The sequence below is a fragment of the Anabaena cylindrica UHCC 0172 genome, assembly GCF_034931625.1.
GTDB lineage: Bacteria > Cyanobacteriota > Cyanobacteriia > Cyanobacteriales > Nostocaceae > Anabaena > Anabaena cylindrica_A.
Genome location: NZ_JAYGGY010000003.1, coordinates 1 through 44,033, shown reverse-complemented (window position 1 = coordinate 44,033; position 44,033 = coordinate 1). Strand labels below are relative to the sequence as shown.

The window sequence follows — 44,033 nt, the reverse complement described above, 5'->3', positions numbered from 1 at the left end:
TAAAGATGAGTTTTTTTCTTCATCCTGAAAATCTTTAATTGTCTGAATCAGGATGCTCAGGATTAGAGGATTTACAGGATTTTTTATGAATATTTATCTGGGAATATTTCAGGTTTTAAAGATGAGTTTTTTTCTTCATCCTGAAAATCTTTAATTGTCTGAATCAGGATGCTCAGGATTAGAGGATTTACAGGATTTTTTATGAATATTTATCTGGGAATATTTCAGGTTTTAAAGATGAGTTTTTTTCTTCATCCTGAAAATCTTTAATTGTCTGAATCAGGATGTCCAGGATTAGAGGATTTACAGGATTTTTTATGAATATTTATCTGGGAGTATTTCAGGTTTTAAAGATGAGTTTTTTTCTTCATCCTGAAAATCTTTAAATCCTGGAAATCCTGATTCAGACAGTAGGGTGTATTAGCGAAGCGTAACGCACCAAATTTGATTAAATTTAATCTCATGAATTAACGTGCGTTACGTCGCACTCATAATTTAATGTATGTTTTATGATATTTTCTCGCTCCTAACGCACCCTACAAACTACAAAGACTTGTAGAAGTAAGAAATTATGATATTTTGTAACAACTTTTGTTATTTCAAAATAAAGTAGTAGAATGTTGTCCTACTCTATTTTTATCTTAACTAAAACTATGGATTATACTTTATCAGAAGCGCCTGAATACGTTATCAAAAATATTGAAATTTTAAAACAAATATGGGAAGAAAGATGTGATGCAATTGAAAAAAATGTGAAGGGAGATTATAGTCGTCATTTATTATTGATTTTAAACGATTTACGTGAAGAGATAGACAATAATAAAGACCGTTTTTCTAAAAATGCTTATGCTAAAAAATTTTTTAAAATTCAAATTGCTACTTATTGTACTTTTAAAACAGAGCAGATTGAAGAATTAGACAAAATCAAAAGAGAATGGACAAAAGAAGTCAATCAAGAATTATTTTTTATTGTTGAATCTTTATCTGATGAACACAAGAAATTTGAGTTAGATGATATCCCAATACTAATTCAACGTATAGAAAGCAAATTAATATCAGAAGATAGCTTTGGGCAAGGTATTGAAATTTTATATGATAGGTTGACTAAAGAAAAAATCAATCTCAATCATATAGAATTTCTTGTAGATACAATAATTTTATTGTTTTATAATAGGGGAATACTGGAATTAAAGTCAATATTAAATGATCAATTACAACAATTTAATAATACATCAATATTTCCTGATAAAGATAATTTATATCCAACTGTATTTGGTTCTCCATCCAGAGAAACAAAATCTCTTGATGAGCATAAGGAAGAAATTAGAGAATATTATGAATCTTTAACTATTAAAAAGAGGCTGAGTTTATTAAAAAAAATTTATGGCTTAGAACCTAAAATTTATAAAGTTATTTTCAGAATCACAGGTGTGTATTTAGAAAACAAAGTCAAAATAGAAAATATTGAATTATATTCTCCTAAAAAACATGGTAAATATATTGAAGAAGATGATAGTTTAAGTCAATATATCGAAAATACAGAAGCTAATTGTGTAGCAGTTGACATTCAAGGTGTAGATAGTAAATACATGGCCATTAAAGCCAAACAAATGGCAGAAAGAAGCATCGCAGTTATTTTTGGAAGATATATAAATATAAAAGAGACAAAAGTTATATTGTCAAATTCTTGGGCTATTTGTGATTTACAGGGTAAGATCCAAGCTTTTCACCATCGAACAAATGATAATGATATTAGGATAAATACTCCCATTAATGCTCCCATTACACAAAATGACGAGCGTATTTGTAAATGGATAACATCTGAGAATGAATGTCATCCAACTGTAGAAAAATGGTTATCTTCTGTTGATTGGTATAGACAGTCAGTCGAAGCTTCACAAAGCTCACAAGAAATATTAAATTCATGGTTTGCTGTAGAAAAATTTTCTGAAGATTCTAGAATACTGTCTAAGAGACTTCCTAAACTTTCTGATAAATTGTCAAAAAATAAGACTTTTAACGAAACTATAGATTTATGGTTGGAGGGAGATGGTATTAGAACAGTACAATTACTTCTAGTTTTGAGTGAACTAAAATATCATTTATTTAATAAAATAATAAAAACTGCACATATTTTTGTTTCACCTTTACATTTTTTCTTTGATGAATTAGAGGAAATAAGAAAGTCTATAGATAATGAATTACGCGAATATCTATCTGCTCATAAAAATACAATGGATTTTTTAGATAAATTTATAGAAAAAATTCCCGAAATCAAGAGGCAATTAGATACTCAAAACCAAGAATTAAATGAATTAAATGAATTAAATGAGATTTTGTATAACAAAGATTATGGAGAAAAATACTTAATTAAAAAAATTATTGAACTCAAAGATGATGTTTATAACATTTATCGTATTCGTAATATGCTTGTTCATTCCAGTAGTACCAAAAGTAAACTTTTAGATTACTATGCAAAACGTAGCCGAGAATATTGTTACTCTTTATTAGATGCTATTGCATATAAAATTTATCAGACTGCTAACGATGATGAAATTATGCCTTTAGAATTTTATTTTAGAGAAATAGTAATTAATGCCAATATCGTTTTAGAAGCAGTAAAAGAGAATCAAATGGAAAAATTTAGAAATTGGATTTTATCGTAAATTTAATACCCTCTTTTCAACCCTAAACCTCAGTTTCTCTTACCTTCTTTATTCCTCTTCCTTTCTTCCTTCGTGTTCTTCGCTTCTTCGTGGTTCAATAACTTTGCTCCTTAGCGCCTTTGCGCGAAACCAAATCCCTCTCTGCGACTCTGCGCCTCTGCGTGCAAAAAAAACAATCTAGGGGCGGACAAACGCCCACCCCTATAAAAATCAGGTAACACCAAAAACGATTACCAAGCCCAAAACAGCCCCAAATACAATCAAGGCATAGAATTGAACCCGACCATTTTCTAGGTATTTCAACCCTTCTCCACTGACAAGAGTAAAGATACCTGTAAGATTAACCGCACCGTCAACAACGCGGAAGTCAACTTCCATCACTTGTCTAGCAATACGACGTAAACCAAGGACAAAGACACGATGATAAATGTCGTCAAAGTACCATTTGTTCAAGGATAGTTCGTAAAGAGGCTTAATTTTAGATGCGATCGCAGCAGGGTCAATTTTCCGGGCTAAATACATCAGCACCGCCAAAGTAATCCCCACCACAGAAATAGCAATTGAACTACCCGCCATGATGTAAAACTCATGGGGGTCAAATTCAGCCGCTTTTTCCATCACTTCAGCCAAACTTTCGTTAGGAGAATAGATGAACTGCTCAAAATAATTGGCGTAGGGAGTACCCACCAAACCAATCAACATCGAAGGAATTGCCAACACCAACAACGGTAAAGTCATTGTCCAAGGGGACTCATGGGGAGAGGTGCTGTGGTGTCCGTGGGAGTCATGTGCAGCCAGTTCTCCTTTTTTCATCGCCCCAGGTCCGAAATTAGGCTTTAATGCTGCTACACCTAATTTTTCAGCAGCAGCTGCCGCCGCATTTTTGAGTTGGGTTTTGATTTTTTCGTCATTACCCCGGAATTGCCCTTCAAATGTCGAGAAATACATTCTGAACATATAGAAAGCGGTAATTCCGGCAGTTAGCCAACCAATCAACCACAAGAAGGGGTTAGCAGCAAAAGCCGCACCTAGAATTTCATCTTTTGACCAAAAACCAGCAAAAGGAGGAATCCCAGAAATTGCTACGCAACCAATAAAGAAGGTGATACTAGTTGCGGGCATATACTTCCGCAGTCCGCCCATTAAGCGCATATCCTGCGCCAAAACAGCATCATGGCCAACAACGCCTTCCATGCCGTGAATTACCGAACCTGAACCCAGGAATAGCATCGCCTTGAAATAGGCGTGGGTCATTAGGTGAAATAATCCGGCACTGTAAGCGCCTACTCCCATCGCCATCACCATGTAGCCGAGTTGGGAAATGGTGGAATAAGCCAGTCCTTTTTTGATGTCGTTTTGGGTAATAGCGATAGTCGCACCTAAAAACGCCGTAAATGCCCCAGTGAAGGCAATCACGTTCATAGCTGCGGGAACGTTTTCAAATACTGGGTACATCCGGGCAATCAGGAACACACCTGCTGCCACCATTGTTGCCGCGTGGATGAGGGCAGAAATGGGAGTGGGGCCTTCCATCGCATCTGGTAACCAGACGTGGAGGGGAAATTGAGCAGATTTAGCAACTGGGCCGAGGAAGACGAGAATTGCTAACACGATGGCGAGGAAATTGCTCACAGAACCGGTTTCTACTAGTTCAGATAAGCGATCGCCCATAATCATGAAATCAAAGCTTCCTGTCGCCCAGAACAGCCCCAAAATGCCAAGTAATAGACCGAAGTCACCTACCCGGTTAGTGACAAATGCCTTTTGACAGGCATCTGCTGCTGCCTTGCGATCGTACCAAAAGCCGACTAGGAGGTAGGAACACATCCCTACCAATTCCCAGAAAATGTAAACCTGTACCAAATTGGGGCTGACCACCAGACCCAACATTGAAGAACCAAACAAACTGAGATAGGCGTAAAACCGCACGTAACCTGGGTCATGCGCCATGTAGCCATCAGTGTAAATCATGACTAAGAAGGCTACTGTCGTCACAATCACCAGCATTAAGGCTGTTAGGTGGTCAATAGTGTAGCCCATTGTCAGGTGAAAATTACCTGCTGCTGCCCACTCAAAGGTACGGAGATAAGGCTCATGTCCTTGAAATTGACTCCACAGCAAGGCCAGCGACAGACCCATAGCTGCTCCCATCAGGGAGATGATTACCACAGCGTTAAGCTGACGCAGGCGATTTGTCACCTGATTTAACGAGATTAACCCTAGACCGACCAGCATTGCTCCTAAAAGAGGTAATACTGGAATCAGCCAGGCATACTGATAGATTACTTCCATCACTGACGCCTACTTTTTATAATTCTTGACTAAGTTAGGATAGTGCTGCGGAAGCTTCCTTTGCAGCCAACTTTCCAGGTTGGAACTGTTAATAATTGTGACACACACCCTAGAGGATAAAATACCCCACCTATGAAGCTCTTGGTGGGGTGTTAAGCATGGTTTTAGATTTGGGGACTTTTTACTGAGGATTGGGTATCGGAATATCGGTGAAGATCAAGAATTATATATTTTCTGCCCCTGTTCCCTGGCCCCTGTCCCTAATCAAACTGTGCGGCACTCCAGTTCTGCTGTTTTGGGGATATTGTAGGTTTTATGGTTAGTGATGTAATTGAGTTTTATTTCTTCTAAGGCCAGACGTAAATCGTCTCTACTGCGAAAACCTTCTAAGCGCTGTCGGACTATACCTTTTTCAATCAACAGTAAAGTTGGTAGTGACTTAAGTCTATAAGTGGTAGATAGCTTAAAATTTTGGTCGGCGTTAACCCCCACAAGTTTAATTTCGTCAACACATTGAGCTTGAAATTGTAGCAACAAAGGGTGGATGATGCGACACAAGCCACACCAAGGAGCCTCGAAATTAACTAACACAGGAATGGGAGATTCTAAAACTTCTTGAGTAAATGTCCGCTCACTGACCGACAACACCATGACGCCTCTTGATTTATAGGGTTTTTATATCAAAGTAACTAGCATTAGCAGGGATTGGCAAGTCAGTCTTTAGGAATATTAGCGCTTATAGTTACAGTATAGATATGTAATAATTCAGCGCTTTTATGGTTGTGCTGACAAAAAAGCCACCGTGAATGTCGCGCTGGCTTTTGTTGATGTTTAACTCCTGATTGCCGTTTCCTCCCCAGGAAAGTAACTTGACCAGCAACTACCAAATATAAAATCTCAAACTAACGGAGGAAAACCCCACTGAAAGCTATTTGAATTTATCCTACATTGATTTGGTGGTAATTGATAACCGGGAATTTTTATTAGATTAGTATTTATTGTGATCTTGGGGATCACTAAAAACTACCATGCTATCCTACTAGTTGCTACGACTAACAAGGGGTGTGACCACCAAAGCACAGCGACAAAAATGGCAACTCCCAAGTAAGCAGGACGCAGAAATTCTTCCCATTTGAGAGATTGACGACCATCAAAAATTGCTTGAAAGGGAATAATTGAAGTCCGCTGTTTCATAACTTCAAAAGCTTCTCCATAGCGATCGCGCAAACGACGATCGCCATGCCAAACCCCAAAGAGGTGATGTAGCACTAAACCCAGTGATGTAACCAGGGTAAAAGTAGTCCCTAACCAGAGGGTATGGGCAACGCACCAAATCACTTGTCCTACCATTTGCGGATGGCGAGTAATCCGCATAATTCCTGTTTCATAGAGATGGACTTCTGGCTTTTGAATAGCCGCAATTTCTAGTAAATTGAAGGTAGCAGGGTATAAAAACAAAAACGAAATCGCTGATAGCACCCAAACTACTGCTTTTACTCCCGGTACACCTTGTACTTGCCAAAGTTGCAAGCCATCATAACGGTGGTTAAAAAAGTAAACAATTAATACTCCTGCTAAGGGTAGGCTAACTAATGCAAATAAAATGCGATAAAGCCTTGGTCCGATGTATTTTTCTGCCCAAGGACGAAGGGCTGCGCCTCCGCTGTGAGCGATCGCAAAAGCGAATAGTAGCCCCAGCATGACAAAATAACTGGAGGTAAACCAAGGATTCGGCATCATAGACACAAGTGAAGTAATCTTAAAGAAAACTAAATTCAGTACCACCAATACCACAAAGTATGCACAAGGGGACTTTAGTCAAGATGTTGTGGTAACGTCTTCTTGGTGTCAAGCCTCGAAGTTGAAAATGCAATACAACTAATACCACCTAGTGTTTAAAAGAGAACTTTATTCAAGATGTTGTGGTAATGTCTTGTTCAAGTAAAGCTTCTACCTCGAAGATGCAATAAATTATACTCAGCTTATAGCTGTAAAATTTGATTTATTGCCAAATCCGCTCCTGTCAAAGTTTGTGGGTTGAGCCTTATGTCTGACCTTCCTTTCACTTTAGATCAGTTACGCATTCTCAAAGCGATCGCCGCAGAAGGGAGCTTCAAACGCGCCGCTGATAGTCTTTACGTCTCCCAACCAGCAGTCAGTTTGCAAGTCCAAAACCTGGAACGCCAACTGGATGTCCCCTTATTTGATCGGGGAGGAAGACGCGCCCAATTAACCGAAGCAGGGCATCTACTCCTGAGCTACGGTGAAAAAATCCTCAGTCTGTGTCAAGAAACTTGTCGCGCTATTGAGGATTTACAAAATCTTCAAGGTGGTACTTTAATTGTCGGAGCTTCTCAAACTACCGGCACTTATCTTTTGCCGCGCATGATTGGAATGTTTCGACAAAAATATCCAGATGTGGCTGTGCAATTACACGTCCACTCTACCCGTCGCACAGCTTGGAGTGTGGCTAATGGACAAGTTGATTTAGCGATCATCGGTGGCGAGATTCCCGGTGAACTGGCAGAATCTTTAGAAATCGTTCCTTACGCTGAAGATGAACTGGCGCTGATTTTACCCACATCCCATCCCTTTGCCAAACTCGAAACCATTCAAAAAGAAGACCTATATAAACTACAATTCATCGCTCTAGACTCCCAATCCACTATCCGCAAAGTCATTGATCAGGTATTAGCACGCTGTGAAATTGATACCAGACGTTTTAAATTTGAAATGGAACTAAATTCCATTGAAGCTATTAAAAACGCTGTGCAATCTGGATTGGGGGCAGCTTTTGTCTCTACTGCTGCGATCGCTAAAGAATTACAAATGGGTGTGCTACATCGTGTTCCTATTGAAGGAGTTATCGTCAAACGCACTTTGTGGTTGATTGTTAATCCCAATCGCTATCGTTCTAAAGCCGCAGAAGCCTTTAGTCAGGAAATCTTACCTCAATTTGCCACTCCTGGATGGGATGGAGATATGTTAAAATTATCACACAAGGATTTAGTGGTAGCTACATTAGATACACTAACACCCAACTTATCTGACGCAGAATAAACATTTTGTCAAAAGTCAATAGTCAGTAGTCAAAAGTAAATATAGCAGGAGTCAGAATTTAGGGATAAAACCCTTTTTTAGTACGAGTTTCATCATTACATTGATATCCTAATCACGCTGTCCATTGCTGTAGCTAATGACTAATGACTAATGACTAGTGACCAATGACTAAAAACTAACATGGAAGTTTACTGCACTCGTCCACGCTGCCCGCGCCCAAAAAACTATTTTGCGGATTTAGATAATCTTACAAACCTAAAAACAACACAGCAAAAATATTGTACTAGCTGCGGTATGCCACTGTTGTTAGATGGTCGCTATGTTCCAACTAGTCTACTAGGCAGAGGAGGCTTTGGAGCCGCCTTTTTAGCAAGTGATCGCCGGATTCCAGGAATGCGTTTATGTGTAGTTAAACAATTCCAACCAGCAGGTAATTTAACATCAGATCAACTACAATTAGCACAAAATTTATTTGAAAGAGAAGCAGAAGTTTTAGCTCAGATAGGTAACGAACATAAACAAATTCCTGACTTATTTGCTTTCTTTCCCGTCGTAGTTCAGAGTTTACAACCAGGATATGAAGACCAGTTTTTCTATTTAGTCCAGGAATATATTGATGGACAAAACTTAGAAGAAGAATTAGCTCAAAATGGCAATTTTTCTGAAGCCAAAGCACTAAAAATACTCAGAGAAATTCTCCCAGTACTGACATTTATCCACGATAGAGGCATTATCCACAGAGACATTAAACCCTCTAATATCATGCATCGTCGAGATGGCACTCTATTCTTACTAGATTTTGGTGCAGTTAAGCTAGTCGCTAATGCTCCTTCTGGTGCTGCTAGTTCCACAGGAATTTATTCTATGGGGTTTGCACCACCAGAACAAATGTCAGGAAGTCAAGTATTTCCCTCTACGGATTTATATGCTTTAGCTGTCACTCTCATCACTTTAATGACAGGACAAGAAGCAAGTAAACTTTTTGATGCCTACAGCAACGAATGGAAGTGGCGTTCTCAAATCAAAGTCAGCCCCAGACTGGCTGATATTTTAGAAAAAATGCTGTTACCTGCTGCTAGTCAACGCTTTCAGTCAGCCCAGGAAGTGTTAGAAGCCCTTTCTCCTCGCCCGATTCCCCCAACAGCACCACCACAAATCCAACCACAAATCCAACCACAAATCCAACCACCCCCATTAATATCACAGCCACCACAACCACCAGTACCAATACCAATTCGACCAGCCTTTGCTACTTGGGAATTACTAGCTGGAGCGGCTTTTAGCGGTTTTGAAGGGGCATTAATAGCGATCGCACTTTTGAGTTTAGTCAAAAACCCAATCATTACTTTGGCTGTTTCCTTTGTGATTTTGGGGATTCTCATTTTTAGTCAAACTAAGCGCTGGTTAGAAAAATTTGATTTGTTAATTATTGCGGGCATAAGTTTTGCAATTATTCTTTTTCTCCCTTACTTACAGGGAGGTATTGGTATTCAACAAGTAATTATTTTAGCGATTGCTGCTGCCTTAGTAAGCATTGCTATGACAGCAATATTTCGACTAATGTATAAATTATTATCTTCAATACTTTAAACACAATTAGCCTTGAGAAAGCGAATTATGTCTCAAAAAAATGAAACGCTTCCACTGCTTTTATCTCTTATTATTACTATTGGGTTAATTTTTGGAGGCCTATGGCTTCTCATGGGGCGTTGGGAGAAAATTCTTAACAATCAAAATAGTTCTAATTCTATTGCTACCAAAAAAGAAAATCAATCTCAAACAGTTATTAAAGCTAATACAGCTAATGCACCAAGCAATTGTGATGTAACCAACATCCCACAGGGAATATTTAGTTATGGTGGCAGTACAACCTGGGCAACCATACGTAGAGACGTAGATTCCGTACTGCAAGGAATTTGCCCTCAGTTTGTTTTACGTTACATCCAACCCATTAACGAAAAACCAGGCTCTGGAACTGGGATTAAAATGTTGATAGCAAATCAACTAGATTTTTCTCAATCGTCTCGCTCTATCAAAGAAGAAGAAAACGCAAAAGCTCAACAAAAAGGATTTAGTCTCAAAGAAATTCCTGTAGCAATTGATGGTATTGCCATCGCTGTTAACCATAGCTTAAATATTCCTGGATTAACAGTTGCCCAACTTAAAGGTATTTACACAGGCAAAATTACTAACTGGAAAGATTTAAATGGTGACAATTTGCCTATTGTCCCTTTATCTCGCAATAAAGAAGCTGGTGGAACAGTAGATTTTTTTGTCGAAAATGTTCTTAATAAAGATGAATTTGGTAAAAACGTTAATTATCCTAGTACAACCACAGAAGCTCTCAGAAAATTAGCCATTACTCCTGGAGGAATTTACTACGGTTCTGCACCAGAAATAGTCCCTCAATGTACAATTAAGCTTCTCTCTTTGGGAAATAAAAGTGACCAATTAATAGCTCCCTATCAACAACCATATATACCACAAACTGAATGTCCTGCCAAACGTAACCAGATAAATACTCAAGACTTTCGCAGTGGAAATTACCCAATCACCCGCAAGTTATTTGTAATTGTCAAACAGAATGGTCAATCAGACCAACAAGCTGGGGAAGCCTATGCAAACTGGCTCTTAACACCTCAAGGTCAAGAACTGATTGAAAAGGCTGGATTTGTCAGAATTAAATGATCCTAATTAAGCCAGCAGAATTTTGTCAAAATAATTAAATACCAAATTTGACTTGATTAAAAATCACTTATGACACAAAAAAATGAAATTAAAATTTTAGTTTTATCTCTACTTTTGACAACAGGTTTAGCTGGTGGAGGTATTTGGTGGTTTATTCATCATTCCGGGGTTAATTTTGGTAATAATACCGCTGCCAATCAAACAAATAACAGCAACAAATCAATTAGCGAACGAATTAGTTTTGGAGATAAATCCTTAACTACTGGAGAAATATCTTCAGCGAAAAAAGATGGGATACAAGCAATAGCTAATAAAAACTATGAAAAAGCAATTGCAGATTTAACAGCCTCGCTAAAAAACAATCGTAACGACCCAGAATCACTGATATATCTGAATAATGCCCGCATTGGCTTGGCAAAAAGCTATACCATAGTTGCATCTTTACCTATTACCACTGACCCTAATGCAGCATTAGAGATTTTACGGGGTATTGCTCAAGCTCAGAGTGAAATCAATACTGCTGGGGGAATTAAAGGAGTACCTTTAAAGATAGGAATCGCCAACGATGAAGATAATCCAGAAATATCTAAACAAATTGCAGCCACTTTAGTCAAAAATTCTGAAGTATTAGGTGTAGTGGGTCCTAATACAAGTGATGTAACTTTAGCCGCAGGTACTGTTTATAATTCTGGAGAACTTGTCGCTATTTCTCCTACCAGCACTTCGGTAAAAATATCTAACTTTAGTCGCTATGTTTTTCGCACAGTTCCTAGTGATTTTATGGCCGCTAGAACTTTAGCTAACTACATGGTAAAAACATTACAGAAAAAGAAAGCTGTAGTTTTTTTCAATTCTCAAAGTAACTATAGCCAATCTTTAAAATCTGAATTTGTTTCTTCCTTAGCATTGGAGGGTGGACAAGTATCAAGCGAGGTAGATTTATCTCAGGGGAATTTTAGTGCTGCTAAAAGTGTCGAACGCGCAATTCAGGACGGAGTAGAAGTGTTGATGTTTGCCGCTAATACTGAAACTTTGGACAAAGCACTGCAAGTAGTTCAAGCGAATCAGAAACGCTTAACTTTACTGGCAGGTGATGATGTTTATAGCCTAAAAACTTTAGAAGTTGGTAGAGAACAAGCGACGGGAATGGTAGTAGCAGTTCCTTGGCATATTGATGGTGACACAAAGTCAGATTTTCCCCAAAAGTCTCGCAAGTTATGGAGTGGTGATGTGAGTTGGCGTACTGCCCTTGCCTATGATGCCACAAAAGCCTTCATTAAAGCCCTAGAAATCAATCCTAATCGGTCTGGAATTCAACAAGCTTTACTTTCGTCAGATTTTTCCACTACGGGTGCTTCTGGCGCAATTCGCTTTTTGCAATCAGGCGATCGCAATGCCCCAGTCCAACTTGTGCAAATTGTTCCCGGTAAGCGTTCCCACACTGGGTATGATTTTGAGCCGATACGAGACAATTTAAAATAATTCGTAATTTGTAATTCATAATTTGTAATTAAGTTATGTGTTGGGGCTTGATACTTTGACATATAAGTTAGTGGGAATTAAATCACCAAACTGTTGTTCAAGAGAAAAATCATGGAAAAACTAGCTAATCCCCAATATCCAATTCATCAGTTGCTGCAACAACGCTGGAGTCCCTTAGCGTTTTCCAACAAACCCATTACAGCAGAAACACTTTGCAGTTTATTAGAAGCGGCTCGTTGGTCTGCTTCTTCCTATAATGAGCAACCTTGGCATTTTATTGTTGCCACTCAGGAAAATCCAGAAGAATTTAGCAAGCTGCTGAGTTGTATAGTAGAACCAAATCAAGTATGGGCAAAGAATGCTCCTGTTCTCATGATCTCGGTAGCCAAACTTAGTTTTGAGAAAAATGGACAACCTAACCGTCATGCTTTTTATGATTTAGGAGGAGCAGTTTGCAGTCTTGCTATTCAAGCAACCTCTTTAGGCTTGTTTATTCACCAGATGGCAGGATTTGATGCATCTAAAGCGCGGGATTTATATAGTATTCCAGAGGGATATGAGGCAGTAAGTGCGATCGCAATTGGTTATCCAGGTGATCCCCAAGCACTACCTGAACAATACCAACAGCGTGAATTTGCTCCACGTCAACGCAAACCCCAACAGGCATTTGTATTCACAAATACTTGGGGTAAAAATTAGAACCTATGTTCTAGATAGAATTCAGGAGTCAGGAGTCAGGAGTCAGAATGCTTATGAAATGAAGAGTAGAGAGAAGAGAGATTTTATCAAAATCATCAAAGTTGACTAAAAAAGCTTTATTCTCCTGACTTTTGTATTCTCTATCCTGAATACTTACTAGAATTCAGATAATTCAGATTGGTAAATCCAATCTGAACAAAGTTTTATGAGAATGTTTGAAAAATAAATTAATACTTTACTTTGTATGACTCAAAAAAATGAAACGCTTATTCTCGGCTTATCTTTGTTAACGACAATATCGCTCATAGGTGGCGGTTTTTGGTGGTTTACCAGAAAATCAAATGTTAACCTAGATCAAATTATTAGCTCTAGTAATCAAAATCAACCCCAGAGTACATCAAAAAACTCTCAAGGTACAACATTTGCTAATGTCCAAAATGTTCCTACAGGATTATTCAACTACGGTGGTAGTACTTCTTGGGCCCCAATTCGACTGGTAATTGATCCAGCACTTCAAGCAGCAAGACCAGAGTTCCGGCTACGTTATGTACAGCCCAGTAATGCGGCTCCAGGCTCTGGTACAGGGATACAGTCGTTAATTGATGGTCAACTGACTTTTGCTCAGTCCTCACGACCGATTTTAGACCAAGAGTTAAATCGCGCCCAGCAGCGTGGATTCAAGCTCAGTCAAATTCCTGTAGCTATTGATGGGTTAGCTGTAGCCGTTAACCCTAATCTGAATATTCCAGGATTGACCATAGACCAACTTAAATCTATCTACACAGGCAAGATCAATAATTGGAACCAGGTCGGTGGTCCCAATTTGTCAATCCAGCCGTATTCTCGTCGTATCAGTGATGGTGGTACAGTTGAACTTTTTGTCCAAGACATTTTGGGTGGTCAAGCTTTCAGTCCTCAAGTAGAGTTTATCTCTACGACCACCCAAGCCTTAAAAAAGGTGGCTGATAGTCCTGGTGGCATCTATTACGCTTCTGCCCCAGAGGTTGTTCCTCAATGTTCCATTAAACCCTTGCCTTTGGGGCGAATGCCAGGGCAATATATTGCTCCCTATCAAGAACCATTTGTTATCCCTAATGAGTGTCCTGATAAACGGAACCAATTGAACATCAAGGCTTTTCAATCAGGAAAATACCCGATTACCCGAAATCTGTTTGTGGTGGTCAAACAGATTGGTCAAACTGAGGAGCAAGCAGGTGTTGCTTATGCTAACTTACTACTAACAGAGCAGGGACAGGAACTAATTACCCAAACTGGGTTTGTTAAAATCCGCTGACTCCTGCTGTTGATGGCTTAAACAATGGCAAATACCAAACTTACACGCTTCCAAAGTGGCTTCTAAGTGCGCCTTAGTTGGTTCTATTAATCGACTCTGCTGGTAGGCAAATCAAATTATCCCCTTGGGTGAGGATTAGTCCGCGTTGACGCAATTTACCCATTAAGCGGGTGACAGTGACGCGCGTTGAACCAATAGCGCTGCCAATTTGAGCATGGGTGAGTGGGAAGGGTAGGCAATAACCGCGAATTACATCGGGATCGGTTTCGCTCATTGCCGGTTCTCCATATTCCTCAATTAACAAGGTGAGAAATCCTAGAAGTCGGTCAATTGTGCGCCTTTGTCCCAAGGCACTTAGCCACAAAAGCTTACGCTGGTGTTGATACCTAAAGGCATCCATAACTTCACGACGGAAATGAGGCCAGTTATCTAAATCATGCCAGTACATCCATAGCACCGCAGTTTGGTCAACGTGGGCGTAAGACTGGAGTGTGAATGGTGACTGAGCAACAATTTCAAAAGGTTGCCCTGCTCCCACGAAACCCAAAAAAGCTTCTTCTGGAGTTCTATTGATGCGTCGTGATGTTAGCTGGCTGGCAGTGGCACTAACTTGGGCGGTTCCTACCATGCGGATCGCACCTCTCTGGACTAAATACAGCAATCCGGGTCTGGCGGGAATGCGTTCATCTTTGCTGAAGGTGCGGCAGCGGTAGTGTTCTTGAGCCCAATCAAGAATTCGTTGCCAAGTTAAAAAAGGCCGTGATGCCTCGGAAAAGGAGGATTGAGATTGCATAGGTAACAAAGAGCGTTCGGCTGAAGACAAAGACTAAATAAAAAGGTGCAAGGAGTGTCTTTGTGTTAACAGGGTAGGCTTAACGCCCAACAGCGTCAGCCATCTGAAGTGTAGAAAGTAAATTAACTCTCTACTCTTTCGTTATACTTCTTACTGTACAATGAGGGTAGTAAAGTTTACTAATCATTTATCGATTATTCATGAAATTTTATCCTACTCTCATTTTTCTTTACCTAGACTAAACTTCTACCTAAAGGTGGATGGAACAGGATAAAATGGTGATAATCATAAAAGTTATCCAAACTACTACGTGCATCATTGGCTACTCTTAAAAAGTATACCTCAATTAAACATTTAGTATATATCCATTTAGGGAATTTTCTAAGTGTTTATACTAAGGATGAGAAAATTCTTGGCATAGGAAAGAGAAAATTTCCGTTATACCAAGGTGGAAATAGTGGGAACATTTTATATATTTCCAGTGTAGCGATAAAGCTTTCTCTATCTAATCATTCAAAGGGTATGCATATTGTCAGGGAACTTGCTACTTATTTATCCGCAAATTGTGGTGAGATTTTTAGCATGAAAATAGTTCCCCCGGCTTTGATTCATATAAAACTAAATGATCCTACCGTAGCTGCTTGGTTGGATAGTTTAACTAAAGATAATGGGGAAGAAGAAAACTCTTCTCTTTCACCTTCTTCTTACCTTCTAGAAAATAAAAGTAAATTATTATTTACAATTCAATATGCTCACGCACGCTGCTGTTCATTGTTACGATTAGCTGATCGAGAGGGATTGATTCAACTTGTAGATCATGGTGTTGATGATCGATGTTTTATGTCAGCACAGTCTATATCCTGGTTAAATTCTGAGCAAAAGCTACGCCTTAATCAAGCAGATGAAGTGCATCTGATTCACCAATTGGTAAAAATTGTAGATGATTTGGTATTCCCTGATTTTGATAATTCTGTTAATTGGGAAAAATCAGCACTGAAATTGAGTCAAGCCTGGGAAAGTTTTTGGTCTAATTGTCGGATTTGGGGTGATGTAAAAAATAATTCTAGGGAGTTAGCTCAAGCTAGATTGGGATTATTGATAGCGACTCAGTTGGTTTTAAGGTCTGTATTGGAAACAAAATTGGGAGTTTTTGCGCCTTTAGAGTTATAATTGGGCTTATTTAGCTAAATATTATTAAAATTTATAATTACGACTCTTGACGAAATAACTATCGTCGGCTATATTATGAGGTGTGTGAGGAGCGAACCAGCAAAGACACCGAGACGAAACACGGCCAGTCGTCGGTGTCTTTTCTGATGTCTATAGTAGTGATGGAACGAATTTTTCTAAGAAAGCAAAAACTTTTCTATGGCGATCGCACTTCCATGATTTTCTACGCTTGGTGCTACCCAATTAGCGATCGCTTTAACTGCATCTGGAGCGCTACCCATAGCCACACCAAAACCTGCATATTCCAGCATTTCTACATCATTAAAATTATCCCCAATAGTCATCACATTGTCTCTTGTTAACCCCAGCAGTTCTTCTGCGAGGTAACGTACAGCCGTTCCTTTATTCACAAATGGATTAGCTGCTTCTAAGAAAGTAGCCACAGATGTTGTCATATAGAGTTCTGCTGGTGTGTATTGAAGACGTAAATTACCCAAGAGTTCTTGAATTAAATTCGCGTTGTCACACAAAGCTAAAACTTTGGTAGGTTCATCACTCAAAACTTGACGTAAATCACCCACAGGAATAGGATTGACACCACAACGTTCCGCATAAAGTTCAGTTTCTGTGGTGATTTCCCGCACATAGAGTTGATCCTTAATATAAAAATGCACAGAAAGAAGTGTGCGTAATTGCGGCTGTTCAAAGTAGTCTAGTAATTGCTGGGTAATTTCTCTAGGAACGGCTAAATGACGATGAATTTTGTGGTTTTTTGGGTCTTGAATCCAAGCTCCTTGATAGGCTACAAGTGGTAAATTAGATTTAATGTCTTGATGAAACCGCAAAGCTGAACAGTACATCCTACCAGTGGCTATAGCTACATGAATACCTTTTGCTTGTACTTTAGCGATCGCATCCTTGACAGTTTCACTCACCTGGTTATCGTGACCTGCGATCGTCCCATCTATATCTAATACCAGTAGCTTAATATCTTTTCCAACTTGAGCTAGATTGCTAGTCGATGATAAATCAGTAGCAGATGCGTTGTGCATAAATTCCCCAGCATTAAACTTCCAGTTAGAGATTAACAGGCTCTAGCACTAGTTAAAATAGGTATGTCCCAACATTCAGTTAATCAGTTGATTTCAGATTCCCCAACCACAACCAGTCCCACCATCATCCTCATAGATGGACATTCACTAGCTTATCGTTCCTACTTTGCTTTTGCTAAAGGTAAAAATGGAGGACTACGCACAAAAGCGGGAATTCCTACCAGTATTTGTTTTGGCTTTCTTAAATGCTTGCTGGAAGTAATGACAACACAACAGCCACAAGCAATGGCCGTAGCTTTTGACTTAAGTTTACCAACTTTCCGTCATGAAGCTGACGAAACTTATAAAGCCGGACGAGCAGAAACACCAGAAGACTTTATTCCCGACTTAGCAAACCTAAAAGAATTACTAAATAGCTTAAATTTACCAATATTAACTGCTCCCGGTTACGAAGCAGATGACGTTTTGGGAACCTTAGCGCAAAAAGCTGCTGCGGCTGGGTATCGGGTGCAAATTCTTTCGGGTGATAAGGATTTATTTCAACTAATTGATGCTGACAAAGGGATTACTGTTTTAAATTTTAGTCCAGATGCTTTAAAACGTTCTGCAAATAGTATCGCTGAATTTAGAGCAGAACAAGTTAAAGAAAAATTAGGAATATTACCTACACAAATTGTTGATTACAAAGCACTTTGCGGTGATCCATCAGATAATATTCCTGGGGTCAAAGGAATTGGCGAAAAAACTGCGGTAAAACTTCTAAATACTTATAATTCCCTTGATAATGTTTATGCAGAATTAGAACAACTTCAAGGTACAGTTAAACAAAAATTAATTGCGGGAAAAGAGAATGCAGCTAAATCTCGATTTTTAGCGCAAATAGTTGTTGATGTTCCCATAGAAGTTGATTTAGAAGATTGTAAATTAACAGGATTTGATAGTAGCATCATCACCCCTATTTTAGAAAAATTAGAATTTAATAATTTTTTAGATAAAATCAACGAATTGCAACTTAAATTTGGGGGAAAAGTTGCAGAAATAAAGACATCTGAATCAATTAATAATGAAGATGATGATTTGTCTTTTTTCAGTGCTGCTGAAACAGCAGAGGCTAAAAAGCAATCTGCTTCACCAATTCAACCACACATCATTAATACAGAAGCTAAATTAATTGAGTTAGTGAACCTATTAAAAACATTCACTGATCCAAAAATACCAGTTGCTTGGGATACAGAAACCACTGCGTTAGAACCACGAGATGCAGATTTAGTCGGAATTGGTTGCTGTTGGGGATTAGAACCTGATGCAGTAGCTTATATTCCTTTAAATCATAAATTTGGATATAGTTTAAATCAAGATTTGGTATTAAACGCATTACGTCCAATTTTGGAAAGTGCTGATTATCCTAAATCTTTACAAAATGCTAAATTTGACCGTTTAATTCTGCGGTGTCAGGGAATTAATTTAGCAGGAGTGGTATTTGATACCATGCTGGCAAGTTACTTGATAAATCCAGATAGTAGCCATAATTTAACTGATTTATCACAACGATATTTAGGATTAACTGCAACAAGTTATTCAGATTTAGTTCCCAAAGGTAAAACCATTGCTGATATAGATATTGCTGCTGTTGCTGATTATTGCGGAATGGATGTTTATGCAACATTTGGGTTAGTACCAAAATTGCGAGAAGAATTAGCAAAAACTCCGGCTTTAGATCAACTATTGCAAGAAGTAGAACAACCGCTAGAAGCAGTTTTAGCAGAAATGGAATATACAGGAGTGAAAATTAATTCAGATTATCTAAAAGACCTTTCTCAGCAGTTGGAAACAGAATTAGCGAAGTTAGAAATAACAGCAACTGGAATTGCAGGGGAAAAATTTAATTTAGGTTCTCCCAAACAAATGAGCCATATTTTATTTGAGAAGTTGGGATTAAGTACCAAATATTCCCGCAAAATTCAAACTGGTTATTCTACAGACGCAGCGACTTTAGAAAAACTCCAAGAAGTTGATGAAACTGGTTTTGTTGATGCGATTCAAGAATATCGGACTTTATCAAAATTAAAATCTACCTATGTGGATGCTTTGCCAGTATTAGTACATCCAAAGAGTCAACGCTTACATACAGATTTTAACCAAGCTGCAACTTCAACGGGTAGGTTATCTTCTTCTAACCCAAATTTGCAAAATATCCCTATTCGTACTGCTTTTAGTCGTCAAATTCGCAAGGCATTTTTACCTGAATCAGGTTGGTTAATGGTAGCTGCTGATTATTCTCAAATTGAGTTAAGAATTTTGGCTCATTTGAGTCAAGAACCTATATTACTAAAAGCATATCAGCAAAATGAAGATATTCACACTGTCACAGCAAAGTTAGTCTTTGAAAAAGAGGAAGTCACATCAGAAGAAAGACGTTTTGCTAAAACAATTAATTTTGGTGTAATTTATGGAATGGGTTCTCTCAAGTTTGCACGCTCAACGGGTATAGATAAGAATGCTGCAAATGAGTTTATTAAGCGATTTAATGAAAGATATCCTCAAGTGTTTGCATATTTGGAGGAAGTTAAAAAACAAGCTATTTCTCAAGGTTATGTAGAAACAATTTTGGGTAGACGGCGTTATTTTGATTTTACTAGTAACAGTTTACGTGGGTTAAAAAGTAGGAATATAGAAGATATTGATTTGAGTAAATTAAAGAATTTAGGCGCTTATGATGCGGGGTTATTACGCTCTGCTGCTAATGCACCAATTCAAGGTTCTAGTGCTGATATTATCAAAATTGCAATGGCGCAATTACATAAGGTTTTAAAACAATATCAAGCACGGTTGTTGTTACAAGTTCACGATGAATTGGTATTTGAAGTTCCTCCACAAGAGTGGGAAGAATTACAACCACAAATTAAATCGCTGATGGAAAATGCTGTTTCTTTAAGTGTGCCTTTGGTAGTTGATGTGCGTGCAGGTGATAACTGGATGGAAACAAAATAGTACGATTGCGTATTTGTACAGTCTATACACGAATAAATACGTAATGACGTTGAAGCGAATTAATCGTATTTTTGAGATAAATTTTATGATAGCAGCAAAAACTACGCGAAGACTACATAAAAATTACATAGTTTTTATACCATTTTAAAAAATTTACTTTAAACTAGCCTAATAGGCATTAAGTGAGCTAGTAGCAATAAAAGCTGCTTGTTAACGTGTCTAGGACTTATGCAATATAGAAATTAGACATGATACGAATCAACGATAATTGGTTATTACAAGCTTTTGGGACAACATATTAGCAGAGTGTGTCAGATTGAAAAAATCTGTTAATTGTGCCAAATTATCGAGTTTATGGAAAATTAACGAGGTGTACATGACAACAACCAATGTTTTTTCACAATTGTCTTGTCCAACACTATTGGAGACAGAAAGTAATGCGACTAGGCAATACTTGCAGGCAATGGAACGTTTATTATTAGTAGTTCAAGAGCTGTCTCTTGCCCGTACTTTAGATAGGATTATGGAAATTGTGCGGGTTGCTGCACGAGAATTAACGGCATCAGATGGAGCCAGTTTTGTACTTCGAGACAATGGTTTTTGTTACTATGCTGATGAGGATGCGATCGCACCACTGTGGAAAGGTCAGCGATTTCCTATAAATATTTGTATTGGTGGTTGGGCAATGTTGAACCATCAACCTGCAATTATTGAAGATGTAAGTGTTGATGAGCGTGTTCCTTATGTTGCCTATCAACCTACATTTGTCAAAAGTATGGTTATGGTTCCAATCCGCACTCAAGAACCAATAGGAGCTATTGGGACTTATTGGGCGACTTTCCATCAGCCTACTTTAGAAGAAATCAAGGTGTTGCAAGCATTGGCGGATATTACATCCATAGCGATTGAGAATGTAGAAGTCTATTCACAATTAGAAAAGCGAGTAAAAGAACGTACTATTGCTCTAGAACAAGAAATTGAAGAACGAAAAGCTGCTCAAGCTGAGGTGCTGCATCTATCTCTAACTGATGAGTTGACAGGATTATACAATCGGAGAGGATTTTTTGTATTAGGGGAACAACAGTTAAAATTAGCCCAACGAACTCAAATTCCTACTTGTTTAATGTTCATTGATTTAGATGGACTCAAACAAATCAATGATCAATTGGGACACGAATTTGGTGATTTTGCTATATTGGCATCTGCAAATTTAATCAACCAAACTTTTCGTAGTTCCGATACTTTGGGTAGATTAGGGGGTGATGAATTTGTGGTACTTTTCCAAAGTCACGACCTCAATGTTGAGGTAATGATTCAGCGACTACAATCTTCTATTGATAAGTATAATCAGTCCGGTGATAAGCCGTTTGTTGTGTCAATGAGTATAGGGGTGGTGGATTATAACCCTAATGAACCAGTTCCTTTAAATCATTTAATTACTTTGGCTGATGAACTGATGTATAAACATAAACGTGCCAAGAAAAAAGTTGTATAACTAACAACGTGATTTCAATTATTTAATTATTCTTACCCTGCCTTTAAAGGTGCTTGTAATAGTTCAATATCTCGAATTAACAGTATCCCTGGACTTTCAAATTTAACACTGATCTGAATGTTCATAGGATCTGTTTCTTTCTTAAAATAAGCACGTACTTCATAAAAGCAGAAATCGTCAGTCACTGAAACGCCTTTAAACCAGCCTTTTGTTGTTGTCCACCCTCCTTTTTTGCTGAATCCTAAACTTACATTAATTGATTGTGTTGCATTTACAGCTTTAGCAGAAAACTGACAAGCAAGAACACATTCTTTAAGATTGGGTTCTGGGACTTCAAACAAGATCACATTCCGTAGAGTTTCTGTTGTATTGAAAAAACTTTGATTTTCATCTTTATAGGCTTCTATTTGCAAATTTTCTCCTGCTACAGCAATACCTCCTTTTGTAATTGTAGGTTCTGTAATCGGAAATTTATAAATCGTTGTAAAAGGTGCTGCGGGTTCGGGAATAGCAAGAAGTTTTTCTAATTCACCAACTCCTTCCTTAACTTTAGATTCAACAAAATCTTTCAAATTGTTAAATAGTTTGTCAAACATAGTAAAATTCCTCTCAAAAAGATATCATTATTTGCTGGAATTGGTATTACTAAATAACCAGGAAAGAAGATTGGCAACTGTAGCCGCACCAAAGGAAAATAGGGCTATAATCATCATCAGTTAAACTCTTCCTCGTTGTCGCTCTTGCTCTCTCTGGGTAATCTGGAGTTGAAGGCGATTATATAAATTAACTTGAGGATCAGAATGGCTAATGCAAGCAACTAAAGCATAACGTTGCATTTCAATTTCATCTGGATTTGCCCATTTACGGTTACAACTCACCACTAGAGTCATGTTTCCGTCTTTATATTTTGTGGAGTTGGGAAATATTTGTACTTGCCCCCTTTGCACTGTTCCTTTCTTACGAATAGTAGACCCTGGGGATAAATCGACCAAGATGCCAAAACCATGTTTTTCCTTTAAGTTGTCCAGTGAAATTTCCGTAAACTTATCAGGTGAGCTTGTTTTACTAGCATCTACATAAGCACTCACGATTTTTTCATAATCAATTCCTTTGAAAAGATTAAATTCCATTGTGACTCCTAAATATGAGTCTCCACGAGTTGGACGAGTTGGAGGGTCAAAAGCCAAGGTGGTTGATAGTGTGCGAGTACCTTTTACATCAAAAAATTCAGGTGGTAATTGGGGAATTTCATAAATATGAAACTTGCCTACTGGAATCAAGATATTATCTTCTGATAGAACAACGTAGTTCTCAGCAGAATACATTGCACGTTCTAAATCAGTTTGTCCATAGCCATAAATTGCTAACTGCTTTTCAATTTGTTTTGTCTTTTCACCCTGAGATTGTTTACTGTTCCATTGAAATTGGTCTGGTATTTCTTTAGGAAGAACCACAGAGTTGACAATCAATGCTCGAATGAGGTTAGAACTGGCATTTGGATATTTTGTAAAAAGTTGAGCAGCAATGTTAGCCACACGAGGTGCAGCAAAACTTGTACCACTACAGATATGAAATAAAGAGCTTTGGAAATTTTTGGAGAGAGTGACAACAGAAACTCCAGCGACAGTATCTCCTAATTGACTAACTTTAGGTAAACCTAAACTTTCTCGATAACTGAGGTCTAATACCAAATCTCCACCAAAATCTACAACATCAGGTTTAATCATTCCATCTACTCCAAAACCAGTTCTGGTAAAGGGAGAGGGGTATCCTGGTAATTTGGCGATCGCCTGACGACGAACATCATCAGGTTCTGTCATACTACCGCGACCATAAGATAAAGAACCTACAGTTAGTGCGATCGCAGAAGTTGCTGGATCAATAATTCGAGCAGTTTTATTCAGTAAATAATTTGGGTAGTCAGTCAGTAGTTGCTCATCTGATCTTGCTTCTTCATGAGGTGGGTTAGTATTTCCTGCTGAAATTACAAAAATAATGTTTTTGTTTTGGTATTGATAAGCAATTTCATCTATCTTTGCAGCTAATCGAAACTGCTTCATTCCATCTATATAAAATTGATCATCATCACCCAGAGATATATTGATAACTTTACAGTTAGGGTAATTATCCACAAAAGCCTTAATTGCTTGATCCAGTTGATTTTCTAAGAGAATATCTTCATAGTATTTGCAGTTTTCATCTGTCACACGAGCAGAAAATAACCAAGCAGTTGGCTCAAATGAAAGTTGTTTAATGCAGCTTTCAATATTTCCATAAATGGCAATGCCAGCAACACTTGTACCATGTCCATGTACATCATTTGCACCACTTTTTATTAATTGCTGTCCTGGATCTGGAAATACATCAGCTTCACCCAGCACTGGAGCAATTAATGGATGACCACTCTGTACACCTGAGTCTATAACAAGAATGCCGCAATTCTCTTGAGGTGGAGAAACAACTTCAGGGAAACTAGAAATTGGTAAATTATAATCAGCATTTCTTTCAAATGCAGGTTGAGAAAGACGATCAATTTCTTTGACGATTTCTACTTCTAACAAAAGCTCTAAAGCTTCCTGAGTGACTTTAATTCGAGCTATACATAGATAATCACCAACGTATCTATCACTCATTCTCATAGGAGCAGTATCGCTGGGTAAACTCTCTAGCACCTCGGCAATATCATCTAAATACTTTTGCATTTCCTTGCGATCCCCTGTGTGCCAGAGTTCCAAATCTAAAGCAACAAGTTCATCTGCTTCTACAGGCTTTATTTCTAACAGACGACCAATGCGATCTTCGCGTTCGAGGGGAACTAACTCATCAATTGCCCCTAAATATGAATATTCAGGTCCTGCCGTAATTTGACTGTAATTTTCTAAACGTTTCCTAAATTCTTTTAGCTCACTGTCAGAAGAGAAAACGACAATCGCTTTGTTGGGTTCACGTGCTAGAATATTTAGTCCTGTTTTAGTCAAATTATCGTCTGAAAAAGATCCTTCTTTAGCAACTTTGATCTTAAAAATCAATTTTGGGTCAAGATGGAAAGGGTTGCTCTTTTGCTTGATAGGTTCAGTCAGGCTATAAATTTGATCTAATAAATTCTTACCATGTTCAATGAAATCAGTGCGTTTTTCACCACCCCCACCACCACGAGGTCGTCGTCGTGGTAATTCGATGTTAATTCTTCTCGGCAATTTTAGGTGTTCAAATTGACTTACCATTAGGACTCGACGTAAATAATTATTTTGAGTTTGCTATTATACTTTGCCTTTCTAAAAAACGCCCTATCGCAACGTCTAAATCATCAGCAGTTAAGGTACGCTCACTCCGCAGAATCACGGATTTAATTGCATCAGAACAGATACGTTCTATATCTGCTCCAGTAGCATTCTCAAGCCGAGTAGCAAAGACAGATAGATCTATAGCAGTATAACGGATACCAGACAGATAGCGACTCAAAAGAGCCGTTCTTAGTTCAACCGTTGGGTTATCGAAGAAAATTACCTCATCAAATCGTCGCCAAACTGCACTGTCCAATAGTTTCTCATGATTAGTTGCTGCAACAAATATACTTTGATTCGTTGCATTATCAATGAGTTGTAACAGGCTATTCACTAAGCGTTTGACTTCACCATGTTCATTTAAGTTATCTCGATCACGAGCGATCGCATCAAACTCATCAAACAAAACTAGCCATTCACCTTTTTCAATATATGTAAAAATTTTCTGAAGATTGGTTGCAGTTTCACCCAAGTAAGAAGAAAATACGGCTGTTAAATTCACGTAAACCAGTGGTAGCCCCAAAGCACTGGAAAGGATTTTTGCTGTTTGGGTTTTACCACAACCAGGTGGTCCACAAAAGAGCAATTTGTTTTTGGGCTTGAGGTTATAGGCTGCAAGGATGTCCTGTTTACGGTTTTCGAGGACTATTTCTTGCAAAATATCGAAAATTTTCTCACTGAGGACAATGTGATCCCATGTCAGATCGAACTTCTTTACCTCAAGTAAGGCCAGTCCAGTATCCTTATCTTTAGGCGGTTCAGGAAACTGATTCCAGGAAGTTATGTTAGCGGCTAGAGGTTTGGTGTATCCATTCCCATTGTGAAGCAGTTTTTCCAAATCTCTAGCCAGCAGGATATGGTTTTTATTTTTTTCTTCTTCAATAAGTTCCATAGCCGCAGCCAAAAACTCCTCTCTCTCATTGCGGGAGAAGCTTCTGAAGAGCTTTCGGAGGGTTTCGCCACGTGCCATAGTTTAGAATCAGTATGCATTAGATACCCTATGTACCTAATCTAGTATAGAACTTTTGTACTAATAAAGATATCCGGGCAAACAGCTTATAGTAGCACTGAAATCTTACACTTGAGAGCAATGATTTCTCAAGCTTAGATTGCCTGACTAATTTTTTGATAAAACAGTTCTTGAATTGTTAGGATATTCGTTAAAATCCGCTACTTAGTAGTAATACAGATAAATATGCCTATTTACGGTGCTGATGCGATTAATGTTGAGGGTGTGAATGGGGAAAGATACTGGTTCCATGAGCCACACTCTTACACTGGTGTAGCAGATATTGATAACCGATTAAGTGGGTTTCCCGTGGCTGTTTTTCTTCCTAGCCATCGACCTGTACAGAATACACCCTTAATAATTGGCTTACAGGGAATGTGTGCGCCATATAGCTGGAATAATTTTATTGTCCCAACGCTGACACAGATGGGCATAGCCGTGGCTTTATTTGATACGCCCTTTGCAGGTGAACGTAGTTTGGTGCGGACATCTACTGCGGTGGTGGAAAACGAAATTAAGCCTTTAGTTGACAGAGGTATCCCATTTAATACAGAACTTTTATCAAAAATATTTCAACAGACAGCTGTAGATATTACTAAAATTCATCAATTTTGCGGTGAAAGATATGGTCTTAATAGCCGTTTGGGTTTGTTTGGGGTGAGTATGGGAGTTTTATTTAGTTCCTATGCTTTTACTGCTCATGGCATTGGGGAAAGGTTATTAGGTACAATTGGTCATGCGAATCTCCAAACTTTTGCTAATAGTTGGGGTTATTGGATTTTGCCAGATTTAGCTGCTTCTGGTTTGGGAACATTAGCAGAAAATATTTTGGCGCGAGTGCAACCACAATTAAAACCGATGGTGCAGATGCTCAAATTAGCGAAAGATTTGAAATACTCTGATAAATATGCTCAAATTTGCAATCCGATGACTTATATTGAGCAAGTGAAATCACCGCGACGGGTGAGATTTTTGGTAGGTGCTAATGACCCGATTGTAAATGTTAAAAACGCTCAAGCTTGCGCTCGATGTTTCCCAGATGGTGATTGTTATGTAGTTCCGGGTTTAGGACATGGAAACAGACAATCTGGTCCGACATTTGTTGATCATGTGCGTTACTTTTTGGGTACGCAATTGGGTGATTGGTAGTTATTGATTGCGGCAGAATTTGCGATCGCCATCATGTTCAGGATATTGCCAAGAATAAGCAAAATGACTCACTCCCTTCAGTTGAGGCGAAAATTGGCGTAGTGCTTGCATTTGCGCTTCTAAGGATGGACGATTACTAATTGATTCTCCCCATTTACCAGCTAAAGCTGGAATCACATTTGTACCTGGTTGTGCTGCACTTAAAACCCGTTGTACTTGTGCCGCAATACAACTAGCATTATTATTTCCACAGTTTGCATAAGCCATAGGATGCCATTCCAAAGAACTAGGGAAACGATCCCAAGGTTGTAAACGGGAATCATAACCTTGACCTACAGCTTGATTACCATCGGAGAAAAACACTGCCCCAGCAGGAATACTTTGCTGCTGTGCTGGATAACTAGCTAAAGCCACAAAATCTATTATTCCTTGCATAGCATGGGCTACAGTCAATTGCCACAACTCCAATTGCAGAATTTTTTGTCTGTCGGTTGCTGATGATAAAGACTTTGGCTCTGGGGGAAGATTGCGTCCTTCCCAAAGCGGTTCACCTTCTTGAGGATAAAGTTTATCGACTTGACCTATATCTCCTGCGGTGATGTATCCCCTACTTAAAAAGCGGCGAATTAATTCCAACCCTTTAGCATTTTTAGCGCGACGAAATAAAGCTTCTTGAGTTGCTGGAGTAAATAACCATAAATCGGAAACTTTAGTAGCTATGGAATCGCTTCCAGCTTGTCGGGGATAGCGCACATAGTCAAATAACATCCCATCTGGCCGACGACGCAGGATTTCTTGTACCATGCGGTAATAATCGGTTTTTGCTTGGGTGTTGTAGGGGTCAATAAATATTTGAGAACGGTTATCTACAACATCTATACTGTTTTGGCCTTTACCATTGCGAGCGATCGCTTCTTGTCTACTAGGAATCTGGCTGTAAGTATAGCCAAAATTCATGGTAAACATCCAAGCGTAAACCTTCAAACCACGCTCTTGCCCTTTTTTAATCGCTGCTTCTAGCAAATCAACTCTTTCTGCGCCCACAGTCCGAATTACCGCCGGCCAAACTGTCGGATTAGCTGCTGCTGGCAATAACACCTGTCCGTCATAAAATGCTTCTAAATAAACTTGGTTATAGCCACGACTGACAATTCGATCCATAATCTGATCAATTGCTCCCGGCTGAGTGTCACAGGGATACAAACGTAACCAAATAGCTTGAGTTTGAGGCCAATTACGTGTGCGACAAGTTTGTAATTCTTGTGCGTGTTGTTTGACCAGTTTTTGATAGCGATTTTGTTGATCTTTCTTGCCTCTCAGTGCTGACAGCCTGAGGTTTTCTTTTTCTTGGATTGCTTTGGCAGATAATTGACAATATTGACTTATTTGCGCCCTTGCTGGTTGAATCCCCACGCTGGGAATTAATAGACTACTGCTAAAAATGACAGTTAACAGACTTCGACAAAATAATGTTGGTTTTGTAAATTTCAAGGGACGTTTAGATATATACGACAGTAAATTGACGAAACAATTATCGACTCTAAATAATTAATTAAGAGCCATATTTCTCAAATTTTCTCTTTGAGTAATTGGGATAAAATCTAATTTTTATAGACTTATAAATTCTTATTTTTGTTGCCAAATTTTTGATAAAAATACAATTTCAAACCTATATTTAACTAAATTTGTCATCAAGTAGTCAAGAGTCAATAATGCAAAGTCAAAATTTGTAACTTTGAATTTTTGGCTCTTGACGATAAGATAGGCGATGGTTAACTACCACGCTTTAGTGCTATTTCTACGAGGTTTAACTCCTTCTCTAGACGAGTTTTGAGCTTTTCAGGGACGGGACGATTTGGGTAAGAACTGTAGTGTCCAGCTAAAGCATTGAGGGCTGTTCGTATAGTTGTAAATGAGCTAAGACCTGAAACAGAAGAATTAGCTCGTTGGTAGCGAGCCGAAAAGTCATTAATTTTTTGACGTGCGGCTGCTTGAACTTCTGCTTTATTTGGGGAATCTGGCGATAAATCTAGAGCTTGTCTCATTGTATTGACTACTGACAAGGTGTCTTGACGATAATCCCCACTCAATCCATCAGGAGTACCAGAACAGCCCATTAAGCCGATGCTTAGAACCAAAACTAGGGCAAGTAGACGCGACCAATAACGCTTCATATGCATTAATCAAAACAATACGTAAATTAACGTCCATCCTATCTCGGATTGGTATCCTGAGGATAGGGTAAGAAGAAAGGGAGCAGGGAGCAGGGGAAGAGTTTTCCCAATTACCCATTACCAATTACCCATTACCACTTTTCTGATATAAAGTATTCCGTTCTTGGTAAGGTCTTTTTAGGGAAGCGTTGCCTGCGGCCAGCGAAGCTATCGCATTTTGTAAGGTTTCAACTTCCATACAAGTGCCACCTATAGCACCGGCCATGGTGGTGATATGTTCTTCCATCAATGTGCCACCGATATCGTTGCAACCCCAAGTTAATGCTTCTGTCGCTCCATCCAGCCCTAATTTTACCCAACTCGGTTGATGGTTAGGTATGCAATTTCCTAAATAAATTCTCGCTACAGCAGTTAGTAATAGTGCATCCTTTAAAACTGGTTGATCTCTTCCCACACGACGACGTAAGGATTTGGGTGCTTCTTGTCCCACAAATGGTAAGACAATAAATTCTGTAATTCTGGCTGGGTGTTCTTGCGCGATCGCATTTTGTTGGAGCGATCGCAATTTTTCTAAATGTCCAATTTGTTGTTCTGGGGTTTCAATATGCCCAGATAACATGGTGCTGGTGGTAGGTACACCTAATTTATGCGCCGTACTAACGATTTCTAGCCACGTAGCCGTATCAATTTTTTCTGGACATAGTACCCTGCGTACCTCATCATCCAACACCTCAGCGGCTGTTCCTGGCATGGAACCAACACCAGCATCACGCAAAGCTGTAATCACCTCTGCATAAGTAATTCCGTCTAATCTGGCAATAAACTGGACTTCTTGGGGGGAAAATGCGTGTAGATGTAACTGGGGAAACTCCTGCTTGATGGTTTCTACTAGTTTGAGGTAATAAGGCAAAGATTTTCCATTAATTTGCGCTTGTGGGTGTAATCCCCCTTGCATACAAATTTCTGTTGCTCCTCGACGCACTGCATCTGTGGATTTTTCCAGAATCTGCGCCCAATTTAACCAGTAAGCATCCGTGTCACCATCATCCCGCCGGAAAGCACAAAAACTACAATGCTGCTCACAGATATTGGTAAAATTAATGTTGCGATTAATTATGTAGGTGACTGTATCACCAGCTTGATTGTGACGCAGTTGGTCAGCAGTAGCTCGAATAGCAGCGATCGCTTCTGGGTCATTTTGTTTCAATAATATAACCCCATCAGAGGGTGATATATTATACCCCATTAAAGCTAAATTAAGAATTTCATCAATAGTTATAGTAGGCACAGTTGATCAAAAGTAAACTACTTATTTCTTTTTCGTAATAAATTAAAAAATTCAACTTGTAATGTTATATTAGACACTAACCTTTTGATTATGCTAAGTCTTGTACAAAATTGACTATTTTAAGTCTATAGGACTAAAGCTGCGTGTCACACCAAAAATCTATGGTAGGGTGCTTCAGATATCAAAAATCTGTTTATTTACCAGATTTATCCAGTCTGACGCGTCTTATCAATGCGCCATTTGCGTAAGTCCTGGTCTAATCATAATCCACTAACTTTACTATTTTGATAGATTCAGTACTAATTTATCTTTTGCTTATAAATTTAGATGTTTGTAACCAAGACTGAAAATAGTTGAATTTGCTAGACATTTACAATAATCATCCTTTTATTAGCGTATGTATAAATTAAAAGTAAATGCGCCATTATTAATAATCTTATCTGGTGTCACTTTTTCCCTATACTTACTATCGCAAATCCCAGATGAAATTTACTACAGTGGTGATGGTGGACTCAAAGCATTGTTAGCCAAACAACTTAGTTCTGGTAAACTGCACTTTAATTTAGATCTACCTGCACCAGAATGGGTGCATAATCTCTGGAATAATGGACTATATCCTTTTGAACCACCATTTAGCTATAAAATTTCCAATCTTTATTATATAACATTTCCCTTTACATTCCCCCTCGTCACCGCACCTTTTTATACCTTTTTCGGTTTTAGAGGTTTTTATATAATTCCTCTAATTTCTACATGGTTAATCTGGGTTAGTTTTTATCAACTTTGCCAATTTTGTAAACTAAATCAACTGATAACAGCCATAGGATTACTCACTCTCATATTCGCTTCTCCACTAACTATGTATAGCGCCATGTATTGGGAACATACACTTGCAGTATGTTTAGCTTTTAATGGATTGCTGATTTTGTTAACTAAAGGAGCAAAAGATTTTTCCACAAAAAATGCAATTTCTAGTGGCATATTAATTGGTTTATCAGTCTGGTTTAGACCAGAATTTCTGGCATTAGTAGCTATTGTAATTAGCTTAGTTATTGCATCATACATAATTAAACTCGATTTAATAACCGTCATCAAAAGTAAACAAATAATATTTCTAGCCAGTTTGATATTAACTGTATTGTGTTTCTTTGCCTTAAATAAACTTATTTATAACCATCCATTAGGCGCTCATGCCTTCCAAGTAGTAGAAAATTTTTCACTGCAAGCAAGATTATTAAAATCGGTGAAATTTTTTAATGTACTTAACAATAAATTACTCCAATATTTCCCCGTTATTTATTTTGCAATTGCAGTTTTAGTGATTTCCTTATTGAGAAAAAATAATAATTTTACTATAGAAGTTAAACAAGTATTATTAATATCAATTTTATTTCTTTGTCTAGTACCTATACTTATTCCTAGTCACGGGGGTAAACAATGGGGACCGAGATTTTTATTAATCCTCATCCCATTACTTAATTTCATAGCTATATCTTGTTTGGATAGAACATGGAAGATTAAAAAATTTGGGATGAATTATATTAGCAGCAGTATTTTTATAACTTTATTTATAATTGGATTTCACCTCAATACAATTCAAGGTACTATAAATTGTTACCAACAAGGCAAAGTAGAAAATCTGGCCGTACTTGATTTTTTGCGGAAAGATAGCAATAAAATTGTAGCTGTTGATAACCAGTATGTTGGACAAAGTTTTGAAGCCACCTTCAAGCAAAAAACATTTTTTCTGACTAAAAAACCTGATGATGTGAGTAAATTAGGTTTAGCATTGCATGAACAAAACTATGAAAAATTTATTTATATATGTCCTGTTTATGATAAATGTTTTTCTTCCCCTAGAATACCTGATAAATTAGAATTGTCTGCCAACCAGAAAAATTTAACTATTCAATTCAAAAAAATCATCCAAAATAAAAGATACAGAATAGAAGAAGCAACAATTATTGAAAATCAACAAAAATCCTAATTTATAAAAATAAGTAAAACTAAAAAATGAAAACAGACTCACCAGTTAATCACCTAAAAAATATTTTATCTGTAGAAAAGATATCCCTGATTGTTATTGCTTTAGCAGTTTTGCTGCGAATTATCAATCTAGGAACTAGAGAATTTTGGTATGACGAGGTTTTATCATTATTGCTTTCTACCAGTAAAAATAGTGCCTATAAAATGCCTGGAGATGCACCAGTAGTATTAGCAGAATATACATCCTTATTGCGTTTACCTATTGAGTCCAGTCTCCATGACTTTTTCCTAACTATCAGGGATTTAATTAAAAGTCTGATAGGAGGGGAACCTCATCCACCAATATTCTTTTTAAGTCAACATTTTTGGCTGCGTATTTTTGGCAATAGTGAAGCAGCAACGCGGAGTTTGAACACATTAATTAGCATTGCCGCTATGGGTGGTGCTTATGGTTTAGGAAAGCTTATTTTAGGACATCGTGGTGGATTATTTTTGGCAGCACTGTTAGGAATTAGTCCTTTTTACTTATTTCATGCTCTCAATTTCAGGATGTATGCGCCTCTGGTATTATGGGCAGTATTAAGTGCATGGTCACTACTGCATATTATTGAACAAAAAAATTCTCAAAATTCCCAAAGTCGTCGTAGTCAGATCATCTGGAATGGACTTTTAATTATCTCCAGTGCTATTGGTTTGATGACTTTTTATTTATATGCCTATTGGCTAATAGTTTTAGGAGTATTGGTACTCTATTTAGATAGAAGACATTGGTTACAGCATGGTTTACGCCTAGGTGCTGGAGTTTTATTAACCATACCTTGGATGTTGTGGGGTACAATCAAGCAACTACGTAATGCTGATTTAGATCGTTTTGGTAACGCCAAGGCTACATTACCTCCCTTATTAAGACACTTACAGGATTTTACTAACACTTTAGGTACTGACGTACTTATAGGAGACTGGGCAATTAGTTTAGATCCCATGATCATCACTGTAGCTGGTGGTTTGGTAATCTTGCTATTTTTAGCCTTTAGTATTCATCTCTGGCGAAAAGGTGAACAGAAAAACTTAGGTACAGTTTTAATATTAGGAATTTCGCCGTTATTACTTGCTTTGTTAGTAGATATCGCTACTAAAAAGTTTACTTTGGGTTTTGGGTTTGGACGGACAATGATCATTATTGTCCCAGGCTGTTTATTATTAATAGCTTTGTGGGTAGAAAAAGCAGTTGCTAAACAATGGCGTACCTTGGTAGCTGCTGGTGTGTTGTTGGTGTATCTAACTATTAGTGTTGGTGACTTGAGTTTGCGACATCGTTCCGTTTTTCGTCCAGTTGCCGAATTAATTGCCCAAGATGCAAATCAGCCCACATTAATTGCTATGAATTCCAAAGCTTGGGGTCATGTTATGCGTGTTGCTTATTATATTCCCACCCAGTATCCTGTCATGCTTCTTTCTCAAAAGCCGTCAGAACTAGCTGCTGCGTTAGAAAAAGTTCTGAGGGAAGAACCAACAAAATATTCTCGGATCATTTGGTTAGACAGTGCGAATCCTTTATGGTCACGTTTAAAAACAGAAGCGGAAGTAGAAAGGGAACAACAAAAAATTCAAAAAGTTTTGTCATCTCAATTTCAGTTAAAAAATACTCAAAATCTATTAGGTACGATGACCCTTGACCAATTTACTGCCAGGCTTTACACTCGTTCTCTGAGTCAAGATAGCTAAAAAATATTAGGCGATTTGAATTTGGCGATCGCATTTAGAGAACTCCACAAAAAAGATGTACTGCTTGCAGCAGCGCCTCGCTATCCAAGTTCACTCCTATCAAAGCGACTTTTCTTCCCCCTTCTCCCTGCCCCCTGCCCCCTGCCGTCACAGCGACGGGATATTTTTTTAGTTGGAAGTCTCTTAGTCAGAGTTTGCAGACCACGTTGGCAGGCGTAACACGAACTTATCCTGTGCGTAAATGCCAGTTTAGCGGCTTTTTTCGGATAAATTTTTGACTGGGCGGGTAGTATTCCAACCTACATTCTGCACCCTTATATGTCAAAAAAGACTCCTCCGCAGAAAAATTGGGGATTGCCAATTTAATTAAATCAACCTAACAATGAAGAGAAAATTGCCAAAAAGCTGTTAGTTAATAACTAGTGACTTTTTGCCAAACAAGATTTTAATTGCAGACTGATTGTGATGAATATAGCTAATTTCCCGTGGCTGACGACGATTATTTTGTTCCCAATAGCCGCGTCACTACTACTTCCTATCATCCCAGATAAAGACGGCAAAACAGTGCGCTGGTATTCCCTGATTGTCGGGTTGATAGATTTCGCACTGATTGTTTACGTTTTTTGTACTGGGTACGATTTCTCCAATCCCAACTTGCAACTAGTGGAGAGTTACCCCTGGGTTCCACAGCTAGGTTTGAACTGGTCAGTAGGGGCAGATGGCTTGTCTATGCCCCTAATTCTGTTGACTGGATTCATTACCACCTTGGCAGTTTTAGCAGCTTGGCCTGTCACCTTCAAGCCGAAATTATTTTTCTTCTTGATTCTGGCCATGTATGGTGGTCAAATTGCTGTATTCGCTGTCCAGGATATGCTGTTATTTTTCCTGGTGTGGGAATTGGAACTTGTACCGATATACTTCCTGCTGTCGATTTGGGGAGGTAAAAAGCGCCAATATGCAGCGACGAAGTTTATTTTATACACTGCTGGCGGGTCGCTATTTATTCTGCTGTCTTCCTTGACAATGGGATTTTATGGCGATACGGTGACTTTCGATATGCGATCGCTCGCCCTCAAAGACTACGGACTCAATTTACAACTTTTACTCTACGCTGGCTTCCTGATTGCCTACGCTGTCAAGTTGCCTATCATACCCCTCCATACCTGGCTTCCAGATGCCCACGGTGAAGCTACAGCGCCCGTGCATATGTTACTAGCAGGTATTTTGCTCAAAATGGGTGGTTATGCCTTAATTCGCATGAATGCCCAAATGCTCCCCGATGCCCACGCTTACGTTGCACCAGTCTTGGTGGTTTTGGGGGTAGTAAATATCATCTACGCTGCCTTAACATCCTTTGCCCAGCGTAACCTCAAGCGAAAAATTGCCTATTCTTCAATTTCCCACATGGGATTTGTTCTCATTGGTATTGCCTCCTTCACCGATTTAGGTTTAAGTGGGGCAGTTTTACAAATGGTTTCCCACGGATTAATTGGGGCAAGTTTGTTCTTTTTAGTCGGTGCAACTTACGACCGTACACACACCCTAATGTTAGATGAAATGGGTGGTGTTGGCAAAAGAATGCGGAAGATTTTCGCCATGTTTACAACTTGTTCAATGGCATCTTTAGCATTGCCAGGAATGAGTGGCTTCGTAGCAGAATTAATGATATTCGTTGGTTTTGCTACTAGCGATGCTTATAACCCGACATTCAAAGTTATCATTATTTTCTTGATGGCAGTTGGTGTAATTTTAACGCCAATTTATCTGTTATCAATGTTGCGAGAAATTTTCTACGGTCAAGAAAACGAAGAGTTAGTTTCTCACCAAGCTTTGATAGATGCCGAACCCCGTGAAGTATTTATCATCGCTTGTTTGTTGATACCAATTATCGGCATTGGTTTTTATCCCAAATTGCTAACACAAATGTACGACGCTACAACTGTACAACTGACAGCAAGATTGCGTGATTCTGTACCCACTTTGACTGCTGAGAAAGCATTGGAAACCGTCTCTCTTAGTGCGCCAATAATTGGTAATTAATTCGTAATTACAACTACGATTTATATTGAGGGTGGGTTTCATACCTGCCCTTTTTTATCACGGATTTAACAGATTTAAGGATTTCACGGCATGAAGATTTTAGTAACAGAAAAGGTCTAAGATCCCTAATATGTGACGTGTTTGACATAAATATTTTTCTAGATAGATGCGTTAGCTACACAAATAATTAATATATATTGCTTTGCATAATTTTTGAAATTTAAAATTATCTAATCGAAAATTTGGATTTACTGACATACACCTCTTTATTGCCATAACTGTTTCTAGAGAAACAGTAACTTGTTTTCCAAGTTAGTTAGAATCTATGGAAACCATCTAAATATTCCTAGGAAAATTTTAGAAATATCTGATGAATATTCAAATGTCTCTTTACCATTGACACAAACTTATATTTGTGTTCTATAAAACCGTGATAATTACTAGATTTTTTGTAAGGATTCAGGATACAGAATATTTGATATAGCAGGGAACAGAAGAGAAAAATATTCTTCCTTCTTCCTTCTTCCTCCTGACTCCTGACTCCTGAATTCTTACGATTTTTATTTAAGTAAAAGTTATAAAACCAACTAATCGCCTTAGTATAATTTACCTTAAGTATGCAATACTGTGCCGCTATCATGCAGATGGATTGGATTAGCTTACTCAAAGCTCAACAAACTGACTTTCTACAACGTGTGAAAAAACCTAAAACTGCTGATCTTTCTCTTCTAGAAGGACAAGTAAAAGGTTGTCATAGTGAAATTGTAGCATTTTGCGGTGAGCCATTAGCCAAAATAGTAGAATGTTCGCGCCAACAAGCAGAAATTCTCGCCAAAAATCCGCCACCAATGCCACCAGAATATCCTGAACCACCTGACTGGATAATTCCCTTTCCTAAATATTTTCAACTGCAAGCAGAGGATTATCTAGTTCGAGAACAAATTGTCGATCAATTGATGATAGAAAGGTTGGGTAAATTAGTTAAAAAAGTGCCACAAGACACTTTAAAAAATATGGTCTTAGATGACGAGGGAAATTTACGTGGGGAAAGTAAATTTACTTATTGGTTAACTAATAACCCCAAAATTAGTATTCAAGTTCATGTAGCAGATGGAGAAAGTTTCAACGGCATTAAAAAAGATAAAATTCGCTGGTCAGTTACTCAAGAAGATGTAAAAAATTACCAAGTTTTAATTTTTCTGTGTTTGTTGTATCCAGCAACAACTAAATTAGGCTACGAAAAGCAAACAGTCATGGCTGGTTTTTTACCAACACATCAACTAAAATTTACCGAACCAAAACTGTCTATAACTCCTAGCAATTTATTATATGCAGGAGGATTAAATTGGTATTTAGAATCGCTAAATTGCAAAAAAAATGATCTGCCTATAGCAGATGAAATCATCATAACAGAGACTATTCAAACTTTACCATCAGACCATCCGCAAAAGAGTATTATTGGTGAATGGGAATTTTGGCAGACTTTGAAAGGACACACTAGAGGTATTAACTGTCTAGCTTATACTGTTAAAACTGTGCCAATAGAAAGTTCTGGATATCAGTATGCTAAAACTATACCCATATTAGCTAGTGGTAGTCGGGGAGAAACGAAATTATGGGATCTAACTAAGGGTGAATTAATAGAAACTTTGTCAGAATATCCTTGGGTAATATCAGGGTTAGTAGATGAAGTAAATTCTTTGACTTTTAGTGCAGATGGACAAACTTTAGTTAGTGTAGGTGCAGATTCTACAATTAAAATTTGGCATACTGGCGCACTAGATTTAATTGATATTTTGCATAAACATAATGGGAGTGTGCGTTGTGTTGCTTTTACTCCTGATGGCAATATGATCGCAACTGGTGGTGATGATAGAAGAATCTTATTTTGGGATTTGTGTCATCGCCAGGTTAAAAAATCCCTATCTTTAGATGATACCGCAGCTCATTCAATGGTTTTAAGTCAAGATGGGCAAATTTTGATTACAGGTAGTTACCGTAAAATTAAAATTTGGCATACATCTTCTACAGTTAGTAATAAAAATGTTGAAGATACACAACCTCTGCATATTCTCATGGGTCATTCTCACATTGTTACTTCTTTAGCAATTAGTGCTGATGCTAAATTTTTAGTGAGTGGTAGTCGCGATAAAACTATCAAAGTCTGGAATTTGGAGACCGGGAAATTAATTCACACTCTCAAAAGTCATAGAGATGGTGTATATGCTGTAGCCCTCAGTCCTAATGAACAAATTATAGCTAGTGGTAGTGCTGATAAAACTATCAAATTGTGGCATTTAGAAACGGGTGAATTATTAGGTACGTTTATCGGTCATGCTAATACAGTTACTGCTTTAACTTTCACAGCTTCTGGAGAAATGTTAGTTAGTGGGAGTTTGGATAAGACTATTAAAATTTGGCAGAGAAGTTAAATTTAAATCCAGAGGAATTTCTCCGCATTCCTACGGAAATTAGTAAAAAACGTCCTTGTATTATAGTTAATGATAATGGAATTGGTATTTTACCTTTAAAGGTAATTGTTCCAGTTACGGATTGGAAAGAACGATATTCTATTAGACCTTGGATGGTAAAATTAGAACCAAGTACAAAGAATAGTTTGTCAAAAGTTTCTGGTGTTGATACTTTTTAAATCCGTTCTGTTTCAGAGACATGATTAATGAGAAAATTAGGTCAACTTTCTGAATCAGAAATACAGCTTATTTCTCAAGCATTAGCTGTGGTGTTAAGTCTTTCTCTGTCTACTTGAGATTGCACCCCTTCAACTCCCCAAATCTCTTTTTACCTCATGCAATGTCAAAAAAATGGTATGATTGATTGGTAAGATGAATGAGTCATACATAATGATGAAAGTCACAATTACTTTAGAAGAAAACATTCTCCAATTTATTGACCAACAAGCAAAAGGTAATCGTAGTGCCTATATCAACGCACTATTAGCAGAACAAAGACGCAAAATTTTAGAAGCAGAAATAATTGCTGCTCTCCAAGAAGATGCGAAAGATTTAAAATATCAAAATGAGCTTTCTGCTTGGGATAATTTAGCTGGAGATGGTATTAATGCCAGAGAGTAATTTAACTTATAAACGGAGAGAAATTCGCTGGGTAAATCTTGATCCAACTATGGGAGCAGAAGCACAAAAAATCCGTGCTTGTTTAATAGTTCAAAATGATATTATGAATCAATATGGATTATTAACTATTGTGATGCCATTTCGACCAGGAAGTAAGCAAGCTCCCTATATCGTCAATGTCAAAGCAACAGCAACTAATGGATTAGATAAAGATCGTTTTATTGATGTTGCTCAAATTCGTTCTGTAGATTATCGTCGCGTTTTAGGGTTTGTGGGTATTTTAGAAGCTGAATATTGGGAAGAAATTCGTACTGCTTTGGATGTGGTTTTAGGTTTTGGGGTTTAAATTTGCTATCGCACTCCCTCACTCCCCAAACAGCGATACCTTCAGTCAGCTTCGCTATCGCATCCCCTTAACCTCCCAAGCAGCGATCGCACCCCTCCAACCTCCCAAATAGCGAATCACATCCCTCCAACCCCTCAAACAGAGATCGCACCTCTCAACCTCCTAAATAGCGATCGCATAGCTACACAATATAATTGTACTATTGAAATTAATCTGTGTTTACTCAATATTATCAAGAAAACAATGCCAGCAAAAGACATTTACCATGATGCCGTTAAAAACGCTTTAATTAAAGATGGCTGGACAATTACCGCTGATCCTTATAAAATTAAGTATAAAGATGCTGAATTGTTTGCCGATTTATCCGCAGAAAAGCCGATTGCCGCAGAACAAAGTGGAAGAAAAATAGTTGTTGAAATCAAAAGTTTTCTTAGTCCTTCTCCCATGAGAGATTTTGAACTAGCTTTAGGACAATATATTTTATATCGTAATTTAATTAACCTCACAGAACCAGACTATAAAATTTATTTAGCTATTAAAGAAAGTACATACGAAAACTTTTTTACCAGAGATTCAATCAAAGAGATTATCGAATTAAATCAAATTTTAGTGATTGTAGTTAATGTTGAAAAAGAGGAGATATTACAATGGATCAACTAGAACAATATCAAATAGCAATTAAACAAGTTCTCACGGAATATCATAATTGGGTTTCTGGTGCAGCAAATTTAACTGATGAAAGCTGTTTGATTTTTGATGATAGTAATCATCACTATATTTGGTGTTTTTTGGGCTGGGATGGAAAAAAAAGAACCAATAATATCCAAGTTAATATCAGAATTAAAAATGATAAAATTTGGATTGAAGAAGATTGGACTGAAGAAGGAATAGCTAATGAGTTAATGAAGTTAGGTATTTCTAATCTTGATATTGTTTTAGCATTTCATCCTCCTGAAGAAAGGAAATATACTGCATTCGCTACTGCTTAAATAGTATAGCGATCGCACCCCTCAAACTTCCCAAAAGCGATCGCACCCCTCAAACTTCCCAAACAGCGAACTGACAAGTCAGTGCTTACGCTATCGCACTCCCTCAACTCCCAAACAGCGATACCTTCGGTCAGCTTCGCTATCGCACCCACATCCCTACAAAACATTTGACAAAAATTGACAATATTTGCCATAATTAAAGAATCAGAAATATAAAGACTTATTAGCTATGACTACAGTAAATATTTCTCTTCCCGATTCCATGCGGGACTTTATCAATGAACAGGTTGCAAAATGTGGCTACAGTACCACAAGCGAATATATTCGACATTTGATTCGTCAAGATTTAGAAAAAGTGGCACAAGCACGACTAGAAACATTGCTATTAGAAGGCTTAGATAGTGGTGAAGCGATTGAAATTACGGATGAGTGGTGGCAACAAAAACGCACTCAGCTTCTGGAGCGACTCCGCAAGTAATAGCAATGACTAGACGAATTGTAATTAGACCAAAGGCTAGTGTTGACCTTGATGAACAGTTTGCTTATATTGCTGACAGTAATTTTGATGCAGCATTGAGTTTTTTTGATGCTACGAGGCAGACTTTTTCACAATTAGCACGACTACCTGGTATTGGTAGTGTTTATAATGTTAAAAATCCGCGTTTAGTTGGTTTGCGGAAGTGGGGAGTTAGAGGATTTGAAAAGCATCTAATTTTTTATTTAGAAGGGGATGAGTATATTGAAATTGTTCGGTTAATTCATTCTGCACGGGATATTTCACAGATTTTAACAGAAGAAGAATAGCTATAGTCATCAGCTATGCGATTCCTAGGTCGCGCTAGTTCCCTCCGGGACGCTTTGCGAACGCTATCGCACTCCACAGGAATCACTTAGATCACCGTAGTTATCACATTTTATAAATTTCAGACATTGCTCATTCTGATCCGATATACTGATAATATGTAAAAATAATCAAATCTAGTATTTTATGATTAATAATCACCAACTCATCACAGAAACATCCTCAAATACACCTTGGAATGATTTATTATTAGAAATTGCCCAAACTCCAGAAGAATACATACCAGAAATATTAGAAATTGTCCGTTTATTTCGTCAAAATTTGATCAATAAACCAACAACTTTGATAAACACAGAAAAACACAAATTAAACTGGCAAGAATTTATTAATCAAACAGCAGGAAGTTGTGCTGATGATCCAATTATTCTGGATGATTTAGGTATTGATGATAGCTTAGATGATAGTTTAGAAGAAATGATTAATTGTTAGGAATACAAACTGATGAAATATTTATTAGATAGTAATGTTTGTATTCAATATCTTAATCAAAGATCAGAAAAGATTATTCAGCGTCTTCAAGATTTATCCGATACAGATATAGTAGTTTGTTCTATTGTGAAGGCTGAATTATTTTATGGTGCAATGAGAACAAATAATCCTGCGAAAACTCTGCAAAAGCAGCAGGAATTTTTAAATAGTTTTATTTCTTTGAAGTTTGATGATGAATGTGCTGTAATTTATGGTGAAATTCGTAGTAAATTGGCTGCTAAAGGTACTCCTATAGGAAATAATGATTTACATATTGCTGCTATTGCTATAGCTAATAATTTAACTTTAATTACTCACAATACTAGAGAATTTAGTAGAATTGATAATTTAAAATTAGAAGATTGGGAGATTTAGTAAACAGCGATCGCATCCCCTCAACTCCCAAACAGCGATACCTTCGGTCAGCTTCGCTATCGCATCCCTTCAACTCACCAAACAGCGATTCCTACGGAGCGCTTCGCTATCGCACCCTTCAACCTCCCAAACCGTAGTTATCACATTTTATAAATTTCAGACATTGCTCATTCTGATCCGATATACTGGTAGTATGTAAAAATAATCAAATCTAGGATTTTATGATTAACAATCACCAATCCATTACAGCTAAATCATCAGCAAAACCCCGCAATGATTTATTACTAGAAATTGAACATACTCCAGAAGAATATATACCAGAATTATTACAAATTGTCCGGCTATTTCGTCAAAGTGTGACGATGAAACAGACATCTTTGAAAAACTGGGAAAATGCCATTAATGAAATTAATGAAAGTGACGCAATTAAAAAAGAACACAGAAAAACTAATATTAAAAGATTGTTCGAGTCATGGAATGAATCAGATGAACAACAACAAGAACAACAAGAAACTTTGGAAATTATTGAATCAATGAATGGTATTTTAATTTAAAATAAAATGAGTAAGGTTATTGTTTTAGATTCTGCACCTGTGGGATTAATTACTAATCCCAAAGCAAATCCTCTAGCTGTACAATGTCAAGAATGGTTTTATAGTCTTTTTGAAAGAGGTTATGAGGTAATTTTACCAGAAATTATAGATTATGAAATTAGACGGGAATTATTAAGAGCAAATAAGTTATCAGGAATTAGAAAACTGAATCAACTTAAATCAGAAATTATTTATCTTCCAATTACCACAGAAGTAATGTTAAAAGCAGCAGAATTATGGGCTGAAGTGAGAAATAAAGGTAAATCTACAGCAGATAATAAGGCTTTAGATGGTGATGTTATTTTAGCTGCTCAATCTATTTTAGTTGCTAATTATGGAAATGAGGTAATTATTGCCACGAGTAATAAAAAGCATCTTTCTCTTTTTATTGATGCTAGAGAATGGGGAGAAATTTAAAATGTGAGAGCGATCGCACCCCCTCAACTTCCCAAACAGCGATTCCTACGGAGCGCTTCGCTATCGCACTCCCTCAACCTCCCAACATCCTTTTTTAATGAACCGCGAAGACGCGAAGAGCGCGAAGGTAAGAAAGAAGAGAACAGCGATCGCATACACTCTATTAATATTGCAAACTACTCCGTATCAATTAGAGTAATCCAAGTATCACTTATAATTAAAAGAGTACAGCGATACCTTCAGTGAGCTACGCTAACGCCTGAGTATACTATATAATTGTTCTATTAAGATTAATGTGTGTTTACTCAATGTCATCAGGAAAACAATGCCGTCAAAAATACTTTAATTAAAGATGGTTGGAGAATTACGGCAAAATTAAGTTTTATTAACACTCTAGAAAATTCGCAATACCTATTAAATTTATTAAGTCAAAGAATGGTTAAACGAAATAAGTCTGGAAGATGTGTACATTGTTTAAATTATGTTGATTCCTTAACACCTGGAGTTTAGACTAAGGCACGACAAAATGACCCAGAAGGACTGAGTTTACAAAT

At 37.7% G+C, this 44,033-nt stretch carries 38 protein-coding genes; 26 read left to right on the top strand and 12 right to left on the bottom strand.

Translation table 11 applies throughout. From position 1 onward, the window contains the following. Nucleotides 1–653: 653 nt before the first annotated feature. A complete protein-coding gene (locus VB713_RS01460; protein WP_323309809.1) occupies nt 654–2,666 on the top strand; it encodes a hypothetical protein in 2,013 nt (670 codons plus the stop codon). Nucleotides 2,667–2,876: 210 nt separating this feature from the next. On the opposite strand, the gene VB713_RS01455 is transcribed toward VB713_RS01460, so the two are convergent. From VB713_RS01455 to VB713_RS01445, 3 genes are all read right to left on the bottom strand, one after another. Continuing rightward, nucleotides 2,877–4,958 carry an NAD(P)H-quinone oxidoreductase subunit 5 gene (locus VB713_RS01455; RefSeq protein WP_323309808.1) on the bottom strand — a complete coding sequence of 694 codons (2,082 nt, stop codon included), beginning with the start codon at nt 4,956–4,958 and terminating at the stop codon, nt 2,877–2,879. A 264-nt stretch (nt 4,959–5,222) separates the two neighbouring features. Next, a complete protein-coding gene (locus VB713_RS01450) occupies nt 5,223–5,609 on the bottom strand; it encodes a thioredoxin family protein (RefSeq protein ID WP_323309807.1) in 387 nt (128 codons plus the stop codon). Nucleotides 5,610–5,981: 372 nt separating this feature from the next. Beyond that, nucleotides 5,982–6,698 carry an NnrU family protein gene (locus VB713_RS01445; RefSeq protein WP_323309806.1) on the bottom strand — a complete coding sequence of 239 codons (717 nt, stop codon included), beginning with the start codon at nt 6,696–6,698 and terminating at the stop codon, nt 5,982–5,984. 306 nt (nt 6,699–7,004) lie between these two features. Between VB713_RS01445 and VB713_RS01440 the strand changes: the two genes are divergently transcribed. The 6 genes from VB713_RS01440 (at nt 7,005) to VB713_RS01415 (ending at nt 14,181) form a co-directional block, all read left to right on the top strand. After that, a complete protein-coding gene (locus tag VB713_RS01440; RefSeq protein ID WP_323309805.1) occupies nt 7,005–8,018 on the top strand; it encodes a LysR family transcriptional regulator in 1,014 nt (337 codons plus the stop codon). 180 nt (nt 8,019–8,198) lie between these two features. Continuing rightward, nucleotides 8,199–9,608, top strand: coding sequence for a serine/threonine-protein kinase (locus tag VB713_RS01435; protein ID WP_323309804.1), 1,410 nt, complete (start codon nt 8,199–8,201; stop codon nt 9,606–9,608). Between the two features lie 27 nt (nt 9,609–9,635). Further along, the gene (locus tag VB713_RS01430; RefSeq protein WP_323309803.1) at nt 9,636–10,706 is read left to right on the top strand and encodes a PstS family phosphate ABC transporter substrate-binding protein; all 1,071 of its coding nucleotides are present in this window, start codon (nt 9,636–9,638) and stop codon (nt 10,704–10,706) included. 69 nt (nt 10,707–10,775) lie between these two features. Then, the gene (locus VB713_RS01425; protein WP_323309802.1) at nt 10,776–12,188 is read left to right on the top strand and encodes an ABC transporter substrate-binding protein; all 1,413 of its coding nucleotides are present in this window, start codon (nt 10,776–10,778) and stop codon (nt 12,186–12,188) included. A gap of 111 nt (nt 12,189–12,299) precedes the next feature. Further along, on the top strand, nt 12,300–12,887 hold the full coding sequence (locus VB713_RS01420) for a nitroreductase family protein (protein ID WP_323309801.1): 588 nt from the start codon (nt 12,300–12,302) through the stop codon (nt 12,885–12,887). A 244-nt stretch (nt 12,888–13,131) separates the two neighbouring features. Then, nucleotides 13,132–14,181: a PstS family phosphate ABC transporter substrate-binding protein gene (locus tag VB713_RS01415; protein WP_323309800.1), complete on the top strand. Its 1,050-nt coding sequence runs from the start codon at nt 13,132–13,134 to the stop codon at nt 14,179–14,181. 73 nt (nt 14,182–14,254) lie between these two features. Here VB713_RS01415 and VB713_RS01410 read toward each other — a convergent pair whose 3' ends face one another. Then, nucleotides 14,255–14,974: a Crp/Fnr family transcriptional regulator gene (locus VB713_RS01410; RefSeq protein ID WP_013189801.1), complete on the bottom strand. Its 720-nt coding sequence runs from the start codon at nt 14,972–14,974 to the stop codon at nt 14,255–14,257. A gap of 582 nt (nt 14,975–15,556) precedes the next feature. Here VB713_RS01410 and VB713_RS01405 point away from each other — a divergent pair. Then, complete coding sequence (locus tag VB713_RS01405; protein WP_323309799.1) at nt 15,557–16,144, top strand: DALR anticodon-binding domain-containing protein; 588 nt, start codon at nt 15,557–15,559, stop codon at nt 16,142–16,144. A 176-nt stretch (nt 16,145–16,320) separates the two neighbouring features. On the opposite strand, the gene VB713_RS01400 is transcribed toward VB713_RS01405, so the two are convergent. Next, on the bottom strand, nt 16,321–17,196 hold the full coding sequence (locus VB713_RS01400) for a Cof-type HAD-IIB family hydrolase (RefSeq protein WP_323309798.1): 876 nt from the start codon (nt 17,194–17,196) through the stop codon (nt 16,321–16,323). A 63-nt stretch (nt 17,197–17,259) separates the two neighbouring features. Between VB713_RS01400 and polA the strand changes: the two genes are divergently transcribed. Continuing rightward, nucleotides 17,260–20,187 (top strand): DNA polymerase I, encoded by a 2,928-nt coding sequence (gene polA, locus VB713_RS01395; protein ID WP_323309797.1) that lies wholly within the window; start codon nt 17,260–17,262, stop codon nt 20,185–20,187. 376 nt (nt 20,188–20,563) lie between these two features. Then, nucleotides 20,564–21,682, top strand: a complete 1,119-nt coding sequence (locus tag VB713_RS01390; RefSeq protein ID WP_323309796.1) for a sensor domain-containing diguanylate cyclase — start codon at nt 20,564–20,566, stop codon at nt 21,680–21,682. A gap of 32 nt (nt 21,683–21,714) precedes the next feature. On the opposite strand, the gene VB713_RS01385 is transcribed toward VB713_RS01390, so the two are convergent. The 3 genes from VB713_RS01385 to VB713_RS01375 all read right to left on the bottom strand — a co-directional run bounded on the left by VB713_RS01385 (nt 21,715) and on the right by VB713_RS01375 (nt 25,936). Continuing rightward, on the bottom strand, nt 21,715–22,278 hold the full coding sequence (locus tag VB713_RS01385) for a hypothetical protein (RefSeq protein ID WP_323309795.1): 564 nt from the start codon (nt 22,276–22,278) through the stop codon (nt 21,715–21,717). A gap of 120 nt (nt 22,279–22,398) precedes the next feature. Then, entirely contained in the window at nt 22,399–24,906 is a 2,508-nt protein-coding gene (locus VB713_RS01380; RefSeq protein WP_323309794.1) for a S8 family peptidase, read from the bottom strand. A 19-nt stretch (nt 24,907–24,925) separates the two neighbouring features. Next, nucleotides 24,926–25,936 carry an ATP-binding protein gene (locus tag VB713_RS01375; protein WP_323309793.1) on the bottom strand — a complete coding sequence of 337 codons (1,011 nt, stop codon included), beginning with the start codon at nt 25,934–25,936 and terminating at the stop codon, nt 24,926–24,928. Nucleotides 25,937–26,161: 225 nt separating this feature from the next. Here VB713_RS01375 and VB713_RS01370 point away from each other — a divergent pair, with 225 nt between their 5' ends. Then, a complete protein-coding gene (locus VB713_RS01370) occupies nt 26,162–27,124 on the top strand; it encodes an alpha/beta hydrolase (RefSeq protein ID WP_323309792.1) in 963 nt (320 codons plus the stop codon). On the opposite strand, the gene VB713_RS01365 is transcribed toward VB713_RS01370, so the two are convergent. From VB713_RS01365 to cofH, 3 genes are all read right to left on the bottom strand, one after another. Further along, complete coding sequence (locus VB713_RS01365; RefSeq protein WP_323309897.1) at nt 27,125–28,630, bottom strand: family 10 glycosylhydrolase; 1,506 nt, start codon at nt 28,628–28,630, stop codon at nt 27,125–27,127. A 266-nt stretch (nt 28,631–28,896) separates the two neighbouring features. Further along, nucleotides 28,897–29,298 (bottom strand): photosystem II protein Psb27, encoded by a 402-nt coding sequence (psb27, locus tag VB713_RS01360; RefSeq protein WP_323309791.1) that lies wholly within the window; start codon nt 29,296–29,298, stop codon nt 28,897–28,899. Nucleotides 29,299–29,422: 124 nt separating this feature from the next. Continuing rightward, the gene (cofH, locus tag VB713_RS01355; RefSeq protein WP_323309790.1) at nt 29,423–30,586 is read right to left on the bottom strand and encodes a 7,8-didemethyl-8-hydroxy-5-deazariboflavin synthase subunit CofH; all 1,164 of its coding nucleotides are present in this window, start codon (nt 30,584–30,586) and stop codon (nt 29,423–29,425) included. Between the two features lie 397 nt (nt 30,587–30,983). Here cofH and VB713_RS01350 point away from each other — a divergent pair, with 397 nt between their 5' ends. The 9 genes from VB713_RS01350 to VB713_RS01310 all read left to right on the top strand — a co-directional run bounded on the left by VB713_RS01350 (nt 30,984) and on the right by VB713_RS01310 (nt 40,764). Further along, the gene (locus VB713_RS01350; RefSeq protein WP_323309789.1) at nt 30,984–32,573 is read left to right on the top strand and encodes an LA_3751/LA_3752 family putative glycosyltransferase; all 1,590 of its coding nucleotides are present in this window, start codon (nt 30,984–30,986) and stop codon (nt 32,571–32,573) included. Between the two features lie 26 nt (nt 32,574–32,599). Then, complete coding sequence (locus VB713_RS01345) at nt 32,600–34,297, top strand: glycosyltransferase family 39 protein (RefSeq protein ID WP_323309788.1); 1,698 nt, start codon at nt 32,600–32,602, stop codon at nt 34,295–34,297. Nucleotides 34,298–34,762: 465 nt separating this feature from the next. Beyond that, a complete protein-coding gene (locus VB713_RS01340) occupies nt 34,763–36,337 on the top strand; it encodes an NAD(P)H-quinone oxidoreductase subunit 4 (RefSeq protein ID WP_323309787.1) in 1,575 nt (524 codons plus the stop codon). Between the two features lie 638 nt (nt 36,338–36,975). Continuing rightward, nucleotides 36,976–38,769: a WD40 repeat domain-containing protein gene (locus VB713_RS01335; protein WP_323309896.1), complete on the top strand. Its 1,794-nt coding sequence runs from the start codon at nt 36,976–36,978 to the stop codon at nt 38,767–38,769. Further along, complete coding sequence (locus VB713_RS01330; RefSeq protein WP_323309786.1) at nt 38,754–38,987, top strand: type II toxin-antitoxin system PemK/MazF family toxin; 234 nt, start codon at nt 38,754–38,756, stop codon at nt 38,985–38,987. Before VB713_RS01335 ends, VB713_RS01330 begins: the two co-directional genes overlap by 16 nt. A gap of 211 nt (nt 38,988–39,198) precedes the next feature. Then, on the top strand, nt 39,199–39,429 hold the full coding sequence (locus tag VB713_RS01325) for a CopG family transcriptional regulator (protein WP_323309785.1): 231 nt from the start codon (nt 39,199–39,201) through the stop codon (nt 39,427–39,429). After that, nucleotides 39,416–39,775, top strand: a complete 360-nt coding sequence (locus VB713_RS01320) for a type II toxin-antitoxin system PemK/MazF family toxin (protein WP_323309784.1) — start codon at nt 39,416–39,418, stop codon at nt 39,773–39,775. The genes VB713_RS01325 and VB713_RS01320 overlap by 14 nt, the downstream gene beginning before the upstream one ends. Before the next feature lie 243 nt (nt 39,776–40,018). After that, nucleotides 40,019–40,435, top strand: coding sequence for a XisH family protein (locus VB713_RS01315; protein WP_323309783.1), 417 nt, complete (start codon nt 40,019–40,021; stop codon nt 40,433–40,435). After that, the gene (locus VB713_RS01310) at nt 40,423–40,764 is read left to right on the top strand and encodes a XisI protein (RefSeq protein WP_323309782.1); all 342 of its coding nucleotides are present in this window, start codon (nt 40,423–40,425) and stop codon (nt 40,762–40,764) included. The genes VB713_RS01315 and VB713_RS01310 overlap by 13 nt, the downstream gene beginning before the upstream one ends. On the opposite strand, the gene VB713_RS01305 is transcribed toward VB713_RS01310, so the two are convergent. Then, the gene (locus tag VB713_RS01305; protein ID WP_323309781.1) at nt 40,761–40,958 is read right to left on the bottom strand and encodes a hypothetical protein; all 198 of its coding nucleotides are present in this window, start codon (nt 40,956–40,958) and stop codon (nt 40,761–40,763) included. The genes VB713_RS01310 and VB713_RS01305 overlap by 4 nt on opposite strands. Before the next feature lie 35 nt (nt 40,959–40,993). On the opposite strand from VB713_RS01305, the gene VB713_RS01300 reads away from it, so the two are divergent. From VB713_RS01300 to VB713_RS01275, 6 genes are all read left to right on the top strand, one after another. Next, nucleotides 40,994–41,242: a type II toxin-antitoxin system ParD family antitoxin gene (locus VB713_RS01300; protein WP_071188346.1), complete on the top strand. Its 249-nt coding sequence runs from the start codon at nt 40,994–40,996 to the stop codon at nt 41,240–41,242. Nucleotides 41,243–41,247: 5 nt separating this feature from the next. Further along, a complete protein-coding gene (locus VB713_RS01295; protein WP_323309780.1) occupies nt 41,248–41,568 on the top strand; it encodes a type II toxin-antitoxin system RelE/ParE family toxin in 321 nt (106 codons plus the stop codon). Nucleotides 41,569–41,752: 184 nt separating this feature from the next. Continuing rightward, the gene (locus tag VB713_RS01290; protein ID WP_323309779.1) at nt 41,753–42,055 is read left to right on the top strand and encodes a hypothetical protein; all 303 of its coding nucleotides are present in this window, start codon (nt 41,753–41,755) and stop codon (nt 42,053–42,055) included. 12 nt (nt 42,056–42,067) lie between these two features. Next, nucleotides 42,068–42,469, top strand: a complete 402-nt coding sequence (gene vapC / locus VB713_RS01285; protein WP_323309778.1) for a type II toxin-antitoxin system tRNA(fMet)-specific endonuclease VapC — start codon at nt 42,068–42,070, stop codon at nt 42,467–42,469. 221 nt (nt 42,470–42,690) lie between these two features. Further along, complete coding sequence (locus VB713_RS01280) at nt 42,691–43,023, top strand: hypothetical protein (protein ID WP_323309777.1); 333 nt, start codon at nt 42,691–42,693, stop codon at nt 43,021–43,023. A gap of 6 nt (nt 43,024–43,029) precedes the next feature. Then, complete coding sequence (locus tag VB713_RS01275) at nt 43,030–43,479, top strand: nucleic acid-binding protein (RefSeq protein WP_323309776.1); 450 nt, start codon at nt 43,030–43,032, stop codon at nt 43,477–43,479. Nucleotides 43,480–44,033 lie beyond the last annotated feature (554 nt).

Bases quoted from the DNA above. Each gene is read 5' to 3' on its own strand.
- VB713_RS01460 (WP_323309809.1), top strand. From the start codon at position 654: ATGGATTATACTTTATCAGAAGCGCCTGAATACGTTATCAAAAATATT.
- VB713_RS01455 (WP_323309808.1), bottom strand. From the start codon at position 4,958: ATGGAAGTAATCTATCAGTATGCCTGGCTGATTCCAGTATTACCTCTT.
- VB713_RS01450 (WP_323309807.1), bottom strand. From the start codon at position 5,609: ATGGTGTTGTCGGTCAGTGAGCGGACATTTACTCAAGAAGTTTTAGAA.
- VB713_RS01445 (WP_323309806.1), bottom strand. From the start codon at position 6,698: ATGATGCCGAATCCTTGGTTTACCTCCAGTTATTTTGTCATGCTGGGG.
- VB713_RS01440 (WP_323309805.1), top strand. From the start codon at position 7,005: ATGTCTGACCTTCCTTTCACTTTAGATCAGTTACGCATTCTCAAAGCG.
- VB713_RS01435 (WP_323309804.1), top strand. From the start codon at position 8,199: ATGGAAGTTTACTGCACTCGTCCACGCTGCCCGCGCCCAAAAAACTAT.
- VB713_RS01430 (WP_323309803.1), top strand. From the start codon at position 9,636: ATGTCTCAAAAAAATGAAACGCTTCCACTGCTTTTATCTCTTATTATT.
- VB713_RS01425 (WP_323309802.1), top strand. From the start codon at position 10,776: ATGACACAAAAAAATGAAATTAAAATTTTAGTTTTATCTCTACTTTTG.
- VB713_RS01420 (WP_323309801.1), top strand. From the start codon at position 12,300: ATGGAAAAACTAGCTAATCCCCAATATCCAATTCATCAGTTGCTGCAA.
- VB713_RS01415 (WP_323309800.1), top strand. From the start codon at position 13,132: ATGACTCAAAAAAATGAAACGCTTATTCTCGGCTTATCTTTGTTAACG.
- VB713_RS01410 (WP_013189801.1), bottom strand. From the start codon at position 14,974: ATGCAATCTCAATCCTCCTTTTCCGAGGCATCACGGCCTTTTTTAACT.
- VB713_RS01405 (WP_323309799.1), top strand. From the start codon at position 15,557: ATGAAAATAGTTCCCCCGGCTTTGATTCATATAAAACTAAATGATCCT.
- VB713_RS01400 (WP_323309798.1), bottom strand. From the start codon at position 17,196: ATGCACAACGCATCTGCTACTGATTTATCATCGACTAGCAATCTAGCT.
- polA (WP_323309797.1), top strand. From the start codon at position 17,260: ATGTCCCAACATTCAGTTAATCAGTTGATTTCAGATTCCCCAACCACA.
- VB713_RS01390 (WP_323309796.1), top strand. From the start codon at position 20,564: ATGACAACAACCAATGTTTTTTCACAATTGTCTTGTCCAACACTATTG.
- VB713_RS01385 (WP_323309795.1), bottom strand. From the start codon at position 22,278: ATGTTTGACAAACTATTTAACAATTTGAAAGATTTTGTTGAATCTAAA.
- VB713_RS01380 (WP_323309794.1), bottom strand. From the start codon at position 24,906: ATGGTAAGTCAATTTGAACACCTAAAATTGCCGAGAAGAATTAACATC.
- VB713_RS01375 (WP_323309793.1), bottom strand. From the start codon at position 25,936: ATGGCACGTGGCGAAACCCTCCGAAAGCTCTTCAGAAGCTTCTCCCGC.
- VB713_RS01370 (WP_323309792.1), top strand. From the start codon at position 26,162: ATGCCTATTTACGGTGCTGATGCGATTAATGTTGAGGGTGTGAATGGG.
- psb27 (WP_323309791.1), bottom strand. From the start codon at position 29,298: ATGAAGCGTTATTGGTCGCGTCTACTTGCCCTAGTTTTGGTTCTAAGC.
- VB713_RS01350 (WP_323309789.1), top strand. From the start codon at position 30,984: ATGTATAAATTAAAAGTAAATGCGCCATTATTAATAATCTTATCTGGT.
- VB713_RS01345 (WP_323309788.1), top strand. From the start codon at position 32,600: ATGAAAACAGACTCACCAGTTAATCACCTAAAAAATATTTTATCTGTA.
- VB713_RS01340 (WP_323309787.1), top strand. From the start codon at position 34,763: ATGAATATAGCTAATTTCCCGTGGCTGACGACGATTATTTTGTTCCCA.
- VB713_RS01335 (WP_323309896.1), top strand. From the start codon at position 36,976: ATGCAGATGGATTGGATTAGCTTACTCAAAGCTCAACAAACTGACTTT.
- VB713_RS01325 (WP_323309785.1), top strand. From the start codon at position 39,199: ATGATGAAAGTCACAATTACTTTAGAAGAAAACATTCTCCAATTTATT.
- VB713_RS01320 (WP_323309784.1), top strand. From the start codon at position 39,416: ATGCCAGAGAGTAATTTAACTTATAAACGGAGAGAAATTCGCTGGGTA.
- VB713_RS01315 (WP_323309783.1), top strand. From the start codon at position 40,019: ATGCCAGCAAAAGACATTTACCATGATGCCGTTAAAAACGCTTTAATT.
- VB713_RS01310 (WP_323309782.1), top strand. From the start codon at position 40,423: ATGGATCAACTAGAACAATATCAAATAGCAATTAAACAAGTTCTCACG.
- VB713_RS01305 (WP_323309781.1), bottom strand. From the start codon at position 40,958: ATGGCAAATATTGTCAATTTTTGTCAAATGTTTTGTAGGGATGTGGGT.
- VB713_RS01300 (WP_071188346.1), top strand. From the start codon at position 40,994: ATGACTACAGTAAATATTTCTCTTCCCGATTCCATGCGGGACTTTATC.
- VB713_RS01295 (WP_323309780.1), top strand. From the start codon at position 41,248: ATGACTAGACGAATTGTAATTAGACCAAAGGCTAGTGTTGACCTTGAT.
- VB713_RS01290 (WP_323309779.1), top strand. From the start codon at position 41,753: ATGATTAATAATCACCAACTCATCACAGAAACATCCTCAAATACACCT.
- vapC (WP_323309778.1), top strand. From the start codon at position 42,068: ATGAAATATTTATTAGATAGTAATGTTTGTATTCAATATCTTAATCAA.
- VB713_RS01280 (WP_323309777.1), top strand. From the start codon at position 42,691: ATGATTAACAATCACCAATCCATTACAGCTAAATCATCAGCAAAACCC.
- VB713_RS01275 (WP_323309776.1), top strand. From the start codon at position 43,030: ATGAGTAAGGTTATTGTTTTAGATTCTGCACCTGTGGGATTAATTACT.